The organism is Pseudomonas maumuensis (assembly GCF_019139675.1).
Lineage (GTDB): Bacteria > Pseudomonadota > Gammaproteobacteria > Pseudomonadales > Pseudomonadaceae > Aquipseudomonas > Aquipseudomonas maumuensis.
Genome location: NZ_CP077077.1, coordinates 3,345,676 through 3,401,077 on the forward strand (window position 1 = coordinate 3,345,676; position 55,402 = coordinate 3,401,077).

Consider the following 55,402-nt stretch of genomic DNA (forward strand, 5'->3'; position numbering starts at 1 on the left):
CTCTGCTGGCCGATGGTGCCGGCATTGTTGACCAGCGCGGTGACTGGCCCGAGCTCCTGGTCGACGCACTGGAACAGCCGCACCACTTCGTCCTCGACGCTGGCGTCGGCGCGCACCGCGATGGCCTCGGCCCCCAGCGCGCGGACCTGCGCCAGCATCGCCTCGGCGGCCTGGTCATCAGCGTGGTAGTTGATGCAGATGCGGTAACCCTGTTGCGCCGCCAGCAACGCGGTGGCGGCGCCGATGCCCCGGCTGGCGCCGGTAATGACGATGACCTTGTCCATGAGCCTGCCAAGTAGTCTGGAAAAGACCTTCAAGACTAGGGGAAATACCATCATTTGAAAACCTGGCTTGGCCTCATCGCTGGCAAGCCAGCTCCCACAGAAAAGCAGCAGGCATGCACAATCGCTGTGGGAGCCGGCTTGCCGGCGATGCGCTGACTAGCGCCGGGATCAATGCCCCGCCGACGCCGGCCCAGCCTTGGCCGTGAACGGTGGTTTGGCCAGCCACACCAACAGGATCAACCCGGCGAACACCCAGGTCAGCAAGGTGAAGTAGTCCACCGTCGACATCATGTACGCCTGGCTGTTGAGGATCTGCTCCAGCTTCGCGTAGTTCTGCGGGCTGGCTCCGCCCAGTTGTTCCAGGGTCTGGCGGGTGGCCGGCTCGAAGGTGCTGATGTGCTCGCTCAGATAAGCATGGTGCTGGTCGGCCCGACGGATCCAGATCCAGGTGGTCAGCGACGCGGCGAAACTGCCACCCAGGGTGCGCAGGAACGTCGCCAGCCCCGAGCCGTCGGCGATCTGGTGCGGTGGCAGGTCCGACAGCAGGATGCTCAGGGTCGGCATGAAGAACAGCGCCACGCCGATGCCCATGAACAGCTGCACCAAAGCGATATGCAGGAAGTCCACCTCGTTGGTGAAACCGGCGCGCATGTAGCAGCTGGTGCCGATTGCCAGAAAGGCGATACCGGCCAGCAGGCGCAGGTCGAAACGGTGCGCGTACTTGCCCACGAACGGCGACATCAGCACCGGCAACAGGCCGATCGGCGCCACCGCCAGGCCCGCCCAGGTGGCGGTGTAGCCCATCTGGGTCTGCAGCCATTGCGGCAGGATCAGGTTGATGCCGAAGAACCCCGCGTAGCCGCCCACCAGCACCAGGGTGCCGATGCGGAAGTTGCGGTGCACGAACAGGCGCAGGTTGACCACCGGGTGGCGGTCGGTCAGCTCCCAGATGACGAACACCGCCAGGAACACCACCGAGATCAGCGTGCCGATGACGATGAACGACGACTCGAACCAGTCCAGGTCGTTGCCCTTGTCGAGCACCACCTGCAAGGCGCCGACACCGACGATCAGGGTCAGCAGGCCGATGTAGTCCATGGGCTGGCGGCTGGTGACCACCGGTCGCGTGCGCATCTGCTGGCGCACCACGGCGGCGGCGAACAGGCCGATCGGCACGTTGATGAAGAAGATCCACGGCCAACTGTAGCTGTCGGTGATCCAGCCGCCGAGGATCGGCCCGGCAATCGGCGCGACCACCGTGACCATCGCCAGCAACGCCAGGGCCATCCCCCGTTTCGCTGGAGGGTACACGGCAATCAGCAGGGTCTGGGTCATCGGGTACAACGGGCCGGCTACTACGCCCTGGAGCACACGGAAGAACACCAGCTCGGGCATCGACTGGGCGATACCGCAGAGGAACGACGCCAGTACGAACAGCAGCGTGGCCCAGATGAACAGCTTCACTTCGCCGAAGCGCCGGCTCAGCCAGCCGGTCAGTGGCAGGGCGATGGCGTTGCTCACCGCGAACGAGGTGATCACCCAGGTGCCCTGCTCCGAGCTCACCCCGAGGTTGCCGGAAATGGTCGGCAACGCCACGTTGGCGATGGTGGTGTCGAGCACCTGCATGAACGTCGCCAGGGACAGCCCGATCGTGGTCAGCAGCAGGCTCGGCGGGGTGAACTGCGCGGGGGCCGCCTGGCTCATCGCTGGGCCGTCTTGCCGGTGGCGCTGTTCTCGTGGATCAGCCGGGCGATCAGGTCATCGGCCTCGACCAGCTGGCGGTCGTACACCTCGGTGGTATAGCTGGCCTGCTGCGGCGGTTGCTGGGCCAGCGCCGGACCGCTCTGGTCGTGCAGGTCGACTTCGGCGACGGTGGACAGGCCGATGCGCAGCGGGTGGGTCTTCAACTGTTCGGGGGCCAGATGGATACGTACCGGTACTCGCTGGACGATCTTGATCCAGTTGCCGGTGGCGTTCTGCGCCGGCAACAGGGCAAAGGCGCTGCCGGTGCCGGCGCCGAGGCTGTCGACGGTGCCGGAGTAGGTCACTTCGCTGCCGTACAGGTCGGCGGTGATTTCCACCGGCTGGCCGATGCGCATGTCGCGCAGCTGGGTTTCCTTGAAGTTGGCGTCGACCCACACCTCGTCCAGCGGAATCACCGCCATGGTCGCGGTGCCCGGCTGCAGGCGCTGGCCCAGTTGCACGGTGCGCTTGGCGACATAGCCGGTGACCGGCGCCACCAGCGTGGTGCGGGCATGGTCCAGGTAGGCCTGGCGCAGGTCGGCGGCGGCGGCCATCACTTCCGGGTGCGACGAGACCACCGTGTCGTCGACCAGCGCGGTGCTGGTGTTGAGTTGCTGGCGGGCACTGTTGACGGCGGCCTGGGCCACGGTCAGGTCATCGCGGGAGTGGGCGACTTCCTCGGCGGCGATGGCACCGCTGTCGGCCAACACCTTGCGTCGGTTGTAGTCCTGCTGGGCCTTCTGCAGCTCGGCCTGGCGGGTCTGCAATTGCGCCTTGAGCGAATCGACATTGCTGTACAGCCCGCGCACCTGGCGCACGGTACGCGCCAGCTTGGCCTCGGCGGCCTGCAGGGCAACTTCGCTGTCGGCTGGATCGAAACGCAGCAGCACCTGGCCGGCATGCACCAGGTCGCCGTCGTCGGCGCCGATGCTGGTGACGGTGCCAGTGACCAGCGGGGTGATTTCCACGACGTTGCCATTGACGTAGGCGTCATCGGTGCTTTCGTGCCAGCGCCCGACCAGGCTGTACCAGGCCCAGGTGCCGGCACCGGCGAGGATCAGGATCAGCAACAGGGCCAGCAGCCAGGCCTTGCGCTTGCCCGAGTTGTCAGGCTCAGGGGCCGGGGTGGAGGTGTCAGCGGGAGTGGCCATGACAATACCTTGGAAAATACGTGACTGGGATCAACGGTCGCCGAAACGGCGGATCGTCAGGGGGTCGCCGGCGCTGAGCAGGACTTTGGCGAGCAGTTGCTCGAGGGTCTTGAGTTCCTCGGGCTGCAGCACGCCGACCAATTCGTTCATTGCCGCCGCGCCGACCTGGGGCAGGCGGTCGGCCAGGCGCTGGCCGTCGGCGGTCAGCGCCAGGCGCACCTGGCGGCGGTCGTCGGGGCAGCGGTTGCGCAGGATCAAGCCCTTCTGCTCGAGGCGGTCGAGCATGCGGGTCATCGAACCGCTGTCCAGGCCCAGGTAACGGCACAGTTCGGCCGGGGTATCGACCTGGTACTGGGTGACGATGATCAGCACCTTGAACTGGGCGGCCGTGACGCCATCGGCTTCGAGGTGCCAGTCGAGGATGCGGTCCTTGAGCAGCGCGGCGCGGCCAAGCAGCATGCCGATGGCACAGGTCTGGAAATTTTCCGGGGTGAAATGGGACATCGGCGGCCTGCTCGGGTAATTGTGTGGAAATATTACTGCTTAGGCAGTGAATGTCAAAGCCTTGATTAGGAGGCTAAATAAATATTTATCGGGAGGGGGTGGAAGCGTCAGCGCTTGCTGTGTGGAGTCGGGCTGTTGCGTATTCATGAAAGGAGCGCCGCCTGAGGCGGGATGCTCGACGTTAGAGTTGCAGTGCCTGTCAGATCGAGCGCCGCCCGCGCGGCGCATCGCGGATGAATCCGCTCCTACACTTGTTGCAACGTACCGAACCTGTCAGGCCATGGTTGCCAGCCTTGGCGCAAGGCTTGAGACAGGTGGGGCAGCAGCAATGCCCACCGAAAAATCGCGTCGAGCAACAAGGCTATCAACCATGGCCTATCAGGCATGGCCACGTTGCAAAAGATGTAGGAGCGGATTCATCCGCGATGCGCCGCGCGGGCGGCGCTCGATCTGACAGGCGCTGCAAGCGTTGAGACGAACACCCGAAGCCGTCAGCCTTGGCGCGCCAATTGCCACAACCGCGCCACATCCGCGGCCCGCGCCTTGAGCAACGCCCCCGCCTCGGCACAGGCCTGCTCCAAACTCATCGGCCCGCTGGCCAGAGCGAAGGCCGCATCGATGCCCTGCCCATACAGTTGCTCGTAGCCCGCACCGAGCGTGCCCGCCAGCACCACCACCGGCACGCCGTGACGCTTGGCCACCCGCGCCACCCCGAGGGGCGTCTTGCCGCGCAGGGTCTGGGCGTCGAAGCGCCCTTCGCCGGTAATCACCAGATCCGCGCCCTGCACCAGGGCGTCGAGCCCGGCCAGCTCGGCGACCACCTCGACCCCCGGGCGGAACTGCGCGCCCATGAACGCCTTGGCCGCGAACCCCATCCCGCCGGCCGCACCGCTGCCAGGCTCGTCACGCACATCCTTGCCCAGCACACCCGCGCAATGATCGGCGAAGTGCGCCAGGGCCTGGTCCAGGGCCTGAACCTGCTCGGGGTTGGCACCCTTCTGCGGGCCGAAGATCGCCGAGGCGCCATTGGCGCCGCACAGTGGATTATCGACATCTGCGGCAACATCCACCCGCACCTGCGCCAGGCGTGGGTCAAGGCTGCTGGCGTCGATGCGCGCCAGTTGCGCCAGGGCTAGCCCGCCCTCGGCCAATGGCTCGCCCCCGACATCCAGCAGGCGCAGGCCCAACGCACGCAGCATGCCGCTGCCGCCGTCGTTGGTGGCGCTGCCGCCGATGGCCAGCACAATCCGCGAAGCGCCGGCCGCCAGCGCCGCGGCGATCAACTCGCCGGTGCCCCAGGTGCTGCTACGGCACGCGTCGCGCCGCCCGTTAGGTACCAGCTGGATGCCACTGGCCTGGGCCATCTCGATCACCGCCGTGCGGCTCTCGGCCAGCCATCCCCACGCGGCCTCGACGGGCTCGCCCAGCGGGCCACGTACCACCTGACGGCGCAGTTCGCCCTGGCTGGCGGCGACGATCGCCTCCATGGTGCCTTCACCGCCATCGGCCATCGGGCATTCGATGCGCTCGCAGGCCGGCCACACCTCGGCCAGGCCGGTGGCGATGGCGCGGGCGACACCGGCTGCGTCGAGGCTGTCCTTGAACGAATCGGGGGCGATGACGATTTTCATGGGATTCTCCTGTCCTGTTCCGCGCATGCTGACAGGTGCGCGGTGCACTGGCCTCGGTCGGATGCACAAAACCCAGGGGCGGTTGTTTGGGCGAATGCCTTTGCCAGCCGTCAGTCCGCCGGCAACAGCTGCAACCCCAGGTACAAGCTCAGCATCCCCTCCATGCGCAACGGATCCACCTCCCCCACCTCGGCAATGCGCTCCAGCCGGTAGCGCAAACTGTTGCGGTGTATTCCCAGCGCCTCGGCGCAGGCCTGGCTCTGCCCGTCATGGGCGCACCAGGCGCGCAGGGTGAGCAGCAACTGCCCGCTGGCGTCCTTGGCGCGAATGCGCTGCAAGGGTTCGAGCAGCTCGTCCAGCGCATCGTCGTTGCGGTGGCGCCACAGCAGCGCCGGCAGGCGATAGCGGGCCAGGCTCAGCAGGCGCTCGTCGGGCAGCACCTCACGACCGTAGGCCAAGAGGTCGCGCACCCGCCGGTAACTGCGGCGCAGTTGCTCCAGGCTCTGCGCCGGGCTGCCCAAGGCCAGGCGCTCGACGTCCCAATCATGGCGTTGCAGGCGTTCGAGCAGGCGCGGCTCGTCCAGCGGCACGCCAGCTGGCCGGCACCATAGCAGCGACTGCCGCGCAGGGCTGACACACCAGCTGTCCGGGTAGCGGCTCATCAGCCAGGCCGAGAGCGCCTCGGCAGGCGGGCCGCCGCGCAACTCGAACAGGCAGGCAATGCGTGGCAGGTTCGGTTTGAGCCCCAGTTGCCGGGCTTCATCGACCAGCCGCGGCGAGTCACCGCTGCCGCCCAGCAACAGTGCCAGCAGGTCGTCGCAGCGCTGGCGCCGCCACTGCTGCTCCACCTGCAGGTGGCGCTGGGCCAGGAGCATCTCGGCGGTCATGCGCACCAGCTCGGCGTAGGTGCGCAGTTGCTGAGGATCGCCGGTGAGGCCGAGCACGCCGATCAGCCGGCCATCGAGCATCAATGGCAAATTGACGCCGGGCTGCACGCCCTTGAGGCACTTGGCCGCCTCCACGTCCAGCTCGACGATGCGCCCGTTGGCCAGCACCAGCTGCGCGCCTTCGTGGCGGGTATTGATGCGCTCGGCCTCGCCACTGCCCAGGATCAGCCCCTGGCTGTCCATCACGTTGACGTTGCACGGCAGGATGGCCATCGCCCGGTCGACGATGTCCTGGGCCAGGTCGTGGTCCAGCTCGAACATTTAAGAATCCTTCGGCTTTGGTCGGGGGCACAGCAGTCCCTACCTGAAGCTGTGCAAAAGCACAAAGACAGCCGCGCTACACTGCCCGAGACTTTTCCAGGCGAGCGCCGGCACAGGCGACGCGGTGACAACCATAACAACAGAGAACCCGATCATGGCACACAGCCCCGCCCCTGACCAAGGCAACGAGATCACCCGCAATGCGCTCTACCGGCGCATCACCCTGCGGCTGATCCCGTTCATTTTCATCTGCTACCTGTTCAACTACCTCGACCGCGTCAATGTCGGCTTCGCCAAGCTGCAGATGCTCGATGCACTGAAATTCAGCGAAACCGTGTACGGCCTCGGCGCCGGCATCTTCTTCATCGGCTACGTGCTCTGCGGCCTGCCCAGCAACCTGGCGCTCAACCGCTTCGGGCCGCGACGCTGGATCGCGCTGATGATGATCGCCTGGGGCAGCCTGTCCACCTGCCTGCTGTTCGTCACCACCCCCACCGAGTTCTACACCCTGCGCCTGTTGACCGGCGCCGCCGAAGCGGGCTTCTTTCCGGGCGTGGTGCTTTACCTCTCGCGCTGGTTCCCGGCGGACCGTCGCGGCCGCATCATGGCCTTGTTCATGTCGGCGATCCCGGTGTCCGGGCTGCTGGGCGGGCCGTTCTCCGGCTGGATCCTCGACCACTTCGCCGCCGGCCAGCACGGCCTGGCCGGCTGGCAGTGGATGTTCCTGATCCAGGGCTTGCCCACCGTCGCGCTGGGCGCGCTGGCCATCGTGCTGCTCAGCGACGGCTACCAGAGCGCCCGCTGGCTGAGCCCGGCTGAACGCCAGCTGATCGAGGCGGACCTGAAAGCCGACGCCGCCGGCAAGCCGGCCACCCGCGGCGACAGCGTGCTGTCGGTGCTGGGCAACCCGCTGATCTGGACTTTCGGTTTCGTCTACTTCTGCATCCAGAGCGGTGTCTATGCCATCAACTTCTGGCTGCCGTCGATCATCAAGAACATGGGCTTCGACAGCCCCCTGCTGATCGGCTGGCTCAGCGCCATCCCGTACCTGCTGGCCGGTGTGTTCATGATTGTCGTCGGCCGCTCGGCGGACCTGCGCAACGAACGCCGCTGGCACCTCGTGGTACCGATGCTGATGGGGGCGCTGGGCCTGCTGATCGCGGTGAACTTCGCCGCCCACCCGAGCATCGCCATCCTCGGCCTGTCCATCGCCACCATGGGTGCGCTGACCGGCCTGCCGATGTTCTGGCCGATGCCGACCGCGCTGCTCACCGCCGGCACCGCCGTGGCGGGCCTGGCGATCATCAACTCGGTGGGGCAGATGGCCGGCTTCCTCAGCCCCTACCTGGTGGGTTTCATCAAGGACCAGACCGGCTCGACCGATGCGGCGTTGTATGCGCTGGCCGGGCTGATCGTGGTCGGTAGCCTGGTGGCCTTGCGCGTTTCGCGCAGCACCAGCAGCGCCCTGGCAGGCGTTCGCCAGTAAGTGCCGACGAGGCCATCGCGGGCCAGCCCCGCGATGGCCTTAGCTGCGCGGTTTCCAGCCAGCTTCATGCAATGCCGTCAGCAAGGTATCCCCATCCAGCGCCGGCACCACCACCCCTCCCTTGCCCTGCATCGTACGCCCCGCCAGCAAGGCATTGACGATTGCCTCCTCCACCGCTTCCGCCGCCGCCATGAACAACGCCGAAATATGGTCGTTGTTGAGCATGCGCAACTCGGTGCATTGTTCCAGCCCTTTGCGTGCGTAGTCCGCCGGCGGCAGATTCTGGTTACCGGTGGAGAACGCCAGGAAGATATCGCCGCTGGAGTCCTCGGTGCCGCCACCGGTGCGGGCGATGCCGATCGACGCGCGCTGGGCCAGGCGCTGGCACTGGTGTGGCAGCAGCGGCGCGTCGGTGGCGATCACCACCACGATCGAGCCCATGCCCGGGGTGCCGGTCACAGGCTCGGCGAAAGGCGACGGCAAATGCCCCAGTTGGCGCCCGACCGGGTAACCGTCCACCCGTAGCTCGCGCCGCTGGCCATGGTTGGCCTGGACCAGCGCGCCGACGGTCCAGCCGCCCTGCCCGTCCTCCAGGCGCCGCGAGGCCGTGCCGATGCCGCCCTTGAACTCGTGGCAGATCATCCCCGTGCCACCGCCCACCGGTCCTTCCTGCACCGGCCCCGAGATGGCCGCCTCCTGTGCCTGGCGCACCTGCGCCGGGGTCACGTGCTGGCCCCAGATGTCATTGAGCAAGCCATCGTAGGTCTCCATGACCACCGGCATGCACCAGTACACCGCTTCGTCCGGCAGGCGCTCGCGCTCGGCGGCGATCAGCGCATCGCGCACCACGCCGACACTGTGGGTATTGGTGATGGCGATCGGCGTGGTCAGCAGGCCGGCCTCGCGGATCCACTCCAGGCCCGTGGCGTCGCCGTTGCCGTTGAGCACGTGACAGCCGGCGAAACAGGGTTGCTGGCGGGCCGCGCCTGCGCGGGGCTCGATCAGCGTCACTCCGGTGCGGATCGGCGCCGCGCGTTGTTCGTCGATCAGGGTGCTGTGGCCGACCCGCACCCCTGGTACGTCGGTAATGGCATTGAACGGGCCCGGGGTGCCGTGGCCGAGGGTGATGCCCAGTTGACGCGCACGCATGTGTACTCCTTGGATACTCACAATTTCTGGAAGGTCGGGCTGAGCCGACCGTGGGTGCTGTACAGCGTCACCGACACGGCCAGCAGCCCGAGGATGATCAACAGGTCGCGCAGGGACGCCTCGCGCAGCAGGGTCACCAGCAGCCAGCCGGCACCGCTGACTGCCAGCAGCGCCGGCAAAGGCCACAGCGGCATGCGGTACGGATGCTCGCGGTCGCGGCGCAGTACCCGGCTGCACAGGGCGCATGCGGCCACCACCAGGTAGATCAGCAGCAACAGCAGCACGGTGAACGAGGTCAGCTCCTCCAGGCTGCCGGACAGGCTCAGCAAGGCCGACGGCACGGCGAGGAACAGCGTGGCCAGCCACGGCGACTCCCAGCGCGGGTGGATCAGGGTGAAGGCGCGGTTGAGCGTGGGCGTCCAGATCGCATCGCGCCCGCTGCTGTACACCACCCGACCGACCTGGATGACGATGGCCACGATGGCGTTGAACACCGAGAGGAAGATCCCCGCGCTGACCAGCCGCGCCAGGGTCTCGTTGCCATGGGCAGTCAGCAGGTAGCCGATCGGATCGCCGCTGGCCAGCATCGCCTGCAGCGACGGCGCGCCGATCAACAGCGCGGCCAACGGGATCACCTCGATCGCCACCACCACCGCCAGCGACCACAGCACCGCCCGATGCACGGTGCGCCCACGGTCCTTCATGTCTTCGGCCAGCAGCACCGCGCCACCATAACCATTGAAGGCGAACAGCGCCATGCCCACCGCGCCCAGCACCAGTGCCCAGGGCGCCGCCGTCAGCCCTCCTTGCTCGAGCATCTGCGGCTGCAACAGGCTCGCCGCTGGTTGGCTGGCATTGCCGAACCCCAGGATCACGATCACCAGCAGTGCGGCGACCTCGCAGAACAGGAACACCCCTGTGATCCAGGCATTCAGGCGGATATTGAGGATACCCAGGGCATAGCTCGACACCACGATCACCAAGGCCACGGTCTGGGTATCGAAACGCGTGCCCAGGGCATTGTTCAGGTAGGTGGCGGCGCCACCTGCGAGCACCGGCGGAATGAACAGCATCGAGGCCAGCACGGTGAGGAAAGTGGCATAGCCCGCCAGCCCGCCGAACACGCGCTTGGCGTACACATACTCGCCGCCGGCGGAGCTGTGGGCGCGCCCCAGTTCGGCGTAGCACCAGGCGAACATCAACGCCAGCGCACCGGCCATGATGAACGACAGGAACGCACCACTGCCGGCCTGCTGGATGGCGAACGGGGCAATGACGAACACGGAACTGGCCGGGGTCACCGCGGAAACGGTGATGGCGACCACGTCGAACACACCCAGGCGCTGCTTGAGCGCGCTTGCGGGCTCTTCGCTGGAGCTCATGGCGTTTTTCCTCTGATTGTTATTGGTTGTGAGGGGAAAACCGGTCGCGCGGCCGCTGGACCTGGGCCGGACTGTAGGCCTGGGCAAGCCTTTGGCCAATTACCCTTAGGGGGTACGCCCCTTGACGGGGCGGTGCAAAGCTCTGAACACTGCGGGCCTACCACCAGCCGCGGCGGGCACCATGCACCATCTATTCACCGAAGCCAGCGCCCATGCCGGCCTTGCCCGCACCGTCGAGCAGATCGGCCAGCCGCGCTTCTGGCGCCAATTGATCCTGCTGCTGCAGCAGTGGCTGGCGTTCGACAACGCCCTGGCGATGTTCTACCCCCGCGCCGGGCTGCCGCGGGCACTGGAAATTTTCGACGCGCGGGGTGAAGGCAACCCCGAGGCCATGGCCCTGTACCTGAGTGGCCTGTATCAGCTCGACCCGTTCTACCAGGCCTGCCAGGAGCGTATCGGCGATGGCCTGCACCGCCTGGAAGAAGTGGCGCCGGACCAGTTCCGCCAGAGCGAGTACTACCTCAAGTACTTTCACGACCATGTCCTCGAAGACGAGGTGCAGTTCATCGTCCAGCTCGGCGACAGCGGCGCCCTGTCCCTGTCGCTGGGCCGCCGCGAACGCTTCGACAGCGCCAGCCACGGCCTGCTGGCGCTGGTCTGTCCGTGGGTGGTCGCGCTGATGTCCCAGCACTGGCTGCAGCAGAGCCTGCGCCCCACGCCAGTGGCGGGCATGGCCCACCAGGTGCGCGACGCCATGAGCCTGTTCGGCGCCAAGGTGCTGTCTGAGCGCGAGCTGGAGATTGCCCGGCTTATCCTGCGCGGTTATTCATCGAAAGCCATGGCCGAGCGCCTGGCCATCTCACCGGAGACCATCAAGGTGCATCGCCGGCACCTGTACGCCAAGCTGGACATCTCGTCGCAGCCGGAGCTGTTCTCATTGTTTCTGCAATCGCTGGGGCATGATCCGCAAGACCCTTGAACAAGTTACTGGCGCAACCGCCCCAGTGCCTCCAGCACATGCCCGGTTGCCCGCTCCACTTCGCCTTCACGACAGGCAATCCCTAGCTGGCGCCACAAGCCAGGCCGCAATGGCCGTTGGGCGATGCGCGCCTGTGGCTGGCGCACCTCGCCTTCCTGCGGCAGCAAGGTGGCCCCGTAACCGGCGGCCACCAGGCTCTTGATCGCATCGTTGTAGTTCAGCTCGATGCGCGGTTCGGGGTACAACCCCGCTGCGGCAAACCATTCCGAGGTCACCCGCGACAGCTGGGTGGTGCTGTCGTTGAGGATCAACGCCCGGCTGGCCAGCCAGGCCGGGGTTACCCGCGCCGGCGGCTGCCAGTCGACGGGCACGTAGGCCATGATCGGATCGCGCCGCCACGGCGTGATCCTCAAGCCCTTGCCCGCCACCTGCGGCAGCGCCACCAGGCCGATGTCCAAGGTGCCTTCACGCAGACGCGCCAGGGAGGCCTGGGAGGTGAGCACCTGCACCTGCACGTCGATCCCCGGATGATCCACCCGCAGGGTTTCCAGGGCCTGGGGCAACAGGTGGGCGATGGCGCCGGTCGAGGCGCCGAGGCGCACCCGGCCGGTCAGGCCCTCGACCTGGCGGCGCACCTCGTCCAGCGCCTGGTCGGCATCGGCCAGCAGGCGCCGGGCGCGGGCCAGCAGCGTCGCGCCGATGGCCGTGGGGCGAACCTGGCCGCGTGTGCGGGTGAGCAATGGCGCACCGATGCGGGCCTCCAGTTCGGCCACATGCAAGCTTATGGTCGGTGGCGCCAGGTTGAGTTGGCGGGCGGCCTGCGCGAAGGAAGCGCAGTCGGCGATCACTACCAGGGTGCGCAGGCGGTCGAGGCTGATTTCTCGCATGGGATCTCTACAGGAGCGGCAATCAATTCAGAATTTCTGAACGTGGCCATCATTATATTCAAATTTTCTTTCGTCCAGCGAGCGGCGAGGATTAGCCATCACTCTCTTCACCGGACAATCGACATGCACCTCCCCCTCGTCTTCATCGATGGCGACCAAGGCACCACCGGCCTGCAGATCCACGCCCGCCTGCAAGGCCGCGACGACCTGCGCCTGCTAACCCTGCCCGAGGCCGAGCGCAAAGACCCGGCACGCCGCAGCGAGGCGATCAACAGCGCCGACATCGCCCTGCTCTGCCTGCCCGACGACGCCGCCCGCGAGGCCGTGGCCACCCTGCGCAATCCGGCGGTGCGGGTGATCGACGCCAGCTCCGCGCACCGTACCGCGCCGGGCTGGGTCTATGGCCTGCCAGAGCTCAATGCAGAGCAGGCCGAGCGCATTGCCAAGGCCACCCGGGTCAGCAACCCCGGTTGCTACCCTACCGGCGCCATCGCCCTGCTACATCCGCTGGTCAAGGCCGGCCTGCTGCCCGCCGATTACCCGCTGAGCATCCATGCCATTTCCGGCTACTCCGGGGGTGGCCGGGCCGCGGTCGAGCGCCATGAACGGCGCAGCGACGATTACCTGCCGACGCTGCAGCTGTACGGCCTGGAACTGGCCCACAAGCATGTGCCGGAAATCCAGCGCCACGCCGGGCTCAGCGCACGACCAGTGTTCGTCCCCGGCTATGGCGACTACCGCCAGGGCATCGTGCTGAGCATCCCCCTGCAGCTGCGCCTGCTGCCCGGGGTCAGCGCCGAGCAGCTGCAGGCCTGCCTGGAACAACACTACCAAGGTGCCCGGCACGTGCAGGTAATGCCCCTGCACCAGCACGGCGCGGCGGCGGCGCTCGACCCGCAGGCGCTGAACGACAGCAATGACCTGCGCCTGGCCCTGTACGCCAACCCCGAGCACGGCCAGGTGCTGCTGACCGCGGTGTTCGACAACCTGGGCAAGGGCGCTTCGGGCGCTGCCGTGCAGAACCTCGACCTGATGCTGGCTGGGCTGCGCTAACCGGGTAGAATGGACACCCGCCTCGCCCGGGGCGGGTGTTTCAATCCTGCCGGAGCCCAACCCGCGATGTTCATCCTCCGCCGCCTCGACGGTGTGCCGCCCGAATCCTTCCAGAACCAGATCCGCCAGCTGGTGATCGACCATGTCGGCCAGCTCAGCAGCGTTGCCATCAGCCGGGACAACCCGCTGTACCCGCTGTACCAGTACGGTGTCGGCCTGGAGGTACACCAGTATTTGATGGCGCTGGACGGTACCCGCGGCTTGCGGGTCGAACTGACCCTGGCCCTGGATGCCGACGCACCAGACCAGTTGCTCGGCTTTGCCCTGGTACTGCCGGCCCAGGACAATCCGCAAGCCTGCGCCCTGGCATACCTCGCCGTCGACGCCAGCCACCGCCGTCAAGGCATCGCCCGTGGCCTGCTGGATGCCGTGCGGGAGCGCTATGCCTGTGTAGAACTCAACGCATTCCCCCAGCAGGTGCCCTGGTTCGAGAACATGAGCCTGCAGGTGGTCGCCAGCGCCGGGCCACAAGTGCTGATGAGCAGCACCGGCAAGGCCAGCGGCGCACTGATCGGGCGGCTGGACATCGCGCCGATCTACCAGACCGTAGAGGTGCGGCAGATCCACGCCTACCTGCTCAAGCAGCAGGGCGAGGCGGCGATGGTCGAGGCCGAACGGCTACGCGATGCGAACCTGGACGCGCTGACGGAGCAGGCGCGGGCCTGCGTCAAGGAACGCAAGCGGGTACATTGAGGCCACCCGCCCTCGCCCTCAACCCTTGATGGCTTTCTCGATGGCGGCGATATCGATCCTGCCCATCTGCAGCATCGCCTCGAACGCCCGCTTCGCCACGGTGCGGTCGGGGCTGGCGACAGCCTCGGTCAGTATTCGCGGGCTGATCTGCCAGGACAGCCCCCATTTGTCCTTGCACCAGCCGCAGACACTTTCACTGCCGCCATTGCCGACGATGGCGTCCCAGTAGCGGTCGGTCTCTGCCTGGCTGTCGGTCGCCACCTGGAACGAGAACGCCTCGTTGTGGCTGAACGCTTTGCCGCCGTTCAGGCCGATGCAGGGAACCCCCATCACGCTGAACTCGACAGTGATCACGTCGCCCGCCTTGCCCGAGGGATAGTCGGCAGGTGCCCTGTGGACAGCGGTCACTCGGCTGTCGGGAAAGGTGCGGGCGTAGAAGTTCGCCGCCTCCTCCGCGTCGTTGTCGTACCACAGGCAAACAGTATTCTTGGCGGTCATGGGTACTCTCCAAGGGCTGGGCTCACTGCCGTCGAGTCTAGCCCTCGGATCCACCCGCCCCAGGCAAGCGCGATCAACGGCTGGCCCGTCAGCTCCCCCTGGCTCAGGAGGCGACGCGTTCGGCTTGCACGGCCTCAATGTGGCGCTGGCTGAATGCCAGGTAGTAGCCGTTGCAGTCGCGCACGCCGAACTCGCACGAGCCATAGGTCGTGTCCTGCAATGGCCAGGCGATGTCCGCCTGCTCACGGACTTTGGCGTAGTAACCCTCGACGTCCTCGATCACCAGGTAGAAGGTGCCGGCATAGGTCCTGCTCGGTGAAGAGCAGGCCTCCAGGTGCCCGCCGCAACCCTTACAACGCCTGTAAGATCGAGCGCCGCCCGCGCGGCGCATCGCTGGCAAGCCAGCTCCCACATTTATTTCGGGCCAGTTATGCCTGCGCCGCTGCGGCTGTACGCCTTGTGGGTACGACACGGTCTCAGCGTGGGCACCACTGGCGTCCCACTCGTCTCAAGTCATGCACCAGGGCGGACAGTGACAACTTCACAGGACAGACTGGCCCGAAACAGATGTGGGAGCTGGCTTGCCAGCGATGCGCCGCGTGGGCGGCGCTCGATTTCATAGGCGCAGAAGCCCTCGTGGCGAACACTTTGAAATAAACACAGACAGCAACGAAGGTGCTGTATCCCGGGTTTGCTCGCCATCTGTATCTAACGGCAATTGTCCGCCACGCCTAGGATCGAAGCCTGTAACCAAGGGAGCTGCCATGAACGAACTGCCAACCACCAGCGACTTTCCCGGGCTGGTCCTGCGCCGCTTGCTGCCGGGCGACCAGACCATGGTCTGCGCCCATCGCGAGGCCATGTTCCTGGAGGCCGGTGGCGACCCTCTGCGCCTGCAAACCATGACCGAACACTTCCGGCCCTGGCTGCAACCGCGCCTGGCCGATGGGCGCTACTACGGTTTCGTGCTGCTGGAAGACGAGCAGCCGGTGGCGGCCATCGGCCTGATGTCGATCGACTGGCCGCCACACCCGGCGCATCCCACTCACGACCAGCGCGGCTATGTGCTCAATGTCTATGTGGAGCCTTCCCATCGCCGCCGGGGACTGGCTTCGAAACTGATGCGCCTGGCCGAGGCCGAGTTCACCCGGCGCGGCCTGGGCTTTGCCGTCCTGCATGCCACCGAGGTGGGCCGCCCGGTCTATGCCGGCCTAGGCTGGGCGCCGACCGCGGAAATGGCCAAGCACCTCGACTGAGCGCTCAAGTCAGCCACGCGCACGCCGATACCCCTCGTGCATCCACCCCGGATGCACGATTGTGCGGCTACTCAAGAAAGATTCATGTTGCGTCACAACCTACCGGCCCTGCTGGTACTGTCACTGTTCCTGTCACTCACCGGCTGCAATGGCCTGCCACGCTCGAGCGCCACCGACGCTCCGCCACTCGGCCCGATCCTCCCGGATAGCGCAGCACGCACGGCCTGGATTACGCAGATCCTTGCCCAGGACCCGCTGGCCAGTCAGGACCGACAACCACCACCCCGGCAGAGCAACGCAGAGGTCGTCGCCAAGCTGCGCCAGAAGCGCGACATCCCGTTGCCGGATGCCTACTGGGCGCAGTGGCAACACAACCTGGATGCCTTCGATGCCGATACTGCGCGTCACAAAGAGGCCGAGCGTGCACGCTACATCGCCACCTTCACCGACCAACTCAAGCGCGTCGACGACCCTACCCTGCTGCGCCTCGCCACCGCGCCCGACAGCCTGGATGCGGCCGACAGCGATGCCTGGAAACAACGCCTGATCGAGCGCTACAGCCGCTACATCATCGACAGCGAAGTCAGCCGCGAGATGATCGACGCCCATCTGCGGCGCATGGCGCTGATGGACCGGCAGTACGGCGTCTGCGCCCTGGACAGCGACTGCTGGGACCACGCACCCAGACCGTGACATTTGACGCACGGCAGCGCAGCGTTCAAGGTCGTCGCACACAATCGATCCGGAGACCGATATGCATTTCGACCTGATCCAGTCCCTGAGCCTGGCCGGCAAGACCGATGTGCCCAATGACGACCGTGTCGGCAGTGCCGACCGCCACGCCTGGGTCATCGACGGCGCCACCGACCTCGGCGCCCCCGGCCTGCTCGGTGAGCGCGGTGGCGCCGCCTGGCTCTCGGCCACGGCCCAGCGTGCCTTCGCCATGGCGTCGGGGCCGCTGCGGCAGGTCTGCGAATCAGTCTTCGACTCGATCGCCCAGGCCTATCTACAAGACCGCCAGCGCGAGCCCGTGGCCACCTGGGAACTGCCGCGCGCCGCCTTCGCCGCCGTGGCGCTGGAGGGCGAAGAGCTGGTCTGCGCGCACCTGGCCGATTGCGTGGTGCTACACCGCAGCGCACAAGGCATCCATTTCCTCACCCCCGAGCCCGACCGCGAGGCCGAACGCGCCGAGGCTACGGCACTCGGCCCCGGCACCGGCGCCCACGGCGTGCGCACCCCAGCCGTGCTGGCGGACCGCCGGGTAGCCCGTGAACGGCCTCGGGCCGTGCTCGGCATCGACGCCCAGCTGTCAAGGGAAGGAACGCTCTACAGCCGCGCGCCAGTGGCCCGAGGCGACGATATCCTGTTGATGAGCGATGGTTTCGCGGCGCTGTTCGACACCTACCGGGCCTATGACCCGGCCGGTTTCATCGAACGCCTGCTGGCTCACGGCCTCGATGACCTGGCGCGCACGTTGCGTGGCATCGAGCACGACGATGCGGCATGCCTGCGCTATCCGCGCTTCAAGATGAGCGACGACGCTTCGGCGATCTGGTTGCGGGTTGGTTAAGTCCCCACTAGCTAGGCCAAGCGCTTGTGCAGAAAATAGCGGGTATGCCCGGGCGGGAAATCGGCAATTTCGCCAAAGACTTCGAACCCCAACCTGCGGTAGAAGTCCGGCGCCTGGAAACTGAAGGTGTCCAGCCAGATCCCGCCACAACCCTTCTCCCGTGCCAGCGCCTCGGCCCTGGCCATCAGCTCGCGCCCCGTGCCCTGCCCGCGCATCTGCTCGGGCACCACCAGCAGCTCGATGAACATCCAGCCCCCACCGAGCCTGGCGTAGAGGCCTCCGACGATTTCATCGTTGGCAGGATCGCGTAGTGTCCAGGCGACGGTGGCCGCTCCAGGCGAGCCGATCACGCCATCGTTGAATACACGCAAGGGTTTGAGGATCGCATCGTGATGCAGGCCGGTGGCCTGGTCAGTGAAATCGATACTGAGTGTCATGGTAGGTCGTCCAGTGACCAATAAGGAAGGAGGCGCGAAACGCACCGGATTAAATTTACTTGACGTTGCGGCCTTTGGATACAAGGCTCACAATCCGACTACGGTGAATTCGTCAAGGTAGTATAGGCTGTCCGTCATCGTGCATCGTTTTATGCATCTGCATAACTTACCGTTCCATGGCAACCAATGCGCTCGGCGCCTCGTGACATTGAAAGGAAGCCCAAATAAATTTACCTAAAAACTGTAATCCAGCCGTAGTTAAACGTTAGAACATTCGAATCAATGCGCATCAGACTGCGCATCAGACTGCGCATAAGTCAGATCACTAGCAAAATCAAGAGGCCGCACAAGGAAATTTCCAATTTTCGCCGGAATGTAATCCACCTGCCCATAATTGGCCCTTATATATACATCAACGGCTGCTACAAGCCCAGCATCTAAGGCTTGTTGATTATAATAAAGCATGCCCTCAGTTGGGCTATACGCCAAGTTAAAAAATTGACCAACGATCAACGGCCTAGCACCTGTCTCCTGCCACCCTCTGCTTTGTGCGTTGACAGGATAAACATTGGCGTAATCCGGTGCAGAGATCAGCTCAGCAACACTAAGGCGACGACCGTTTGAGCTTTCATAGGCCACATTGTAATCGGGGTCTTGAATCTCCCACGCTCCGGTCTCAGGATTCATAATCTCAAGAAAAACATGTCCCATTAAAGATCCAGAGTAACGAGAGAATAAGTATATCGTACGCGAGCGAATTCCAAAGTTATGGAGAAGCGCCTGCATGGCCTGTGCACGGTGCCCGCAAAGTAGCTCTGGGCGAATCGCGGACTTGTCGCCAACGGCAGTCCGATACAAGTGATCAATTACATAGGCATAATCATTACCATGCACTTGACTCCACTCCCCCTCACCGTGATCAGAGTTCCTGTAAACGTATTCTCTAGTGGCGTCTGCCAGCGCCAAGTCAAGGGATACTGCATACCCTTTAATCAAAGCACTGGACATGTCCGCCCTGCTCGCCACCGAAAACAAAGAAAACTGCACAAAAACCAACAACAACAACAATAATTTCATTGCTTACCATCAAAAAATGTGCATTACTGACTAGTTATGAGGTGCTCCCCGCACGCAATTTTACAATCTCCGTTCGTGCCACGCCAGTTCAATCGCACTGAAAGCCCCACCTCCGTTGCCCCCGCCACTGCGCCGCCAAAAGCACTCGATAGGTTGCGACTTAGTAAACCATTCGACCTGCACAGCTGAACATGAACTGGCACATTTTACCGGAAGTAGCTTGGGTGCTTTGCACACGGATACGAAGGGTAAGCGCTCTGCCCCTTCACACTGAAGGCGCAGTTAAGCGCGTCGGAAAATTTGACCGACGCACGCCATTCTCCAAGGGCTTATCGCGTCGTTCAGACGATCCGGTCTAGGGCAGTATCAGGCGCGCCTCAATCCACGGTCACTCCTCGCATGCCACAGCGCACCCGAATCTCTGAAGCCTCCACAGTCAGAAAGCCGAGCAGCATCTACAATCGCAACTTGCCCAGCGGTGGCAACACCATTTTGAAGCCCTACCTCACACCGCCCCAGGTCCGCTTTAAGGAACTGTTTAGCTCGCTCAGCCAGACCTGCACTCGCTAGGAGCGTATTCTGGCGAAAGACGAAAGAGGCCAAGGCCGGCATTGAAGAGCTGCGGATAGAGGCAGGTGTTGGCATCCGCCAGGCCCTGGCCGAGATCGTGAATGGGCCGAGGTCGAGGAGAACGGCGAGGCTATGACCCTCCTTATCCACCGCATCCATGAATTAGGGCCTGAAGCGGCCCGCCACTTCCTCAGTGCGCCGGGCCACTAAATCGTGACTTCAAAAATCGTGGAGCGCCAGCTAGATCAGTTCCGGATCAGCCGCCAAATGCGCGAGCCTGACTTGATGCTCGGTGGCAACCCGGACGATATCGGACCGATGATTCCGGAAGAGATCTACTGAGACGATCGGCGCTATGGCTTGAAGAAGAGCACCTGCATGAGCTCAGGCGCTATGCGGGAGATCGCAACGCAGCCTCCCATCCCTCAATGAACTCAACTACTTCACTCTGAATTCTGTTCATCGAATCCGTCGCAAAACGGTAATTGATGTGCAAGTCGTCATGAGTGAGCTCAAGTTCCTTATAAATAAACTGCTGGCATCGAATCAGAGCCGTTTGAATACGGTGAAGTTCGGCATACAGTTTCTTGATCGCTTCAGTTTGCTCGACCCGCTCAAGTTTATCTAAAACACGCCCTACCTCATCAACTTTTTCGCGAACCGCGATCCTCCCTATGTATTCGCTGTGAAGGTCATAGATACGCGTCCATTGATGATCCACCGTTGCTCTACTCATTATTCCTCCGAAATCAGCCAGACCAGGCTGACCGAACAGTCAAAATACTCCATTTGGATCGGCGCCATTATCGGCAACCATCCTCTTAACTCATTCATTCAGAAAATACCACCATGCCTCCACCAGCACGGAGGGCGGCGCATGCATGGAGAAAGCCATAAGCAACTACAACTGTGACTACGTCCGCCGCCACTACGGTGTGCCCGCCGAGGTCGGTCGCCGCGTGATCGTCAACGGTGAGCCGGGCGTCATCATAGCCGACCGCGGTCAGCACATTGGCAAGGGCGATCGCCGACACCAGGAAGCGCAACGACAGACGGGTCTCAAGTGAATCTCCATTCGTCTTCCAGCCAGCCGGAAGGTCGTCCCACATGAACCGAGCGAGGCCGCAGGCACACCGATGCCACGATGTGCCTCATGTCAGGGATGAATCCCGCCTTCATCGCCGGGCAACTGGGACACTCTGTTCAGGTGCTGCTCACCACCTACGCCAAGTGGTTGAATTCGGCCTATGACTGGTCCGAGCTTACCAAGCTGGAATAGGCAGTAATTGGTACGGAAGTGGTACCGGATTAAATTTCGTTCACGTTACGCCCTTTGGATATAAGGCATTCGACAGCCGTTCGACCATACTCCAGAATGCAACGGTTTTTTGGGGGAAACCCTTGAACAGCCAACGACATACCAACATTTAGTGAGCCTCAACGTGAAAACTTCCCTGTCCATCCTCAGCCTGCTGCTGTTGCTCACAGGAACCGCGACCCTACCGTCGACCGCTGCTGCACAACCCCCGGCCCAGGTCCAGCGTGACCCGAGCAAGCTGCACCTGGCGTCCGGCAGCGCCCTGTTGATCGACCTGAACACCAACAAGGAGCTGTATTCCAGCCACGCCGATCGCGTGCGCCCCATCGCCTCGGTCACCAAGTTGATGACCGCGATGGTCGTGCTCGACGCCAAGCTGCCCATGGACGAGATGCTCAGCATGACCATCGCCAACAACCCGGAAATGAAAGGCGTGTATTCCCGGGTACGGCTGGGCAGCGAGCTGAACCGTCGCGAGACGTTGCTGATCACCCTGATGTCGTCGGAAAACCGTGCGGCCAACTCCCTGGCCAACCACTACCCCGGTGGCTACAGCGCGTTCATCAAGGCAATGAACGCCAAGGCCCGCAGCCTGGGCATGAGCCACACCCGCTACGTCGAGCCGACCGGCCTGTCGACCTTGAACGTCTCCACCGCCCAGGACCTGGCCAAGCTGCTGATGGCCTCGCGCAAGTACCCGATGCTCAGCGAGTTGTCGGTCACCCGCGAAAAGACCGTGGCGTTCCGCAAGCCCAACTACACCCTGGGCTTCCGTAACACCGACCATTTGGTGAACAAGAGCAACTGGGACATCAAGCTGACCAAGACCGGCTTCACCAACGAAGCGGGGCATTGCCTGGTGCTGCTGACGAAAATGGACAACCGTCCGGTGGCCATGGTGATCCTCGATGCCTTCGGCAAGTACACCCACTTCGCCGACGCCAGCCGCATGCGCCAATGGTTGGAAACCGGCGCGGCCAAGCCGGCACCGGCGGTGGCCATGCAGTACAAGAGCGAGCGGCAGAACCGCGCCCGCGTGGCCGTGGACTGAGGGCCTGACCATGGGGCTGCAAAGCAGCCCCATGGCGCTTTGAACGGCAGGCTTCAGGCGCGGGTGTTGACCGAGCCGCCGGCACTGCTGCCTCCGGCCTGCTGCAGCGCTGCGAGCAATTGCGCGGTAGCGGCCAGGATCAGGCCGGTGAGGGTGGCGATACTGGCCTGCTTGGCCGTGACCGCCGCCATCTTGGACGGGTCGCCCTTGGCTTGCTCCATCAACTGGGCCAGTTGCTTCTGCTCTTCGGCCAACTGCTTCTGCAGGCGCTTGATCTGCTCGCGCTGCTCCTTGATGCTCGGCTCCTCGTCACCTTCGATGCTGCTTTCGATCTGTGCGGCCTTGGTCTCGCTCTTGAATGCGTCGCCCTTGAATACCAGACCGCCCCGCTCGTCTACCGACGGCGTGCCGGGCGAGACATTCGAGGTGGCCGCAGGCGTGGCGCCGGCAATGCTGGGGATGTTGAGATTGGCTGCGGTTATTCCAACCATTTCTTACCTTCCTTGAGGTGGATTCTTACATGGCAGGTTATCGGCCAACCCTTCCCGTTCTTGAATCGGCAATCGCTGGCACTTAGCCTCGCCTGCACGGTTAAATTTGCCCACCACTCGTTCGTCCACCTGATACCCAGGCCCTGCCCAGCCGGCAGGCCGACCCGATCAGCCCCGCAACGAGATGGCAATGACCAAGACCCGCTCCCGCAAAGCCTTGTACATCGGCCTGCCCCTGGCCCTGGTGGCCGCCCTGGGCGGAGCCGCCGGCTACTACTTCTGGAAACAGGACGGCGGCTACCCCCGTGCGATCGTGCAACAGGCCAACGACCTGCATGAGCATATGCTCTCCTTCGACAGCCATGTCACCGTGCCATTGGGCTACGGCAGCACCGGTTACGAAGCAGACAAGGACGGCCGTGGCCAGTTCGACCTGGCCAAAGCGGCCAAGGGCCGGTTGTCCGGCGCGGCGCTGACCGTCTTCGGCTGGCCGGAGCTGTGGAACGGCCCGAACGCGCCGCACCGTCCCACGCCAGGCTTCATCGACGAGGCCCGCAACCAGCAGGAAGTGCGCTACAAGATCATCAGCGGCATCGTGCGCGACTTCCCCAACCAGGTCGGTATCGCCTACACCCCTGAAGACTTCCGGCGCCTGAACGGCGAAGGCAAGTTCGCCATCTTCATCAGCATGCTCAACGCCTACCCGCTGGGCAGCGACCTGTCGCAGCTCGATTTGTGGACCAAGCGCGGCATGCGTATGTTCGGCTTCAGCTACACCGGCAACAACGCCTGGGCCGATTCCTCGCGGCCGTTACCATTCTTCAACGACACTCCCGATGCCTTCGGCGGCCTGTCGCCGCTGGGCGAGCAGGCGGTCAAGCGGCTCAACGACCTGGGCGTGATCATCGATGTGTCGCAGATGTCCACCCTGGCCCTGGAAGACGTCGCCCGCCTGAGCCGCGCGCCGTTCGTGGCCTCGCATTCGGCGCCACGGGCGCTGGTAGACATTCCGCGCAACCTGTCCGACAAAGAGATGCAGCTGATCAAGGACAGCGGCGGCGTGCTTCAGGTGGTGGCCTTCACCACTTACCTCAAGCCCCTGAGCAAGCCGACCCTGGAGAAGCTCGAAGCCCTGCGCGCACGCTTCGACCTGCAACCGTTGCAAGGCCTGACCAATGCACTGATGCCGGGCGACCCGATCATCGCCATCTGGCCAGAGGCGCGCTTCGGCGAGTACGCCAGCAGCCTGTACGCCATCGTCGACGAAGAGCCCCGCGCCGGCCTCAAGGAGTATGTCGACGCCATCGACTACGCCGTGAAGAAGATGGGCATCGATCATGTCGGCATCAGCTCCGACTTCAACGATGGTGGCGGCGTCACCGGTTTCATGAACGTCGGCGAGATCCGCAACGTGACCGCCGAACTGCTGACCCGCGGCTATTCCGAAACCGATATTGCCAAGCTCTGGGCAGGCAACTTCCTGCGCGTCTGGGGGCAGGTGCAGAAAGCCGCCAACCCCGTGGCCCAGCTCGCCAACAGCAGCCAGGAAACCCGCCATGACTGATCGGCGCGCCTTCCTCAAGCAGGCCGCCGCCCTAGCGGCCAGCCTGCCGTTGCTGCCAAGCGCCCTGGCCGCCACCGCCACCCCGCCGTCATTGCAGGGCCCGGACAAATGGCGCCAGTTGCGCCAGCTGTTTCCCCTGGCACCGGATGTCGCGCACTTCGCCAACTTCCTGATCACCGCCCACCCACGGCCGGTACAGGATGCGATCGACCGCCACCGCGCCACCCTCGACCACAACCCTGCGGTATGCATGGACTGGGAGAGCCAGTACGAGTGGCAACGCGAGGATGAAGTCCGCGAATGGGCAGGCCGCTATCTGGACGTGCGCCCCCGCCAGATCGCCCTCACCGGCAGCACCACCGAGGGCCTGGGCATGATCTACGGCGGCCTGCACGTGGCGCCGCACCAGGAGATCCTGACCACCGAGCACGAGCACTACTCGACCCACAACTGCCTGGCCTTCCGTCAGCGCCAGCATGGCACCCAGGTGCGCAAGCTGCGCCTGTTCGACAAACCGGGCGACGTGTCCACCGACCGGGTGCTGAGCGTGATCGACCGCAGCATTCGCCCTGAAACCCGGGTGCTGGGCATGACCTGGGTGCATTCGGGCAGCGGTGTCAAGCTGCCGGTGGGCGCCATCGGCGAGCTGGTGCGCCAGCACAACCGCAACCGCGACGAGGCCGAGCGCATCATCTATGTGGTCGATGGCGTACATGGCTTTGGTGTTGAGGACGTGCGCTTCGCCGATTTCAACTGCGACTACTTCATCGCCGGCACCCACAAGTGGATGTTCGGCCCGCGTGGCACGGGGATCATCTGTGCGGCGTCCGAGCAGATGCAGCACCTGACGCCGACCTTCGCCACCTTCTCGCGCAACGAGGACTTCGGCACCATCATGACCCCGGGCGGCTACCACGCCTTCGAGCACCGCTGGGCGCTGGGCGAGGCCTTCAAGCTGCACCTGAGCCTGGGCAAGACCGATGTCCAGGCACGGATCCACCAGCTCAACGACTACCTCAAGGCGCGGCTGGCCGAGCACCGCGCCGTGGAGCTGGTGACGCCGGTCAGCCGCGAGTTCTCCGCGGGGTTCACTTTCTTCCGGATCAAGGATCGCGACCCCGATGCCGTGGCCACTTATCTGAATGCCAACAAGGTCATGGTCGATGCCGTCGACCGCGATGCCGGGCCAGTGATCCGCTTCGCGCCGAGCCTGCTCAACGACGAGCAGCAGATCGACCGGGCCATGACCCTGCTGCGCACGCAGATCGGTTGAGGTAACGCCATCCATACCGGGGCTGCTACGCAGCCCTTTCGCCGGCGAGCCGGCTCCCACCCCGACCGCGCCGCCCTCGAGCCAAGCGCGGTCGCTGTAGGAGCTGCGGTTCGCCGCCGCGACTTGCCAGCAATGAGGCTTAGCGCAGCGACGCCTGGATCTGCTCGTGCAGGGTATCCAGGTCGAACGGTTTGGCCAGGATCGGCGCCTTGCGCGCGATCGGGCTGCCCGACTCGAGGATTTCCGCCGGATAGCCGCTGATGAAGATCACCTTCAGGTCAGGTCGCAGCTTCACCGCGGGCTCGGCGATCTCCACCCCGGAAATCCCGCCCGGCAGGCGGAAATCGGTGACCATCAGGTCCAGGTGCGGCTTGCTGGCCAAAATCGCGAACGCCTGCTCGCCATCCTCGGCCACCAGCACGTGGTAGCCCTCGCCCGCCAGGTAATCACGCAGGATCATGCGGATCGCCGGCTCGTCCTCGACCACCAGTACCACGTCTTGTGCATCTTCACTCATGACAACGCCTTCGAATTCAATAAGTTGGCTATCAGACCGCGGCTTTACGCAGAGGTTGCCCGGGTCTGGTCACAGGCGTGCGGCAGCACCGATAGCGGTAGCTGGACGGTAAACGTCGACCCCGCTCCAACCTGGCTGTGGACCTGGATCCGCCCGCCGTGGGCGAGGATGATCTGCTCGGAAATGTACAGCCCCAGGCCCAGGCCGCCACTGGCCTGCTGCGCGGCGACGCGCTCGAACTGCTGGAAGATCCGCTGCTGGTTCTGCGCATCGATGCCGATACCCTGGTCCTGCACCTGCACGCAGGCCATGGCGTGCTCTTCGAACACCCGCACCTGCACAGGCTTGCGATTGCCGTAGCGCAAGGCATTGGACAACAGGTTGGCCACCACCTGTTCAATCCGGAACTCGTCCCACTCGCCCTGCAAGGCATCGCAGCGCTGCAGCTCGATGACGGTGTCCACGGCGCTGGCCTGAGCGGCAAAATTTTCCACCAGCCCCCGCACCAGCTGGCCAAGGTCGAAGGTCCGGGGCCGGATCGACAGCTTGCCGGTGCGGATCCGCGAAACGTCGAGCATATCCTCGACCAGGCGGATCAGGCTGTTGATCTGGCGTTCGTCACGCTCGACCATGGCCTTGAGCTTGTCTTCGCTGAACGCGGCGAGGTTGCCGCGGGACAGGTGCATGCGGCGCAACTGGGTTTCCAGGATCAGTCCGTTGAGTGGCGTGCGCACCTCGTGGGAGACGATCGACATGAAGTCGTCGCGCATGCGCACCGCGCGCTCCAGTTCGCCACGGGCCAGCTGTAGTTGGTTGAGCAACAGCTCCTGCTCCTGGCGGCCCTGCTCCAGGGCCTGCAGTTGGCGGTCCAGGGCCTTGCGCTGGCGGAACAGGTCGACGAACACCGATACCTTGCTCTTCACCGCCAAGGTTTCCAGGGGTTTGTGCAGAAAATCCACCGCCCCGCTCTCGTAACCTTTGAAGGCATAGTTCATCTCGCGGCCGGCGGCGCTGACGAAGACGATGGGGATGTTGCGGGTCTTCTCCATGCCGCGCATCAGCTCGGCCAGCTCGAAGCCGTTCATGCCCGGCATCTGCACATCGAGAATGGCCAGGGCGAACTCGTGCTCGAGCAGGAGCGACAACGCCTCGTCGGCGGACTGTGCCTGGTACACCTCGCGGTCATCGCCGTGGATCAGGGCGTCCAGGGCCAGCAGGTTTTCCGGCAGATCGTCGACGATCAGCAGTTTCGCGGTGATGTGGCTTAGCATGCGCTGGGTTCCAGGGTAGCGAGCAACTGCCCGATACCACTCAGGGAAAGAATATGGTCCGGGTCGTGCAAGGCCAAAGCGGCCTCCGGCATCAACGCGACCTGTGCTTCACGGGGGTCCTGAACGACCGTCCGGCCACCGCTTTGTTTGATGCGCAAAAGCCCGCGGGCGCCGTCTTCATTGGCACCGGTGAGCAGTACGCCGAGCAGCTCCGGGCCATAGGCGTCGGCAGCCGACTCGAAGAGAAAATCGATTGCCGGTCGCGAAAAATGCACCGGCTCCTCCTGGCTCAGCGACAGGGTGAAATCACCCTCCACCGAGAGGTGATAGCCCGGCCCCGCCACATAGATCAGCCCCGGCTCTATCCGCGCCTTGTCGAGGGCCTCGCGAACCGGGCGGCGCAGGCGGCGCTGCAGCACCTCGGCCAGTTGGCTGTGGCGATCGTCGGGCAAGTGCAGCACGCACAGCACCGGGATGGCGAAATCGTCGGGCAGCGCGCCGAGCACGCTGAACAGTGCCGAAACGCCGCCCGCCGAGGCGCCAATGACAATCGCGCGCACGCTGTTCATGTCTTGCGGTAGATCCGCTCGGGCCGCACCAGCGGCTCGAAACGTTCGCCGTAGGCCGAGAAGTCCACCGACTCCTTGCTGCCCAGCACCAGGAAGCCGCGGTGGCACAGCGACTCGTGGAACAGCCCCAGGGCACGGTCCTGCAGGCCCTTGTTGAAGTAGATCAGCACATTGCGGCACGACACCAGTTGCGTCTCGGAGAACACGCTGTCGGTGGCCAGGCTGTGATCGGCGAAGGTCACGTTGTCGCGCAGGCTGGCGTCCATGATGGCGTTGCCGTAGGCGCTGGTGTAGTACTCGGAAAAGTCCCGCCGGCCACCGGCCTTGCGGTAGTTCTCTTCGTACTCGCGCATGCTCTGCATCGAGTAGATGCCCTGCTTGGCCCGCTCCAGCGAATGCGGGTTGATGTCGGTGGCATAGATGATGGTGCGTTCGAGCAGGCCTTCCTCGCGCAGCAGGATGGCCATGGAATACACCTCCTCGCCGGTGCTGCAGCCGGCGATCCAGATCTTCAGCGACGGCCAGGTGCGCAGCAGCGGCACCACCTCGTTGCGCAGTGCCAGGAAGTGCCCGGGGTCGCGGAACATCTCGCTGACCGGGATCGTCAGGTACTGCAGCAGCTCGAGGAACATGCCCGGGTCGTGCAGCACCCGCTCCTGCAGCGCCGATACCGTGCGGCAGTCGAACTGGCGCACGGCGTGGAGGATCCGGCGCTTGATCGAGGCGCCGGAGTAATCGCGAAAGTCATAGCTGTACTTGAGGTAGATCGCCTCGATCAGCAGCCGGATCTCGATATCGGTATTGCGTTCACTGGTCAAGATTTCAGATTCGCTCCAATTGCGGCAGCCAGACCCGGATCAGCGAGAACAGGCGGTCCAGCTCGATCGGTTTGGCCAAATAGTCGTTGGCCCCGGCCTGCAGGCAACGCTGCTGGTCGTCCTTCATCGCCTTGGCGGTCACGGCGATGATCGGCAGCTTGCGCCAGCGCGGTTGCTGGCGGATCAGCCGGGTCGCCTCGTAGCCGTCCATCTCCGGCATCATCACGTCCATCAGCACCAGGTCGATGTCGTCGTTGGCTTCCAGGCATTCGATGGCCTCGCGCCCATTGCGGCCGATTTCGACGATGGCACCCTTGTGTTCCAGGGCGCTGGTCAGGGCGAAGATATTGCGCACATCGTCGTCCACCAGCAGGATCTTGCGCCCCTCGAACACCTTGTCGCGGCTGCGCGCGGTCTTGAGCATGCGCTGGCGTTCGTTGGACAGCTGCGACTCGACCTTATGCAGGAACAGCGTCACCTCGTCGAGCAGGCGCTCGGGCGAACGCGCGCCCTTGATGATGATCGAGCGCGAGTACTTGAGCAGGTCGGCCTCTTCCTCGCGGGTGAGGTTGCGCCCGGTGTAGACGATCACCGGCGGGAAGCTGCGGATGTCTTCGGCGGTCATGCGCTTGAGCAGCTCGTTGCCAAGCATGTCGGGCAACTTGAGGTCGATGATCATGCAGTCGTAGATGTTCTCGCGCAGCAGCGCCAGGGCGTCCTGGGCCATGGCCACGGCAGTGATCTCGATATCGTCGTCGCCGATCAGGCGGGCGATGCTCTCGCGCTGCAGGTCGTCGTCCTCCACCAGCAGGATGTGCTTGAGCTTCTGCGTGAGCTTGGCCTCCAGGCGGCCGAACACCGCCTTGAGTTCCTCGCGGCTGGTGGGCTTGACCGCGTAGCCCACCGCGCCCATGTGCATGGCAGCCTCGACGCGGTCCTCCACCGAAATGATATGCACCGGAATGTGCCGGGTGCCGGCTTGCTCCTTGAGACGCTGCAGCACGGTGAGCCCGGAGTGATCGGGCAGGCGCATGTCCAGCAGGATGGCGTCGGGCAAATACTGGGCCGCCAGCTCGAAGCCCTCGTCGGCGGCATGGGCGACCAGGCAGCTGTAGCCCAGTTCGTGGGCGAGGTCGAAGAGAATGCGGGCGAAATTCGGCTCATCCTCGATCACCAGGATGCAGCGGTTGGCGAACGGCGCTTGGCCGCGGTCGTCGGCGAAGGCCGGGGTCGGGCGCTCGCTGCGAACGGGCGCAGGCACCGGCGGTGCCGGCGGCAGTTCGTCGACCGCCGGGCGCAGGCTATGCACCTCGACCTGCTGCGCCGAGGGTTCGAAGTGCTCGGGCAGGATCAGGCTGAACACGCTGCCCTGCCCTGGGCTGCTGTCGACATTGATCTGCCCGCCAAGCAGGTGGGCCAGGTCACGGGAGATGGACAGCCCCAGACCGGTGCCGCCATAGCGGCGGTTGCTGGTGCCATCGACCTGGTGGAAGGCGCCAAAGATCGCCTGCTGCTGGTCGGCGGCGATGCCGATGCCGGTGTCGCGCACCGCGAAGACGATGCCCAGGCCCGCCTGGTGGCTGATGCGCAGGCTCACCTGGCCACGCTCGGTGAACTTGATGGCGTTGGACAGCAGGTTCTTGAGAATCTGCTCCAGGCGCTGCCGGTCGGTGAACAGCGACGCCGGCAACGGCTGCTCGAGCTGCACGGCGAAGGACAGGCCCTTGTCCTGCGCCAACGGCTGGAACATGCCCTGCAGGCCTTCGACCAGGCGCTCCAGCGGCGTACTTTCGGCGCGCACTTCCAGCTTGCCGGCCTCGACCTTGGCGATGTCAAGAATATCGTTGATCAGGTTGAGCAAGTCGTTGCCAGCCGAATAGATCGACTCGGCGAACTTCACCTGCTCGTCGCTGAGGTTGCCTTCGGCGTTCTCGGCCAGCAACTTGGCCAGGATCAGCGAGCTGTTGAGCGGCGTGCGCAGCTCATGGGACATGTTGGCGAGGAACTCGGACTTGTACTTGCTCGAGCGCTGCAGGTCGTCGGCGCGAGCCTGCAGCTCGACCTGGGCCTGGTTCAGCTCGCTGTTCTTGCGGTCCAGGGCCTCGGTGCGCTCGGCCAGTTGCTCGTTGGTCTGCTCCAACTCCGCCTGCTGGGTCTCGAGGTGGGCCTGGGACTCCTTGAGCACCCGCGACTGTTCTTCGAGCTCTTCGTTGGCGGTCTTGAGCTCCTCCTGCTGCACCTGCAGTTCTTCGTTGAGCTGCTGGGTCTCGGCCAGCACTTCCTGCAGGCGCTGGCGGTAGCGGGCACTTTCGATGGAGATGCCTAGGTTTTCGGCGACTCTTTGCAGCAATTCCACATCGCGCTCTTGCAGCGGACGCAGGAATCCCAGCTCCAGCACGCCGTTGACCCGCCCATCGTCCTGCGCCGGCACCAGCAGGCCACTGCGCGGCAGGCCACGGCCCAGGCCCGAGCTCAGGCGGTAGTAGTCCTCCGGCAGCTCGTCGAGGCGCAACAGCCGCCCCTGGGCCACGGCCTCGCCCAGCAGACCGGCATGATCGCCCACGCGTGGTTCGCTGCCCTGCTGTTCGGCGTCCAGGCCGTAGGTGGCGACCCGCACCAGCTGGCCATGCTCGTCGCGCACATACAGCGCACCGACCACACTGCCCAGGTAACCGGCGAAGAAGCGCAGGATATTGTCGCCGAGCATTGACAGCGTCAGTTGGCCGAGCACCTGCTCGGCCAACTGGGTCTGCCCGGCGCGCAACCAGGCCTGCTGCTCCAGGCGCTCGGCGGCGCGTTGCTGGGCCTCCAGGTTGTCGACATAGCTCGAGGACAAGGCCAGCAGGTCACGCCGCCCCAGGTAGGCGAGCAGCGCGCTCAAAGCGACGATGAACAGCACGAACGCCGAGATCGCGGTCATGGTGACCGTGCTGACCGTCTCGTTGCGCGCCGTGCGCAGTTGTTGCTCGGTGTTGATGAAGGTGTCGAATTCCTTGCGGATCTCGTCGGTCAGGCGCTTGCCGCGGCCACGGCCAATCGACGACGCCACATCACCCTGCTGGCTACGCCGCTGGCTGATGACTTCGTTGCCGAAGGTGTTCCACTCGCGCTGCAAGGCCGCGATGCGGTCGATGCGGTCAACTTGCTGGGGGTTGTCGGCCACCATTCCCCGCAGGCTGTCCAGGCTGCCGAAGATGCGCGGCTTTGCTACCTCGTAGGGGTCGAGGAAACGCTCTTCGCCGGTCAGCAGGTAGCCGCGCATACCGGTTTCCATGTCGATCGACAGCTTGATCGTCTCGTTGGCATTGCCGATCACCCGATCGGTGTGCTCGACCCACTGCATGGCCGAAAGCAGGTAGTTGATCACCGCGACAAAGGCCACGGCGCCCAGTAGCCCCACTCCCAGGGGCAGGCCGACGTTGCGGCTCAGCAGTTTGCGAAAACTGCGTTGGTCCATCGAGGCTGCTTGAATCATGTGAAAGTGCCCGAGCGAAAAAAGTCCATTGAACAGACCGGCGTCTACGTCGTGTAAGTGTTGCCCTGCGCCAGACCGACCGCGAATACAGCGAGTCTAACCAGCTTTCGCGGAACTGGCAGGGCATTTAGCCAGTATTTGAAGGCGGGCTGCGCCAATCGTTCCATCTATTTGCCCATGCCGTTAAGCTTGGGAACTTCTGCCATGGCCAAGCGCACAGAGTAGAGACAATCCATCGAAACAGGATCCACACAATGCACCTTCTGGTAGTCGAAGACGACGACATCGTTCGCATGCTGATAGTCGAAGTGCTCGACGAACTGGGTTATGCCGCCCTCGAGGCCGACAGCGCTGCCGCGGCCCTGAAGATCATCGAGGATCCCACGCAACCGCTGGCGCTGTTGATGACTGACGTGGGGCTGCCGGACCTGCGCGGCGAGGAATTGGCGGCCAAGGCTCGGGAAAGCCGGCCGAACCTGCCGGTGCTGTTCGCCAGTGGCTACGCCGAGAGCTTCAACGTGCCCCCAGGCATGCACCTGATCGGCAAGCCGTTCAGCATCGACCAGCTGCGCGACAAAGTGCTGGAGATTCTGGGCGCACCGTGAATCCTGAAGGCTTGCGGTAAATCGCCGGCAGGCCGGCTCCCACAGGAACCGTGCAATGCCAGTGGCCAGCTGAAATAATTTGAACGTCTCGCGCCTTTAGGCTTCAAACCTTCGAGGTATGCCTCTCTCGTCGGAAAGCCGCCATGAAGATGCCCTGTCGTGCCCCTTGCGCTTGCCTGGAACTGGATTTCGTCCGCGACACCCTGTTCGGCCCGGTGGCCCAGCGTGCCATGTGCCAGGTCCAGTTGGCCGCCCTCAGCCTGCAGGGCCGTCCGGCGCTGCGCCTGCATATCGAACCACCGTTACCCGGCAAGGTGGAGAAGGCGCACAGCGTCGCCTTCGCCTGGGAGGGGCGCAACTATCGGGGCGTGGTCCGTGAACACGTCAAATGCGGCGACGGCGGCATCAACCTGCTGCTCGAGTTGCAATGACCTCAGGCAATCGCTTTGCGGGCCCCCGGCGGGGCATCACGTTGTGCCTTGACCCGACTTACAAGGCCCAGCAGGTCGTGGCAGGTATTGAGGCTGGCAATCGGCACGCCCGTCACGGTTAGGCAATCGTCCAGGCTCGAACCCTGGCCCAGGCGAATGGTGAGGTGCTCGCCGTCTGCACAACTCACCTCGCAGCGGTCGGGCAGGCAGGCCTGTTCGATCATCTGCCGCATCTCAAGCATCGAAACGCCAATCAACGACATGGTACGACCCTCTCTTGAACTGGATGGCCTGTTGGGTGTGGTACGCCCTCGACGGGCAGGATGCCAATTGAGAATGCCCATGAGGGGGCGCAGGTCCATTCGCCCCGGCGATGACAACGGCTCGATGCCTCTAGCACCTTAGTGGAAGAAACCGCTGGCCGGGCAACGTTCGGTCGTCTTTGCCAGATGGGCGACGGGCGGTCAGCACCTACATCCGTGCCAGTTCCTCACGGCAGAATTCCACGAACAGCTGCGCCGGCTTGGTCAGTTGCACACGCTTGAGGTGCGCCGCCGCCAACCCCGACAGCGTCACTGGCTCGGCAATCGCCAGCGTCACCAGGCGCTGCCCGTCATAGGTAAATTCCGAATGCGGCCGGGTGACCAGCAGCGAGAAACCGAAGCCCTGCCCCACCATGCCCCGGACCATCTCGATTGACGGGGAGCTGAAGACGATGTTCGGCGTCAGCCCCAGTTCATTGAACAGGCTGACGAAGTAGGTGCGGCTGGGGGCCACGTCGAGCAGGATCATCGGCTCGGGGCACAGGTCACGCAGCGACACCTGGGCTTGGCCGGCGAAACGGTGCTTTTCCGGCAGCAGCACGTAGGGCTTCTGTGGCGGCATCAGCGGTTGGGTCTCGATGGTGCCGTCCAGGTCGTGATCGTAGAGAAACGCCAGGTCGAAGGTACCCGCCGTCAGGCCCTGGATCAGGTCCTGTTGCTCGCCGTCGCGCAGGCGGATGTCCACTCCAGGATAGCGCTCACGAAAACCCGCGATCAGCCGTGGCAGGTACAGCGGCGCCACGGTCTCGAAACAGCCGATGTCGATCTGCCCGGCCACCGTGTCGTTGTCGGCCAGGGCGTTCTGCTCGAACTCATGGGCCATCTGCAGCAGGGCCCGGGTCTTGGCGTAGAAGCGCTTGCCGCTGGGCGTCAGCGACACGCCCTGGGCGTGATGGCGAATGAACAGCTGCACGCCGAAGCTCTCTTCCAGGCTCTTGATCGCCGTGGAGATCGACGGCTGGGCGATGTACAACTGGCGCGAGGCTTCGGCGACGCTGCCGGCCTCCACGGTGGTGACGAAGTACTTAAGTTGGCGCAAGGTGTAGGAAGCCACGCTGACCTCTCTGGCGCCGTGGGCGGCGCGCGGGATTTTCCTGTCAGCTTACCTCGGCTCGAGGCGCGCAGGCGGATCACCCAGGCAAGGATTTACCTGGGGGTTGAGCAGCATTTTCCGTGGTGGCCCGGGCAATGCCCGGTCAGACCGTCTGCAACGGAATATCGCCAGCGCTGCCTTTGCCGTCGCGTCGCTCGCTCATCCAGTCATTGACCTTCTGCCCGAACTCTGCCGGCGCCTTGCGCCCGAACCGCCGCGCCAGGTCGAGGATGGTCTGTTGGGCCAGCGCCTCCTCCATGCGCTTCTGCGCCCCCAGCATCACCGCGTGGATCGCGCAGGTACCCTCGGTCGCCCAGCCCGGCGCCGAACCCTCGAACACCGCGCAGCGCTCGCGGATTTCCCGGCAATCGAAGAGCTTCTTCGGTCCGTCGATGGCCGTGACGATATCCAGCACGGTGATTTCGTCCGACGGCCGCGCCAGGCGAAAACCGCCGCGCACGCCTTCGGTCGCGGCCACCAGCCCGGCCCGGGCGAGCTTGGTGAAAACCTTGGCCAGGTATTCCTGGGGCACTCCCTGCAGCTCGGCCAGGTCGCGCACGCTGGACTCGCGGCTATCGCCACGCTCGTCCACCAGGAACAGCAGGCAGTGGATGCCGTACTCGACGCCGGCACTATAGAGGGACATATGAATCTCCGACTTACTTTGTCGCAAATAGTACGCCCCTCAGTGCTGGCAAGCAAAGCAGGACGTAGCCGTCCGTCGACGGACGGGCCGATCAAGACTCCGCTTAACGCCAATGAACACGCGGCATTCGAGGGTTTTATGGCGATTAGCGAGTAGCCCAGTGTGGAAAAAACACTTGCCGAATTAAACTACGACCAATAAAGTCGTAGTTATTCGACAGGCAGTACATGCTTCGTCGAAGCCCTTTCCTACCTTGCGGAGCACCTTCATGACCTCTCGTATCCTGATCATCGGTGCCGGCTTTGCCGGTGTCTGGAGCGCCCTGAGCGCCGCCCGCCTGCTCGACCAGGCCCAGCGCGGCGACGTGCGTATCAGTGTGCTGGCCCCGCAGCCGCAACTGCGTATCCGCCCACGCTTCTACGAGGCCGACGTGCAGAGCTTGCAGGCGCCGTTGGAGGCGCTGTTCGATGTGGTGGGCGTGGAGTTCATCCATGGCAGCGCCGACACCATCGACAGCGAAGCCCGCCAGGTCGGCTATCGCGATGCCGACGGCCGCCAGCACCAGCTCGGCTACGACCGCCTGATCCTCGCCGCCGGCAGCCAGGTGGCCCGCCCCGCCGTGCCAGGCCTGGCCGAACATACCTTCGATGTCGACCAGATGGAGTCGGCCACTCGCCTGGAACAGCACCTGCACAGCCTGGCCAGCCTGCCCGCCTCCCCGGCGCGCAACACCGTGGTGGTGTGCGGCGGTGGCTTCACCGGTATCGAAACGGCCACCGAGCTGCCACCCCGACTGCGCGCCATCCTCGGCGAAGGCCAGGCCCGAGTGGTGCTGATCGACCGTGGTGCCAGCATCGGCGCCGCCCTCGGTGCCGGGATCACTCCGGCCATCGTCAGCGCCAGCGAGCAGGCTGGGGTGCAATGGCTGACCGGCACTTCGGTGGTGGCGGTGGATGCGGGCGGCGTGACCCTGGACAACGGCGAATACATCGCCAGCAAGACCGTGATCTGGACCGTGGGGGTCAAGGCCAGCCCTTTGACCGCGCAGGTCGCAGGCGAGCGTGACGGCTTGGGCCGCCTGAAAGTCGACGGACACCTGAAAGTGCTTGGCCAAGACTGCATCTACGCCACCGGCGACGTTGCCTACGCCGCTGTCGACGACCACGGCAACCACGCGCTGATGACCTGCCAGCACGCCATTCCCATGGGCCGCCATTCGGGCAACAACGCCATGGCCGACCTGCTGGGTATGGAGCCGGTGGTCTATCGCCAGCCCAAATACGTCACCTGCCTGGACCTGGGAGATTGGGGCGCGGCCTACAGCGAAGGCTGGGAACGCGAACTGCACCTGCAAGGGCAGGAAGGCAAGAACCTCAAGCGCCAGATCAACACAGTGTGGATCTACCCCCCGGCAGCTGATCGCGCCCAGGCGCTGGCGGCTGCCGACCCGTCCATCCCGATCGTCGCATGATCATAAAAAGGGCCGCTACGCGGCCCTTCTTGCGACGAAATAAAGACCGACAGTCAACAAGTGACGACATACCTGGGGAATCGAACTTTCATTGAACGGCTGGTCAATAATAGTGGCACTGTGGCATCATTCAGAAAAAACAACATGAACCGTGAGGATATAACCCCTTTCGCAGTGCATCGAGAGCCCTACCAGCCGAGCCCGGTCCGTCCGCGCTCTTGACGCCTGCAGCCACCGTCAAGGAGCGTCGCATGCAGTTACGGAACGTTAAGATCGGCATTCGGGCAGCAGGAATGTTCACCCTGCTCGGTATTCTGGTCCTGGCCATGGGCCTGGTCGCCCTCTACGAAACCCGCAGGATGGACAGCGCCACCGACGAAATCCGCATCACCTGGATGCCCGCGGTACTGGCCCTGGGCGAGGTCAGCAGTAACCTGGGGCGAGCCCGTGCCCTGACCCTGCGCAGTGTTCTGGAGGACAGCAGCAACGCTCGCCACGCCACCCTGGACAAGATCGTCCAGGTCAACCAGCAGCTCGAAAGCGACCTCAAGGCCTACGAGCGCACCATCATCGAAGCCGACGACCGCGCCCTGTTCGATGCCTTCATAGGCCTGAGCGAGCGTTATCACGGCCTGCAGAAAGCCATCCGCAGCGCCGCCGGCAACGACCAGCTGGACGAGGCCCGCCGCCTGGTCAACGGCCCGCTCGCCGAGTACGCCGACAGCATGATGAAGGCCTTGGCCGAGCTGATCGCCTACAACACCCAAGGTGCCGAGCAAGCCTCCCGGCGCAGCAGCGCGGCATCGGACGAAGCCTTCACCCTGATCATTGCCGCCCTCGCCACGATCCTGCTGGCGCTGGTCGGCATCGCCACCCTTCTCACCCGCAGCATCGTCGTCCCGCTGGCCGACGCCGTCGCCGTGGCCGAGCGCGTCGCCACCGGCGACCTGACGCGCGAGATCAGCGTGCTTGGCCGCGACGAGCCGGCCTTGCTGCTGCGCGCCCTAAGCCGCATGCAGCACAGCCTGCGCGACACCCTGCGGCGGATCGCCGCCTCCTCCGACCAGTTGGCATCTGCCTCCGAGGAGCTGCACACGGTCACCGAGGACACCAGCCGCGGCCTGCACCAGCAGAGCGCCGAGATCGACCAGGCCGCCACCGCGGTCAACCAGATGACCGCCGCCGTCGAGGAAGTGGCCAGCAACGCCGTGAGCACCGCCGATGCCTCCCAGGGCGCCGACCGCACCACTCGCGATGGCCGCGACCAGGTCAACCAGGCGCTCGCCTCGATCCAGCACCTGGTCGATGACGTGACCGGCACCTCCGAGGAAATCGAACAGTTGGCCAGCCACGCCAACCAGATCAGCCAGGTGCTCGACGTGATCGGCTCGATCGCCGGGCAGACCAACCTGCTGGCCCTCAACGCCGCCATCGAGGCCGCCCGTGCCGGCGAGGCGGGCCGTGGTTTTGCCGTGGTCGCCGACGAAGTGCGCGCCCTGGCCCACCGTACCCAGCAGTCTACGGCAGAGATCGAGCAGATGATCGGCGGCATCCAGACCGGCACCGAGCGCGCGGTCAACGCCATGCACAGCAGTCAAGGCCGCGCCGGCGGCACCCTGGAAGTGGCGCAATCGGCCGGCCAGGCCCTGGAGCTGATCGCCGAGGCGATCGCCACGATCAACCAGCGCAACCTGGTGATCGCCACGGCCTCTGAGCAGCAGGCCCAGGTGGCGCGGGAAGTGGACCGCAACCTGGTGAATATCCGCGACCTGGCGATGCAGACCTCGGCAGGCGCCAACCAGACCAGCGCGGCGGCCCAGGACCTGTCGCGCCTGGCGGTTGAGCTGAATGGGATGGTGGCGCAGTTCAAAGTCTGAGTTGCCAGGAACGCTATCGCGGGGCGACCCCATCCCTACTCATCAGCGGTAAGGTTGCTGTAGGAGCAGGCTTGCCCCGCGCTCGCATTTCGGCCCTGATGAATAGGAAAAACCGCTGTAGCGCGTCGGACCTAGCTACTACTTCCTCTCTATCTCCCGGCCCATGCTCTTGACGTTTGCATTCACACGTCAAGGAACACCCATGCTGTTGAGAAACATGAAGATCGGCAAACGGGCGACCAGCCTGTTCACCCTCCTGGCGGCCCTGGTCCTGGCCATGGGCCTGGTGGCCCTGTACGAAACCCGGCAGATGAACGATGCCACCGACGAAATCCGCGGTAATTGGCTGCCAGCGGTGATCGCCCTCAACGAAATCACCGGCACGCTTGCCCAGGAACGCGCAGCGACATTACGTGCGGCGTTGGAGCAGGACAGTGACGACAATGCCAGCATCAGCTTGCTCAACAGCATCGAAGAAGCGGTGCAGCAGGACCTGAAGGACTACGAAAAGACCATTGCCGAGGCCCAGGACCGCAGCCTGTTCAGTGCTTTCGCGGCGGCGCGCCAACAATACACCCAGCAGCAACACGAGGTGCTGCAGCACATCAGCGCCGGGCGCATGACAGAAGCCAGGCGCCTGATCAATGGCCCTCTGATCCAACGCGCCGACCGCATGATGGACACGCTGGCGACACTGGTGGCCTACAACTACAAGGGGGCGCAAACCGCCTCGCAGCGCAGCGACGCGGTCAGCGACCAGGCGTTCATGGTGATCATCACCGCACTGGTACTGATCGTATTGGCGCTGGTGTGCATCGCCACCTTGTTCACGCGGAGCATCGTCGCGCCGCTGACCGAGGCCGTCGCGGTGGCCGAACGCGTCGCCACCGGCGACCTCACCCGCGAGATCGCCGTGGTCGGCCTCGATGAACCGGCGTTGCTCCTGCACGCCCTGCGCCGCATGCAGCTGAGCCTGCGCGACACCATCGGCAAGATCGCCACGTCGTCCGACCGTCTGGCTTCGGCCTCGGAGGAGTTGCATGCCGTCACTGAGGACACCAGCCGCGGCCTGCAGCAGCAGAGCACGGAAATCGACCAGGCCGCTACGGCGGTCAACCAGATGACCAGTGCCGTCGAGGAAGTCGCGAGCAACGCCGTGAGCACTGCCGAGGCTTCCCAGGGCGCCGACCAGACCACCCGCGACGGCCGCGATCAGGTCAATCAGGCACTCGCTTCGATCCAGCACCTGGTCGACGACGTCACCGGGACCGCTGGGGAAATCGAACAGCTGGCGGCCAGCGCCAACGAGATCACGCGGGTGCTGGATGTGATCGGCGCGATCGCCGGCCAGACCAACCTGCTGGCACTCAATGCCGCCATCGAAGCGGCCCGCGCCGGAGAAGCGGGCCGTGGCTTTGCCGTGGTCGCCGACGAAGTGCGCGCCCTGGCCCACCGTACCCAGCAATCCACCGCGGAGATCGAGCAGATGATCGGCGGTATCCAGAACGGCACCGAACGGGCAGTCAGCGCTATGCACAACAGCCAGGGCCACGCCAGTGGCACCCTGGAGGTGGCGCAATCGGCCGGCCAGGCCCTGGAACTGATCGCCCGCACCATCGCCTCGATCAACCAGCGCAATCTGGTGATCGCCAGCGCCACCGAGCAGCAGGCGCAGGTGGCGCGGGAAGTGGACCGTAACCTGGTGAACATCCGCGCCCTGGCGGTGCAGACGACCACCGGGGCCAACCAAACCAGCGCATCGGCCCAGGACCTGTCGCAACTTGCGCTGGAGCTCAATGGGCTGATAGCGCAATTCAAGGTTTGAACGGCCCGAACACCATCGCGGTATACGCCCGCGATGGTGTTGAAGTGAATCTCAGGACCTGATGCCAAACACCCGCCCCGCCTTTTCCGGCTGGGCCCGTGTCGCCAGGCAGTAATACAGCGGCACCGTCACCAGCAACCCGAACAGCCACGACAGATCGGCCCCTTCGACGATATTCGAGTACGGCCCGACATACAGCGACGTATTGGCGAACGGCAACTGCACCAGGATGCCGCAGGCGTAGGCGATGATCGCGTGGTGGTTGAAGCGCCCGTAGATGCCACCGTCGGCGCGGAAGATCGAGGCGATGTCGTACTCGCCGCGCTTGATCAGGTAGAAGTCCACCAGGTTGATCGACGCCCACGGCACCAGCACCAGCAACAGCGCCAGGATCAGCCCGATGAACTGGCCGATGAAGTCCGCCGAAGCGTTCAACGCCACCAGGGCGCAGCCCACCAGGATCACTCCCGCCAACACCACGCGCAGCCTGATGCTCGGCGTCCAGTGGGCGGCAAAGGTCTGGATCGCGGTGACGATCGACAGCACCGCGCCATACAGGTTGAGCGCGTTGTGGCTGATGATGTTGAGCAGGAACAGCACCATCAGCACCGGGCCCAGCCAACCGGTGGCCTGCTTGACCGCCACCATGGCATCGGTGCCTTCAGGCACGCACAGCACCGCCACCGCACCGAAGCTGAAGCACAGGATGGTGCCCAGGGTGGCCCCGAGGTAGGTGGCCCAGAACGGCTTGGCGATGCCGACTTCACGGGGCAGGTAGCGCGAGTAGTCCGAGGTGTAGGGCGAGAAGCTGATCTGCCAGATGATGCCCAGCGATATCGTGGCGACGAAGCCGGACAAGTTGAACGCACCGCGGCTGAAGAAATCGCCCGGCAGTTCCTGGGCGAACATCATGATGAAGCCGGCCAGCAGCGCCGAGCCCATCACCCAGGTGCCGACGCGGTTCAGCGTGTGGATGAAGCGGTAGCCGATCACCCCGATGGCGGTGGCGCTCAGGGCGCCGATGACGATGGCGCCGGGCATCGGCACGCCGGGGGCGATGCCGTGGATCGACTTGCCGGCCAGGACGATGTTGGAAATGAAGAAACCGACGTAGATCAATGCGGTGAAGAACACGATCAGCAGCGCGCCATAGCGGCCGAACTGGCCGCGGCTCTGCACCATCTGCGGAATGCCCAGCTGCGGCCCCTGCGCCGAGGCCAGGGCGATCACCACCCCGCCCAGCAGATGCCCCAGCACGATGGCCAACAGCCCCCACAGCAAGTTCAGATGGAACACCTGGACCACCATGGCACCGGTGACGATCGGCAGCGGCGCGATGTTGGTGCTGAACCACAGGGTGAAAAGGTCGCGCGCCTTCCCATGGCGCTCGGACGGTGGCACGTAATCGACCGTGTGTTGCTCGACGAGATGGTGTTGCGACGACGGTTGGGACATAGGATTCAGCTCGAAAGGTCGTTTTTATCGTTGTATGGAAACCGCTCGGGGCGGCCTCTCAGCTGAAGACCATATTATGGTATTCCAACAGTTTGACAACACTGAACCGCTCATTTTCAGCGCACCTGATCCGCTCCATGCGCCATCGCGCAGCACAAATGATTACACCAAGGCCAGTGATTACGGGGCTTGCACCGTTTATCGCGAAATCCAGGCCACGGAAAATTCCGCTTGCAATGTAGGTATTACGGTATACCATCAGACACATCAACGATAAAAACCGCGGACCACCGCAGCCTTTCAGAGGTACACGAGATGATCGACGCAACCGTCTACAAGCACGTCCTGGGCTCCTTCCCCTCCGGCGTGACCGTCATCACCACTTTGGACGACGACGGCTCGATCGTCGGCCTCACCGCCAGCGCCTTCTCCTCCCTGTCGATGGACCCGCCGCTGGTGCTGTTTTGCCCCAACTACAGCTCCGACTCCTACCCTGTACTGATGAAGAACAAGCGCTTCGCCATTCACCTGCTCTCCGGTGAACAGCAGGCCGAGGCGTATGCGTTCGCGAAAAAAGGCAAGGACAAGGCCGTCGGCATCGAGTGGACCCTGAGCGAACTGGGCAACCCGATCCTGGCCGGCGCCACCGCCGTGATCGAATGCGAACTGTGGCGTGAATATGAAGGCGGCGACCACGCCATCATGGTCGGCAAGGTACACAACCTGATCGTCCCGCAGGAGGCGCCCCGCCCGATGGTCTATTGCCGCGGCAAGATGGCCAGCCTGCCGGCCTTCGCCTGAACCCTGACGACCGATTCCACTTAGAGCGCCTGCCCCGGCGGGCGACAACAACAAAGCTCCGAGGAAAGCCCCATGAAATTTTCGCTGTTCGTGCACATGGAACGTTGGGATGAGCAGGTCAGCCACCGCCAGCTGTTCGAAGACCTCACCGAATTGACCCTGATGGCCGAAGACGGCGGTTTCAGCACCGTGTGGATCGGCGAACACCACGCCATGGAGTACACCATCTCGCCGAGCCCGATGCCGCTGCTGGCCTACCTCGCAGCGCGCACCGAGAAAATCCGCCTGGGCGCCGGCACCATCATCGCGCCCTTCTGGAATCCGATCCGCGTGGCGGGCGAATGCGCCCTGCTCGACGTCATCAGCAATGGCCGCATGGAAGTGGGCCTGGCCCGTGGCGCCTACCAGTTCGAATTCGACCGCATGGCCGGCGGCATGCCGGCCACCGATGGCGGCAAGGCCCTGCGCGAGATGGTCCCGGCGGTGCGCAAGCTGTGGCAAGGCGACTATGCCCACGAAGGCGAGATCTACAACTTCCCCACCTCCACCAGCGTGCCCAAGCCGGTACAGCAGGGCATGCCGCCGATGTGGATCGCCGCCCGCGACCCGGACTCGCACAACTTCGCCGTGGCCAACGGCTGCAACGTCATGGTCACCCCGCTGATGAAGGGCGACGAAGAGGTGCTGGACCTGAAGAACAAGTTCCAGGCCGCCCTGGACAACAACCCCGACGTGCCGCGCCCGCAGCTGATGGTGCTGCGCCACACCCACGTGCATAGCCCGGCCGAGCCGGACGGTTGGAAAGTCGGCGCCCAGGCCATTTCACGCTTCTACCGCACCTTCGATGCCTGGTTCGGCAACAAGACCGTGCCGGCGAACGGTTTCCTCGAACCGAGCCCGGAGTCGAAGTTCGCCGAGGTGCCGGCCTTCGCGCTGGAGAATATCCGCAAGAACACCATGATCGGCACCCCTGAAGAAATCATTGCGCGCATCAAGTACTACCAGGAGCTCGGCGTCGACGAGTTCAGCTTCTGGTGCGACAACAGCCTGCCCCATGCCGAGAAACGCAAGTCGCTGGAACTGTTCATCAAGGAAGTGGTGCCGGCGTTCGCCTGAATTCCCTTTGCCTGAATGATTGCGGGAACCAGCCCGCTCGCGTGGGCCCCCGTGGCCGGCGCGAGCGGGCTTTTTTTGCGGGTCGCCTTGAAATGTTCGTCGGAGCAGGTTCTGCGCCTGTGAGATCGAGCGCCGCCCGCGCGGCGCGCGATAGATGCATCGCCTCCAAACCCAAGCCAGGCACACAGCCTTTCGTCCTCCGTTGAGAGAAATTTTCGACCGTCTCTTGCACATCAAATATTATGGTATACCATCAGACAACAAGAGCTGATAACCCTAACCAGGAGCCCCCCATGAGTTTCGAAATCCGCAAGATCGTCACCTACTCCGAAGAGACCCGCATCGAAGGCGGCAAGGCCACCGACAAGCCGGTGACCATGGTCGGCCTGGCCGTGGTGATCAAGAACCCATGGGCTGGTCGCGGCTTCGTCGAAGACCTCAAGCCGGAGATCCGCGCCAACTGCTCCGCACTGGGTGCGCTGATGGTCGAGCGCCTGACCGCCGCCATCGGCGGAGCCGACAAGATCGAGGCCTACGGCAAGGCCGCCGTGGTCGGCGCCGACGGCGAGATCGAGCACGCCTCGGCGGTGATCCACACCCTGCGCTTCGGCAATCACTACCGCGAAGCCGTGCAGGCCAAGAGCTACCTGAGCTTCACCAACAAGCGCGGCGGCCCCGGCACCTCGATCCAGATCCCGATGATGCAGAAGGACGACGAAGGTCTGCGCTCGCACTACATCACCCTGGAAATGCAGATCGAAGATGCCCCGCGTGCCGACGAGATCGTCGTGGTGCTGGGCGCCGCCGACGGTGGCCGCCTGCACCCACGCATCGGCAATCGCTACATCGACCTGGAAGAACTGGCTGCCGAAAAGGCCAACGCTCAATAACAACAACCAAGACGGGCCGGGGCGTGGCGTGCATACCCGCCGCGCCCGACCTTCAAGGAGCGCCCTCCATGATTCAGCCTGTCGCTGAACGTACACCGGCCGGGACCAGTTACCTGGACCTGGGCCAGGGCCAGCCCGTGGTACTGATCCACGGCGTGGGCCTGAACAAGGAAATGTGGGGCGGGCAGATCGTCGGCCTGGCCAACGACTACCGCGTCATCGCCTACGACATGCTCGGCCATGGCCAGAGCCGCGTGCCCAGCGCCGATACGCCGCTGGAGGGCTATGCCGAGCAGCTCGCCGAACTGCTCGACCACCTGCAGGTCGCCCAGGCCTGCGTGATCGGTTTTTCCATGGGCGGCCTGGTGGCCCGCGCCTTCGCCCTCAACTACCCGCAACGCCTGGCCGCGCTGGTGGTACTCAACAGCGTTTTCAACCGTACCCCCGAGCAGAGCGCCGGGGTGATCGCACGCGCCGCGCAAGCCTTCGAACAAGGCCCCGACGCCAACGTCGATGCCGCCCTCGAGCGCTGGTTCAGCCGCGAGTACAAGGCCGCCAACCCGGCCCAAGTCGCCGCCATCCGCCAGATCCTGGCGAGCAACGACCCGCAGGGCTACCACACCACCTACTCGCTGTTCGCCACCCAGGACATGTACCGCGAAACCGACCTGGGCAGTATCCAGGTGCCGACACTGGTGGCCACCGGCGAACTCGATGCCGGTTCCACCCCGGCCATGGCCCGTCAGCTGGCCACGCGTATTCCCGGCGCCCAGTGCGTGGTCCTTGCCGAGCAACGGCATATGATGCCGGTGGAAGCACCGCGCGAAGTCAACAAGATGCTGCTGGACTTCCTCAGGCAGGCCCGCACCCTCACCGAATCCGCCAAGGGGATAGTCGCATGACCCTCGTTCGTTTCCAGATGTGCATCGACGGCCAATGGCGCGATGCCCAGAGCGGCAAGACCTTCGACAGCCTCGACCCGGCCACCGCCAAGGCCTGGGCGCAGCTGCCCGATGCCGGCGAAGCCGATGTCGAGCTTGCCGTGCAGGCCGCCCAGCGCGCCTTCGAAGGCAAGGCCTGGCGCGGCCTCACTGCCACCGCCCGGGGCAAGCTGCTGCGCCGTCTCGGCGACCTGATTGCCGAGAACAAAGAACACCTGGCCCAACTGGAAAGCCGCGACAACGGCAAGCTGATCCGCGAAACCCGCGGCCAGGTCGGCTACCTGCCGGAGTTCTTCCACTACACCGCGGGCCTGGCCGACAAACTCGAAGGCGGCACCCTGCCGCTGGACAAGCCCGACCTCTTTGCCTACACCGTGCATGAGCCGATCGGCGTGGTCGCCGGGATCATCCCGTGGAACAGCCCGCTGTACCTCACCGCGATCAAGCTGGCCCCGGCCCTGGCCGCCGGCAACACCATCGTGCTCAAACCCTCGGAACACGCCTCCGCCACTCTCCTCGAGCTGGCCCGCCTGGCCCTGGAAGCCGGCTTCCCGGCGGGCGTGGTCAACGTGGTCACCGGCTACGGTCCAAGCACTGGAGCGGCGCTGACCCGCCACCCGCTGGTGCGCAAGATCGCCTTCACCGGCGGCGCCGCCACCGCCCGCCACGTGGTGCGCAGCAGCGCCGAGAACTTCGCCAAGCTGTCGCTGGAGCTGGGCGGCAAGTCGCCGAACATCATCTTCGCCGACGCCGACCTGGACAGCGCCATCAACGGCGCCGTGGCCGGCATCTATGCCGCCTCCGGGCAAAGCTGCGTGGCCGGTTCGCGCCTGCTGGTGCAGGACGAGATCTTCGACGAGTTCGTCGAACGCCTGATCGCCCGCGCCAAAGGCATCCGCATCGGCAACCCGCAGGACGACCGCAGCGAGATGGGGCCGATCGCCACCGCCCAGCAACTGGCGGTGATCGAAGGCCTGGTGGCCGCGGCCAAGGCCGAGGGCGCCACCCTGCGCATGGGTGGCAAGCGCGCCGAGGTCGAAGGTGATGGCTGGTTCTACGAGCCGACCCTGTTCGAGTGCGACAGCAACTCGATGACCATCATGCAGGAAGAGGTGTTCGGCCCGGTCGCCGCGGTGATCCGCTTCAAGACCGAGGAACAGGCCCTGGCGATGGCCAACGACTCGCAGTTCGGCCTGGCCGCCGGTATCTGGACCCGCGACCTGGGCCGCGCCCACCGCCTGGCCCGTGACGTGCGCTCGGGGATCATCTGGGTCAACACCTACCGCGCCGTATCGGCCATGGCCCCCATCGGCGGTTTCAAGAACAGTGGCTATGGCCGCGAGAGCGGCATCGACTCGGTGCTGGCCTACACCGAGCTGAAGACGGTGTGGATCAACCTGTCCACCGCGCCCATGCCCGACCCCTTCGTGATGCGCTAGGAGAACGCCACCATGATCGAACCTGGCATCTACAAAGACGTGATGGGCTCGTTCCCGTCCGGCGTCACCGTGGTCACCACCCTGGACGCCGACGGCGGCATCGTCGGCATCACCGCCAGCGCGTTCAGCGCGCTGTCGATCGAGCCGGCGCTGGTGCTGTTCTGCCCCAACTACGCCTCCGACACCTACCCGATCCTGCGTGACAGCAAGCAGTTCGCCATCCATCTGCTGTCCGCCGACCAGACCGCCGAGGCCTATGCCTTCGCCGGCAAGGGCAAGGACAAGGCCAAGGGCATCGACTGGCAGTTGAGCGAGCTGGGCAACCCGCTGCTGACCAAGGCCACGGCGATCATCGAGTGCGAATTGTGGCGCGAGTACGACGGCGGCGACCACGCGATCATCGTCGGCCAGGTGAAGAACCTGGTGCTGCCCGAGCAACCGGTCACCCCGATGGTCTATCACAAGGGCAAGCTCGGCGCGCTGCCGCCGCTGGGCTGACATCCCGGGAGCGCGGCGCGCCCCTATCGCTGGCAAGTCGCAGCGGCGAACCGCAGCACCCACAGGACGGCGTTTTTTCTGTGGGAGCCGGCTTGCCGGCGAAAGGGCTGCGAAGCAGCCCCAACAGTTTCCGGGGGCCGCGCATACCCCCTCACCTTCGGTTGCGGCCCCCATTTTTATTCAACGTTCAAGGACTTCGGCAGATGAGCAACGAAAAGTACGAGAAAGGCCTGCAGATCCGCACCCAGGTGCTCGGCGAGGACTACGTCAACCGCTCGATCCAGAACGCCGACGATTTCACCCAGCCACTCCAGGAGCTGGTCACCGAGTACTGCTGGGGCCACGTCTGGGGCCGCGATGGCTTGTCGCTCAAAGAGCGCAGCATGATAAACTTGGCGATGATTTCCGCGCTCAACCGGCCCCACGAACTCAAGCTGCACATCCGCGGCGCCTTGCGTAATGGCCTGAGCCGCGAACAGATTCGCGAGATCCTGCTTCAAGTCGGCATTTACTGCGGCGTACCCGCGGCGGTGGACAGTTTCCGCCTGGCCCGCGAGGCGTTCGCCGAAGCCGACGCGCAGGCAACCCGTTAACAGCGGGCTGTGTGAACCACTGCAAGGAATGCCCCGGTTCAAGGCATTCCGCGATGTTGGCGCAACAGCCGCATAGAAGAGCGCCCCTGATGAAACGCCAGCCCCTCGACGACAGCTTCAAGGTCAACCGCAACCCCGTCACCCTTCGTGAAATCGTGCTCGACAAGCTGCGCGGCGCGATCATGAACTTCCATCTGCTGCCGGGCGACCGCCTGGTCGAACGCGATCTCTGCGAGCGCTTGGGCGTCAGCCGCACCTCGGTACGCGAGGCCCTGCGCCACCTGGAGTCCGAAGGCCTGGTGGAGTTCGCCGACGCCAAGGGCCCGCGGGTGGCGATCATCACCCTGGAAGACGCCCGCGACATCTACGAGCTGCGCTGCGTGCTCGAAGGCCTGATCGTGCAACTGTTCACCCTCAACGCCAAGGCCAAGGACATCCGCGCCCTGGAGCGCGCCCTGGAGGTCAACCGCGAGGCCCTGGAGGACGGCGAGCTGCAGCAGGTGCTCGACTCGGTGCAAGGCTTCTACGAGGTGCTGCTCGAAGGCTCGGGCAACCAGGTCGCCGCCCAGCAGCTGCGCCAGCTGCAGGCGCGCATCAGCTACCTGCGCGCCACCTCGGTGTCCCAGGAAAACCGCCGGGGCGCGAGCAACCAGGAGATGGAAAAGATCGTCGCGGCGATCAAGAGCGGCGACCCCCAGGCCGCCCACCAGGCCTCGGTCGACCATGTGCGCGCCGCCGCCAAGGTCGCCCTGGACTACCTGCGCCAGAAGCAGGACGACAACGCCAAGGTCCGCGATATCGTCGCCCCCCTGCCCCTCAAGGACCCTCGCATAGGCCGCTGACCATGCCCAACGCCCCGCGCTACTGCCCGCACTGCACCACGGAACTGGCCCGGGGCGTCCCCAACGGCGACACCCACGAACGTCTGCACTGCGCCGGTTGCGGCTACATCCACTACATCAACCCGAAGATCATCGCCGGCTGCATCATCGAGCGCGACGGCAAGTACCTGCTGTGCCAGCGCGCCATCCCGCCGCGCCCCGGGACCTGGACCCTGCCGGCCGGTTTCATGGAGGCCGGCGAGACCACCGAGCAGGCGGCGCTGCGCGAGGTGTGGGAAGAGAGCGGCGTGCGCGCCGACATCGTCTCGCCCTACTCGATCTTCAGCGTGCCGAAGATCAGCGAGGTGTACATCATCTTCCGCGCCGTGGTCACCGAGGAGACCGGCCAGTACGGGCCCGAGACCCTGGACTACCGCTTCTTCGAACCGGACCAGATCCCCTGGGACGAGATCTACTACCCGGCGATCCGGCAGATTCTCGAGCGCTACATCCTCGAGCGCCAGGCCGGCGTGTACGGGATCTACATGGGCAACGACGATACCGGCAAGGTGCATTTCATCCGCTGATCCGCCTTGCCGGCGCTGAAGCCACGCCAGCCCATACAAATCCCTCGCCAAGCGCCGCGTCTCGGTGCAACCTGATGGCTTCACGCAAAAGGACCGGCAACCTTCATGGCGAAATGGCTAGACGGCGGCGGACTCATGGCCGCACGCATCCGCAACCACGACTGGGCATCCACCCCCCTCGGCCCCCTGGAAAACTGGCCCGGCGTGCTCAAGACCAGCGTTGCCCTGTGCCTGGCCTCGCGCTTTCCCCAAGCCGTGCTCTGGGGCGATGCGCTGATCACCCTGCACAACGATGCCTTCAGCGAGATTCTCGGCAGCAAGCCCACAGCCCTGGGCCGGCCCTTCAGCGACGTCTGGCAGGAGGCCTGGAGCAATATCCGTCACCTGGCCCAGCGCGCGCTCGACGGCGAGGCGGTGTACATCGAGGACTTCCCGCTGACGATCGAGCGCCATGGCAGCCCGGAGCGCGCCTACTTCACCTTCTGCTACAGCCCCGTGCGCGACCACGACGGCACCGTGGTGGGCATGCTCGACACGGTCACCGAGACCACCGCCAGCGTGGTCGCCAACCGCCGCCTGAACTTCCTCGACAGCCTCGGTCGGGCCGCCGCCAACGCCACCGATCCGGAACGGATCATGGCCACCACCACCCGCCTGCTTGGCGAGCACCTGCAGCTGTCGAGCTGCGCCTATGCCGTGATGGAGCCCGACGAGGACGCTTTCACCATTTGCGGTGACTGGGTCGCGCCCGGCTCGCCACGGCTGATCGGCCAGTACCGCCTGGCCGACTTCGGCGTGCTGGCGGTCAGCCGCCTGCGCGCAGGCCTGGCGCTGGTCATAGATGACAACCTCAGCCAGTTGCCGGCCCGCGAATCGGCGACCTTCCAGGCCATCGGCATCACCGCGACCATCTGCATGCCCTTGATCAAAGAAGGCCGCCTGACGGCGCTGATGGCCATCCACGACAAGCACCCCAGGGTCTGGACTGACTACGAACAGACCTTGATCGGCGAAGTGACCGAACGCTGCTGGGCACATATCCAGCGGGTCCAGGCCAACGCCGAGGTGCGCGAGGCCTTGACCGCCCTGGAGGCACTCAATGCCACCCTCGAACAGCGCGTGGAGCAACGCACCAGCCAGTTGCTGCACACCGAAGCCGTGCTGCGCCAGACCCAGAAACTCGAGGCCATCGGCCAGCTGACCGGTGGCGTGGCCCATGACTTCAACAATTTGCTGACCATCATCCGCTCCTCCATCCACTTCCTGCAGCGCCCTGACCTCGACGAGAACCGGCGCAGCCGCTACTTGAAGACCGTATCCGATACCGTCGACCGGGGCGCCAAGCTGACCGGGCAACTGCTGGCCTTCGCCCGCCGCCAGGCGCTCAGCCCACAGGTCTTCGAGGCCGGCCCAAGGCTCGAGGCGATGGCCGACATGCTCGGCACCGCCGCCGGCGCGCGGATCCAGGTGCGTCTGGCGTTGCCCGAGGCGCCCTGCCATGTACATGCCGACCTTGGCCAACTGGAAACCGCGGTCATCAACCTGATGATCAACGGTCGCGACGCCATGGCCGGCGCGGGCACCTTGCACCTGCGCCTGGAGGCCGACCAGAGCATGCCGGCGCTGCGCGGCCAGCCACCACAGGCCGGGCCATTCGCGGCAATTTCGGTGATCGATGGCGGCGTGGGCATCGCCCCACACCTGCTGGAACGCATCTTCGATCCGTTCTTCACCACCAAGGCCGCCGGCCAAGGCACCGGGCTCGGCCTGTCACAAGTGTTCGGCTTCGCCAAGCAGTCGGGGGGCGATGTGCAGGTCAGCAGCATCGAAGGCCAGGGCACCACTTTTACCCTGTACCTGCCCCAGGTGTCGCCGCCCGATGTCGAAGCGAGCAGCGCAGCTCCCTCGCCGGCCCCCGGCGGCGAGCGTCGGCACATCCTGGTGGTAGAAGACAACCCGGATGTCGGCAGTTTCACCGCGCAGATCCTGCGCGACCATGGCTATCGGATCAGTTGGGCGATCTCGGCCGAGGATGCGCTGATGCAGATCGCCGCGGAGCAAGATGGGTTCGACGCAGTGTTTTCCGACGTGGTGATGCCCGGCATGGGCGGCCTGGCCCTGGCCCGGGAGCTGCGCCGCAGCCAGCCGCGCCTGCCGGTGATCCTGACCTCCGGCTACAGCGAGGCGATTGCCGAAGGTGGCCACCAGGGCTTCGCCTTTTTGGCCAAGCCCTATTCGGCAGAGCAGGTGTGCCGAATGCTGGGGGACGTGCTGGACACGCCATGAGCGCGGTCGCGGTAGGAACGGCTTCAGCCACGCGCTGCCAGCAAGCGCGCCAGGCTGCGCCCCAGTTCGTCCTGGCGGAACGGCTTGCGCAGCACGCCGAAGCCATGCAATTCGCGCGGCGAAAGGTTGGTGTACCCCGTGATGACCAGCACCGGCAGCGCCGCCAGGCGCTCGCGTACCTGCTGGGCGAAGCGCACACCGGTCATTTCGACCATGACATGGTCGGTCAACAGCACATCGGGCACCAGGCCCCTTTCCAGCAGGTCCAGAGCCTGCACAGGCCCATCGGCTTCGGTCACTTCGTACCCCAGGGCCTGCAGTTGCAACAACGTGGCCTGGCGTACCAAGGGTTCATCATCCACCAGCAACACCCGCGTCGGCCGTTGCGCACGGTGCGGCGCCGCCGGTTCGACAGCACGCTCGACCATGTCGCCCTCACTGATTGGCAGCCACAAGGTCGCCTCGGTACCCTGGCCAATCGATGAGCGAATACCGAAGCCGCCGCCGGACTGCAACGCCAGGCCCTGCACCATCGGCAGACCGAGGCCAGTACCTCGGCCCACACCTTTGGTCGAGTAAAACGGCTCGATGCAATGCGCCAGCACCTCCTCGCTCATGCCATAGCCGGTGTCACTGACCTGCAGCCATACCTGTGGGCCGCCCTGCAAACCGGGCGGCCTTGGCACGCTCCCTTCTTCGGCGCCGGCGCGCACGGTCAGCCGACCGCCCTCGCTCATGGCGTCCCGGGCATTGACCACCAGGTTCAGCAGGGCGAGCTCCAATTGGTGCGGGTCCACCAGCACACCCGGCAACGCCGTATCGATGTCGACCTGCAACACAATGGTCGGCCCCAAGGAGCGCGCCATCAGTTCGTGCATGCCCTCCACCAGGACCGCCAGCGACACCGTGACCGGCTTGAGGGTCTGCCGCCGAGCGAAGCTGAGCAGGCGCCCGACCAGGTTGCGCGCCCGCTCCGCCGCCTGCAGGCCGCCGTCGATCAGGCGTTCGGCCCGCTCCGGCTGGGGATGCCGGCGTAGCAGTTCCAGGGAAGCGATGATCGGCGTGAGCATGTTGTTGAGGTCGTGGGCGATGCCCCCGGTCAGTTGGCCGATCATCTCCATCTTGCGTGCCTCATGCAGCTGCACCAGTGAAGCCTCGCGCTGGGCGAGCATGTTCGCGACCCGCTCTTCGAGGCTTTCGTTGAGCGCATGCAGGGCCCGCTCGGCCCGGGCATGGGTGATCGCCGTCCACACCTGGCTGGCGGCCTCCTCGACCAGCCGGCATTCGCTGGCGGTCCATGCATGGGGCGTGTGGAAATGCACCGCGAGCATCGCCTCCAGGCGCTCGGCACGTAGCACGGGGGCATGCAGCGTCGCGCACAAGCCCTCGAAGCCAGCTGGCGGCCGTTCGTTCGCCGCGTAGTTACGCTGTACCACTTGGCCGGCGAGCAACGCCTCGCGCAGTGTCGGGTCCAAGGCCGCGTACTGATTGAGGCCGGCAATCGACGGCACCTGCGCGGCCCACTCCTGGCCAACCCGATAGCGGCCATCGCCCAGGTCTTCCCCGAAACACACCCGGGCCGCGCCCAGCTCCTGAGCCAGGCGCCGCACCGCATGGGCTTCGATGCGCTCGGCCTGGCCCAGGCCGGGCAAAGCCTGGCGCAATTCCTGAAGAAACGCCTGACGATGCTGGAAATGCACGCGCTCGGACGTCTCGCTGACGATGCACAGCACGCCGCCTACCGCGCCATCAGCCTCGCGCACGGCGGAGTAGGAGACATCGAAGTAGGCCGTTTCACCTGGGCCGTGGCGTTCGATGTAGAACGGCCGGTCCTTGGCGGAGAAGGTCACGCCGGTTTCGCGCACGCCGCGCAACAACGGTTCCAGGTCGTCCCAGAGCTCGCTCCAGTACGCCTGGGCGGGCTGGCCCAGCGCCCTGGGGTGCTTGTCGCCGATGCTCGGCCAGTAGGCGTCGTTGTACAGCGCGGCGTACTGCGGCCCCCAGAACAGCACGATCTGCGCCTGGGCGCTGAGGAGCATGGCCACCACGCCCTGCAATGCCGCTGACCAGCTGTCTGGTGGGCCCAGTGGCGAGTGCTCCCAGTCCATCGCCTGCAACAGGCAGCTGACTTCGCCACCGCCACGCATGAAACCCGGCAATGGTTGCAGGTTGACCGACTTGCTCTCCTGGCGGGCTTTCATGTCGCGGTAATCCCGGGCACGTTGTCTTTCCTCTGAGGGTAAGAAATCGCCCGGTGGCAAAACGTTCCATCGATTCGAGGCCGACGATCAGCGGCGCCCTTCGGCCAGCATGCGCACGGCCAGGGCGGCCAGCACCGTGCCCATCAGCCAGCGCTGCACCTGCTGCCACACCGGCCGACCGGCCAGGAACACGGCGATCGACCCCGCCATGACCGCGATCAGCGCGTTGACCGTGACGCTGATGGCGATCTGCGTGCCGCCCAGTACCAGCGACTGCAGTAACACGCTGCCATGGCCCGGCTCGATGAACTGCGGCATCAGCGACAGGTACATGACCGCGATCTTGGGGTTCAGCAGGTTGGTCACAAAACCCATCATGAACAATCGCCTGGGGCTGTCCGCCGGCAGCTCGCGCACCTGGAACGGCGAACGCCCGCCCGGGCGCAGCGCCTGCCAGGCCAGGTACAGCAGGTACAGCGCACCGCCGATGCGCAGGGCGTCGTAGGCGAACGGCACGGCCATGACCAGCGCGGTGATCCCCAGCGCTGCGCAGAGCATGTAGAAGACGAAGCCCAGGGCCACCCCGGCCAGCGAGATCAGGCCGGCGCCGCGCCCCTGGCAGATGGAGCGGGAGATCAGGTAGATCATGTTCGGGCCTGGGGTCAGCACCATGCCCAGGCTGATCAGGGCGAAGGCCAACAGGTTGGAGGGTTCGGGCATATCAAGTCCTATTTGGGTAGTGCCATACCTGGCATTTTTGCCAGTTTCACCTGGCCAGGTGCGCACGTTAACGTGGAACGATCATGTCTGAACAGTACGCGCCCCCATGAGCAAATCCTCGACTGCTTTGTTGGCGAGCGACCTGGCACGCTCGGTGTTACGAGGGTCAAGCCGTGTGTTTGCCTATTCGGCCTATGGATACGATCCAACTCGTGACGCGACTTGTTCACAACTGGGATTCAATGGCGTGATTCGAGACCCGTGGTCAGGCTGCTACCCGCTGGGCAACGGATATCGCATCTATAACCCGGTACTGATGAGGTTTTGCTCACCGGACAGACTGAGTCCTTTTGCTGACGGGGGCATCAATAGCTATGGATATTGTTCCGCAGACCCAATAAATCATGCCGATCCTCGAGGAACCTTTAAACAGGTTCACCAACGCCGCGCTGTTGACTTAGGTCAGCTCAGTGACCTGCCCAAGGCAATTCAAGCCGAGCGTGTCGGATCCGTTCATCACACTGATATAGACACACTTAAATTACGCTACCCAGGCCATTCGGACCTCATCAGTAAGGTCACCACGCAGAACGCACTGTTCGCCGCCCGTGCCCTACCCAATCCTGATCGCATCGCAGGTAATAGCGCCAGTTTCAATCTACCTGATCTTGGTATCACTTCCGGTAATCGTGATCTCTTGGAAGACATCATCCGGCAGGGCCAAAGAGCCGTCGCTGCGAGAATTAGCTATGCCGCCGCTCCTGTTGTGGCAAACGCAGCGGCTATGCAAGAACATATCGACGACTACTCCAAAGGCA

General features: G+C 64.7%; 54 protein-coding genes and 1 pseudogene (2 of these 55 running past the window's edge). 28 read left to right on the plus strand and 27 right to left on the minus strand.

Translation table 11 applies throughout. The features are described 5' to 3' along the window. The 6 genes from KSS90_RS14860 to KSS90_RS14885 all read right to left on the minus strand — a co-directional run. Positions 1-284 carry the beginning of an SDR family oxidoreductase gene (locus KSS90_RS14860; protein ID WP_217866168.1) on the minus strand. It extends 463 nt beyond the left edge of the window, so the window shows 284 of its 747 coding nt (coding positions 1-284); its start codon is at positions 282-284; the stop codon falls past the left edge of the window. A gap of 168 nt (positions 285-452) precedes the next feature. Continuing rightward, the gene (locus KSS90_RS14865) at positions 453-1,988 is read right to left on the minus strand and encodes a DHA2 family efflux MFS transporter permease subunit (RefSeq protein ID WP_217866169.1); all 1,536 of its coding nucleotides are present in this window, start codon (positions 1,986-1,988) and stop codon (positions 453-455) included. Then, a complete protein-coding gene (locus tag KSS90_RS14870) occupies positions 1,985-3,178 on the minus strand; it encodes an HlyD family secretion protein (RefSeq protein WP_217866170.1) in 1,194 nt (397 codons plus the stop codon). Before KSS90_RS14870 ends, KSS90_RS14865 begins: the two co-directional genes overlap by 4 nt. Positions 3,179-3,208: 30 nt before the next feature. Further along, the gene (locus tag KSS90_RS14875) at positions 3,209-3,682 is read right to left on the minus strand and encodes a MarR family winged helix-turn-helix transcriptional regulator (RefSeq protein WP_038706300.1); all 474 of its coding nucleotides are present in this window, start codon (positions 3,680-3,682) and stop codon (positions 3,209-3,211) included. 491 nt (positions 3,683-4,173) lie between these two features. Then, complete coding sequence (locus tag KSS90_RS14880; RefSeq protein ID WP_217866171.1) at positions 4,174-5,313, minus strand: glycerate kinase; 1,140 nt, start codon at positions 5,311-5,313, stop codon at positions 4,174-4,176. Between the two features lie 110 nt (positions 5,314-5,423). Next, entirely contained in the window at positions 5,424-6,521 is a 1,098-nt protein-coding gene (locus KSS90_RS14885; protein ID WP_217866172.1) for a sugar diacid recognition domain-containing protein, read from the minus strand. Between the two features lie 154 nt (positions 6,522-6,675). Here KSS90_RS14885 and KSS90_RS14890 point away from each other — a divergent pair, with 154 nt between their 5' ends. Further along, positions 6,676-8,007, plus strand: coding sequence for an MFS transporter (locus KSS90_RS14890; RefSeq protein WP_217866173.1), 1,332 nt, complete (start codon positions 6,676-6,678; stop codon positions 8,005-8,007). 39 nt (positions 8,008-8,046) lie between these two features. Here KSS90_RS14890 and KSS90_RS14895 read toward each other — a convergent pair whose 3' ends face one another. Both KSS90_RS14895 and KSS90_RS14900 read right to left on the minus strand, forming a co-directional pair. Beyond that, the gene (locus KSS90_RS14895) at positions 8,047-9,156 is read right to left on the minus strand and encodes a DmpA family aminopeptidase (RefSeq protein ID WP_217866174.1); all 1,110 of its coding nucleotides are present in this window, start codon (positions 9,154-9,156) and stop codon (positions 8,047-8,049) included. A 17-nt stretch (positions 9,157-9,173) separates the two neighbouring features. Further along, positions 9,174-10,538: an APC family permease gene (locus KSS90_RS14900; protein ID WP_217866175.1), complete on the minus strand. Its 1,365-nt coding sequence runs from the start codon at positions 10,536-10,538 to the stop codon at positions 9,174-9,176. A gap of 181 nt (positions 10,539-10,719) precedes the next feature. On the opposite strand from KSS90_RS14900, the gene KSS90_RS14905 reads away from it, so the two are divergent. After that, complete coding sequence (locus KSS90_RS14905) at positions 10,720-11,517, plus strand: helix-turn-helix transcriptional regulator (RefSeq protein ID WP_217866176.1); 798 nt, start codon at positions 10,720-10,722, stop codon at positions 11,515-11,517. Positions 11,518-11,522: 5 nt separating this feature from the next. On the opposite strand, the gene KSS90_RS14910 is transcribed toward KSS90_RS14905, so the two are convergent. Next, the gene (locus KSS90_RS14910) at positions 11,523-12,404 is read right to left on the minus strand and encodes a LysR family transcriptional regulator (RefSeq protein WP_217866177.1); all 882 of its coding nucleotides are present in this window, start codon (positions 12,402-12,404) and stop codon (positions 11,523-11,525) included. 123 nt (positions 12,405-12,527) lie between these two features. Here KSS90_RS14910 and argC point away from each other — a divergent pair, with 123 nt between their 5' ends. Together argC and KSS90_RS14920 are read left to right on the plus strand one after the other, a co-directional pair. Next, positions 12,528-13,457, plus strand: a complete 930-nt coding sequence (argC, locus tag KSS90_RS14915) for an N-acetyl-gamma-glutamyl-phosphate reductase (RefSeq protein ID WP_217866178.1) — start codon at positions 12,528-12,530, stop codon at positions 13,455-13,457. A gap of 66 nt (positions 13,458-13,523) precedes the next feature. After that, entirely contained in the window at positions 13,524-14,210 is a 687-nt protein-coding gene (locus KSS90_RS14920) for a GNAT family N-acetyltransferase (RefSeq protein WP_217866179.1), read from the plus strand. 18 nt (positions 14,211-14,228) lie between these two features. Here the strand turns inward: KSS90_RS14920 and KSS90_RS14925 are convergent, their stop codons facing one another. Both KSS90_RS14925 and KSS90_RS14930 read right to left on the minus strand, forming a co-directional pair. Then, positions 14,229-14,708: a VOC family protein gene (locus KSS90_RS14925; RefSeq protein WP_217866180.1), complete on the minus strand. Its 480-nt coding sequence runs from the start codon at positions 14,706-14,708 to the stop codon at positions 14,229-14,231. A 103-nt stretch (positions 14,709-14,811) separates the two neighbouring features. Beyond that, entirely contained in the window at positions 14,812-15,108 is a 297-nt protein-coding gene (locus KSS90_RS14930) for a VOC family protein (protein ID WP_217866181.1), read from the minus strand. Positions 15,109-15,472: 364 nt separating this feature from the next. Between KSS90_RS14930 and KSS90_RS14935 the strand changes: the two genes are divergently transcribed. From KSS90_RS14935 to KSS90_RS14945, 3 genes are all read left to right on the plus strand, one after another. Next, positions 15,473-15,964, plus strand: coding sequence for a GNAT family N-acetyltransferase (locus KSS90_RS14935; protein WP_217866182.1), 492 nt, complete (start codon positions 15,473-15,475; stop codon positions 15,962-15,964). A gap of 84 nt (positions 15,965-16,048) precedes the next feature. Continuing rightward, entirely contained in the window at positions 16,049-16,657 is a 609-nt protein-coding gene (locus KSS90_RS14940) for a hypothetical protein (RefSeq protein WP_217866183.1), read from the plus strand. Positions 16,658-16,718: 61 nt separating this feature from the next. After that, positions 16,719-17,534: a protein phosphatase 2C domain-containing protein gene (locus KSS90_RS14945; RefSeq protein ID WP_217866184.1), complete on the plus strand. Its 816-nt coding sequence runs from the start codon at positions 16,719-16,721 to the stop codon at positions 17,532-17,534. 11 nt (positions 17,535-17,545) lie between these two features. Here the strand turns inward: KSS90_RS14945 and KSS90_RS14950 are convergent, their stop codons facing one another. Both KSS90_RS14950 and KSS90_RS14955 read right to left on the minus strand, forming a co-directional pair. Beyond that, positions 17,546-17,971: a GNAT family N-acetyltransferase gene (locus KSS90_RS14950; protein WP_217866185.1), complete on the minus strand. Its 426-nt coding sequence runs from the start codon at positions 17,969-17,971 to the stop codon at positions 17,546-17,548. Positions 17,972-18,250: 279 nt separating this feature from the next. Continuing rightward, entirely contained in the window at positions 18,251-19,048 is a 798-nt protein-coding gene (locus KSS90_RS14955; RefSeq protein ID WP_217866186.1) for a hypothetical protein, read from the minus strand. 783 nt (positions 19,049-19,831) lie between these two features. Between KSS90_RS14955 and KSS90_RS25685 the strand changes: the two genes are divergently transcribed. Beyond that, entirely contained in the window at positions 19,832-19,960 is a 129-nt protein-coding gene (locus KSS90_RS25685) for a hypothetical protein (protein ID WP_263975083.1), read from the plus strand. A 49-nt stretch (positions 19,961-20,009) separates the two neighbouring features. Here the strand turns inward: KSS90_RS25685 and KSS90_RS14965 are convergent, their stop codons facing one another. Further along, on the minus strand, positions 20,010-20,354 hold the full coding sequence (locus KSS90_RS14965; RefSeq protein WP_217866187.1) for a hypothetical protein: 345 nt from the start codon (positions 20,352-20,354) through the stop codon (positions 20,010-20,012). Between the two features lie 94 nt (positions 20,355-20,448). Beyond that, the gene (locus tag KSS90_RS14970) at positions 20,449-20,727 is read right to left on the minus strand and encodes a hypothetical protein (RefSeq protein ID WP_217866188.1); all 279 of its coding nucleotides are present in this window, start codon (positions 20,725-20,727) and stop codon (positions 20,449-20,451) included. A 17-nt stretch (positions 20,728-20,744) separates the two neighbouring features. Between KSS90_RS14970 and KSS90_RS14975 the strand changes: the two are divergent. Next, a pseudogene (locus KSS90_RS14975) lies at positions 20,745-20,897 on the plus strand (site-specific integrase); the annotation flags it as partial. 163 nt (positions 20,898-21,060) lie between these two features. Further along, positions 21,061-21,987, plus strand: a complete 927-nt coding sequence (gene pbpG, locus KSS90_RS14980; protein ID WP_217866189.1) for a D-alanyl-D-alanine endopeptidase — start codon at positions 21,061-21,063, stop codon at positions 21,985-21,987. 53 nt (positions 21,988-22,040) lie between these two features. Here pbpG and KSS90_RS14985 read toward each other — a convergent pair whose 3' ends face one another. Beyond that, positions 22,041-22,478, minus strand: a complete 438-nt coding sequence (locus KSS90_RS14985) for a mediator of RNA polymerase II transcription subunit 21 (protein ID WP_217866190.1) — start codon at positions 22,476-22,478, stop codon at positions 22,041-22,043. Between the two features lie 190 nt (positions 22,479-22,668). Here KSS90_RS14985 and pvdM point away from each other — a divergent pair, with 190 nt between their 5' ends. After that, positions 22,669-24,042 carry a pyoverdine-tailoring dipeptidase-like protein PvdM gene (gene pvdM / locus KSS90_RS14990; RefSeq protein ID WP_217866191.1) on the plus strand — a complete coding sequence of 458 codons (1,374 nt, stop codon included), beginning with the start codon at positions 22,669-22,671 and terminating at the stop codon, positions 24,040-24,042. Then, positions 24,035-25,315, plus strand: coding sequence for a pyoverdine-tailoring periplasmic protein PvdN (gene pvdN, locus KSS90_RS14995; protein ID WP_217866192.1), 1,281 nt, complete (start codon positions 24,035-24,037; stop codon positions 25,313-25,315). The genes pvdM and pvdN overlap by 8 nt, the downstream gene beginning before the upstream one ends. 139 nt (positions 25,316-25,454) lie before the next feature. On the opposite strand, the gene KSS90_RS15000 is transcribed toward pvdN, so the two are convergent. From KSS90_RS15000 to KSS90_RS15020, 5 genes are read right to left on the minus strand one after another with little or no spacing between them, the layout of a single operon-like run. Continuing rightward, entirely contained in the window at positions 25,455-25,832 is a 378-nt protein-coding gene (locus KSS90_RS15000; protein WP_217866193.1) for a response regulator, read from the minus strand. A gap of 44 nt (positions 25,833-25,876) precedes the next feature. Then, complete coding sequence (locus tag KSS90_RS15005) at positions 25,877-27,103, minus strand: hybrid sensor histidine kinase/response regulator (RefSeq protein ID WP_217866194.1); 1,227 nt, start codon at positions 27,101-27,103, stop codon at positions 25,877-25,879. Then, positions 27,097-27,672 carry a chemotaxis protein CheB gene (locus KSS90_RS15010; RefSeq protein ID WP_217866195.1) on the minus strand — a complete coding sequence of 192 codons (576 nt, stop codon included), beginning with the start codon at positions 27,670-27,672 and terminating at the stop codon, positions 27,097-27,099. Before KSS90_RS15010 ends, KSS90_RS15005 begins: the two co-directional genes overlap by 7 nt. Beyond that, positions 27,669-28,490, minus strand: coding sequence for a CheR family methyltransferase (locus KSS90_RS15015; protein WP_217866196.1), 822 nt, complete (start codon positions 28,488-28,490; stop codon positions 27,669-27,671). Before KSS90_RS15015 ends, KSS90_RS15010 begins: the two co-directional genes overlap by 4 nt. Before the next feature lie 4 nt (positions 28,491-28,494). Further along, complete coding sequence (locus tag KSS90_RS15020; RefSeq protein WP_217866197.1) at positions 28,495-31,965, minus strand: response regulator; 3,471 nt, start codon at positions 31,963-31,965, stop codon at positions 28,495-28,497. A gap of 254 nt (positions 31,966-32,219) precedes the next feature. Between KSS90_RS15020 and KSS90_RS15025 the strand changes: the two genes are divergently transcribed. Together KSS90_RS15025 and KSS90_RS15030 are read left to right on the plus strand one after the other, a co-directional pair. Next, entirely contained in the window at positions 32,220-32,570 is a 351-nt protein-coding gene (locus KSS90_RS15025) for a response regulator (protein WP_217866198.1), read from the plus strand. Positions 32,571-32,713: 143 nt separating this feature from the next. After that, on the plus strand, positions 32,714-33,001 hold the full coding sequence (locus KSS90_RS15030) for a hypothetical protein (RefSeq protein WP_102682381.1): 288 nt from the start codon (positions 32,714-32,716) through the stop codon (positions 32,999-33,001). Between the two features lie 2 nt (positions 33,002-33,003). Here the strand turns inward: KSS90_RS15030 and KSS90_RS15035 are convergent, their stop codons facing one another. The 3 genes from KSS90_RS15035 to KSS90_RS15045 form a co-directional block, all read right to left on the minus strand. Further along, entirely contained in the window at positions 33,004-33,264 is a 261-nt protein-coding gene (locus tag KSS90_RS15035) for a DUF1652 domain-containing protein (protein ID WP_217866199.1), read from the minus strand. A 208-nt stretch (positions 33,265-33,472) separates the two neighbouring features. Next, a complete protein-coding gene (locus KSS90_RS15040; RefSeq protein WP_217866200.1) occupies positions 33,473-34,378 on the minus strand; it encodes a LysR family transcriptional regulator in 906 nt (301 codons plus the stop codon). A gap of 142 nt (positions 34,379-34,520) precedes the next feature. After that, positions 34,521-35,063, minus strand: a complete 543-nt coding sequence (locus KSS90_RS15045; RefSeq protein ID WP_217866201.1) for an RrF2 family transcriptional regulator — start codon at positions 35,061-35,063, stop codon at positions 34,521-34,523. Positions 35,064-35,331: 268 nt separating this feature from the next. On the opposite strand from KSS90_RS15045, the gene KSS90_RS15050 reads away from it, so the two are divergent. The 3 genes from KSS90_RS15050 (at position 35,332) to KSS90_RS15060 (ending at position 40,236) form a co-directional block, all read left to right on the plus strand. Further along, complete coding sequence (locus KSS90_RS15050) at positions 35,332-36,534, plus strand: NAD(P)/FAD-dependent oxidoreductase (RefSeq protein ID WP_217866202.1); 1,203 nt, start codon at positions 35,332-35,334, stop codon at positions 36,532-36,534. Between the two features lie 293 nt (positions 36,535-36,827). Then, positions 36,828-38,411, plus strand: a complete 1,584-nt coding sequence (locus tag KSS90_RS15055; RefSeq protein WP_437180035.1) for a methyl-accepting chemotaxis protein — start codon at positions 36,828-36,830, stop codon at positions 38,409-38,411. A 217-nt stretch (positions 38,412-38,628) separates the two neighbouring features. After that, positions 38,629-40,236, plus strand: a complete 1,608-nt coding sequence (locus KSS90_RS15060; protein WP_437180094.1) for a methyl-accepting chemotaxis protein — start codon at positions 38,629-38,631, stop codon at positions 40,234-40,236. Between the two features lie 51 nt (positions 40,237-40,287). On the opposite strand, the gene KSS90_RS15065 is transcribed toward KSS90_RS15060, so the two are convergent. After that, a complete protein-coding gene (locus tag KSS90_RS15065; RefSeq protein ID WP_217866205.1) occupies positions 40,288-41,691 on the minus strand; it encodes a purine-cytosine permease family protein in 1,404 nt (467 codons plus the stop codon). Positions 41,692-42,006: 315 nt separating this feature from the next. Between KSS90_RS15065 and KSS90_RS15070 the strand changes: the two genes are divergently transcribed. From KSS90_RS15070 to KSS90_RS15115, 10 genes are all read left to right on the plus strand, one after another. Next, positions 42,007-42,492 (plus strand): flavin reductase family protein, encoded by a 486-nt coding sequence (locus tag KSS90_RS15070; RefSeq protein ID WP_023630914.1) that lies wholly within the window; start codon positions 42,007-42,009, stop codon positions 42,490-42,492. A 72-nt stretch (positions 42,493-42,564) separates the two neighbouring features. Continuing rightward, positions 42,565-43,608: an LLM class flavin-dependent oxidoreductase gene (locus KSS90_RS15075; protein WP_217866206.1), complete on the plus strand. Its 1,044-nt coding sequence runs from the start codon at positions 42,565-42,567 to the stop codon at positions 43,606-43,608. A gap of 293 nt (positions 43,609-43,901) precedes the next feature. Further along, the gene (locus tag KSS90_RS15080; protein WP_023632164.1) at positions 43,902-44,498 is read left to right on the plus strand and encodes an amino acid synthesis family protein; all 597 of its coding nucleotides are present in this window, start codon (positions 43,902-43,904) and stop codon (positions 44,496-44,498) included. Between the two features lie 68 nt (positions 44,499-44,566). Continuing rightward, positions 44,567-45,400, plus strand: coding sequence for an alpha/beta fold hydrolase (locus KSS90_RS15085; RefSeq protein ID WP_217866207.1), 834 nt, complete (start codon positions 44,567-44,569; stop codon positions 45,398-45,400). Next, positions 45,397-46,878 (plus strand): aldehyde dehydrogenase, encoded by a 1,482-nt coding sequence (locus KSS90_RS15090; RefSeq protein WP_217866208.1) that lies wholly within the window; start codon positions 45,397-45,399, stop codon positions 46,876-46,878. The genes KSS90_RS15085 and KSS90_RS15090 overlap by 4 nt, the downstream gene beginning before the upstream one ends. 12 nt (positions 46,879-46,890) lie before the next feature. Then, positions 46,891-47,376, plus strand: a complete 486-nt coding sequence (locus KSS90_RS15095; RefSeq protein WP_038706316.1) for a flavin reductase family protein — start codon at positions 46,891-46,893, stop codon at positions 47,374-47,376. A 203-nt stretch (positions 47,377-47,579) separates the two neighbouring features. Continuing rightward, positions 47,580-47,969 carry a 4-carboxymuconolactone decarboxylase gene (gene pcaC / locus KSS90_RS15100; RefSeq protein ID WP_217866209.1) on the plus strand — a complete coding sequence of 130 codons (390 nt, stop codon included), beginning with the start codon at positions 47,580-47,582 and terminating at the stop codon, positions 47,967-47,969. 89 nt (positions 47,970-48,058) lie between these two features. Beyond that, a complete protein-coding gene (locus KSS90_RS15105) occupies positions 48,059-48,811 on the plus strand; it encodes a GntR family transcriptional regulator (RefSeq protein ID WP_217866210.1) in 753 nt (250 codons plus the stop codon). Between the two features lie 2 nt (positions 48,812-48,813). Next, positions 48,814-49,377, plus strand: a complete 564-nt coding sequence (locus tag KSS90_RS15110; RefSeq protein ID WP_217866211.1) for an NUDIX hydrolase — start codon at positions 48,814-48,816, stop codon at positions 49,375-49,377. 105 nt (positions 49,378-49,482) lie between these two features. Continuing rightward, positions 49,483-51,663 carry an ATP-binding protein gene (locus KSS90_RS15115; RefSeq protein WP_217866212.1) on the plus strand — a complete coding sequence of 727 codons (2,181 nt, stop codon included), beginning with the start codon at positions 49,483-49,485 and terminating at the stop codon, positions 51,661-51,663. A 23-nt stretch (positions 51,664-51,686) separates the two neighbouring features. On the opposite strand, the gene KSS90_RS15120 is transcribed toward KSS90_RS15115, so the two are convergent. Next, positions 51,687-53,864: an ATP-binding protein gene (locus KSS90_RS15120; RefSeq protein WP_217866213.1), complete on the minus strand. Its 2,178-nt coding sequence runs from the start codon at positions 53,862-53,864 to the stop codon at positions 51,687-51,689. An 87-nt stretch (positions 53,865-53,951) separates the two neighbouring features. Continuing rightward, a complete protein-coding gene (locus KSS90_RS15125) occupies positions 53,952-54,584 on the minus strand; it encodes a LysE family translocator (protein ID WP_217866214.1) in 633 nt (210 codons plus the stop codon). Between the two features lie 106 nt (positions 54,585-54,690). On the opposite strand from KSS90_RS15125, the gene KSS90_RS15130 reads away from it, so the two are divergent. Then, on the plus strand, positions 54,691-55,402 hold the 5' portion of the coding sequence (locus KSS90_RS15130; protein ID WP_217866215.1) for an RHS repeat-associated core domain-containing protein. Its footprint extends 134 nt past the window's final position; 712 of the gene's 846 nt are visible here — the first part of the coding sequence; the start codon lies at positions 54,691-54,693; the stop codon falls past the right edge of the window.

What these genes read in the sequence shown, in the direction of transcription:
- KSS90_RS14865 (WP_217866169.1), bottom strand. Translation starts at nt 1,988, where the DNA reads ATGAGCCAGGCGGCCCCCGCGCAGTTCACCCCGCCGAGCCTGCTGCTG.
- KSS90_RS14870 (WP_217866170.1), bottom strand. Translation starts at nt 3,178, where the DNA reads ATGGCCACTCCCGCTGACACCTCCACCCCGGCCCCTGAGCCTGACAAC.
- KSS90_RS14875 (WP_038706300.1), bottom strand. Translation starts at nt 3,682, where the DNA reads ATGTCCCATTTCACCCCGGAAAATTTCCAGACCTGTGCCATCGGCATG.
- KSS90_RS14880 (WP_217866171.1), bottom strand. Translation starts at nt 5,313, where the DNA reads ATGAAAATCGTCATCGCCCCCGATTCGTTCAAGGACAGCCTCGACGCA.
- KSS90_RS14885 (WP_217866172.1), bottom strand. Translation starts at nt 6,521, where the DNA reads ATGTTCGAGCTGGACCACGACCTGGCCCAGGACATCGTCGACCGGGCG.
- KSS90_RS14890 (WP_217866173.1), top strand. Translation starts at nt 6,676, where the DNA reads ATGGCACACAGCCCCGCCCCTGACCAAGGCAACGAGATCACCCGCAAT.
- KSS90_RS14895 (WP_217866174.1), bottom strand. Translation starts at nt 9,156, where the DNA reads ATGCGTGCGCGTCAACTGGGCATCACCCTCGGCCACGGCACCCCGGGC.
- KSS90_RS14900 (WP_217866175.1), bottom strand. Translation starts at nt 10,538, where the DNA reads ATGAGCTCCAGCGAAGAGCCCGCAAGCGCGCTCAAGCAGCGCCTGGGT.
- KSS90_RS14905 (WP_217866176.1), top strand. Translation starts at nt 10,720, where the DNA reads ATGCACCATCTATTCACCGAAGCCAGCGCCCATGCCGGCCTTGCCCGC.
- KSS90_RS14910 (WP_217866177.1), bottom strand. Translation starts at nt 12,404, where the DNA reads ATGCGAGAAATCAGCCTCGACCGCCTGCGCACCCTGGTAGTGATCGCC.
- argC (WP_217866178.1), top strand. Translation starts at nt 12,528, where the DNA reads ATGCACCTCCCCCTCGTCTTCATCGATGGCGACCAAGGCACCACCGGC.
- KSS90_RS14920 (WP_217866179.1), top strand. Translation starts at nt 13,524, where the DNA reads ATGTTCATCCTCCGCCGCCTCGACGGTGTGCCGCCCGAATCCTTCCAG.
- KSS90_RS14925 (WP_217866180.1), bottom strand. Translation starts at nt 14,708, where the DNA reads ATGACCGCCAAGAATACTGTTTGCCTGTGGTACGACAACGACGCGGAG.
- KSS90_RS14935 (WP_217866182.1), top strand. Translation starts at nt 15,473, where the DNA reads ATGAACGAACTGCCAACCACCAGCGACTTTCCCGGGCTGGTCCTGCGC.
- KSS90_RS14940 (WP_217866183.1), top strand. Translation starts at nt 16,049, where the DNA reads ATGTTGCGTCACAACCTACCGGCCCTGCTGGTACTGTCACTGTTCCTG.
- KSS90_RS14945 (WP_217866184.1), top strand. Translation starts at nt 16,719, where the DNA reads ATGCATTTCGACCTGATCCAGTCCCTGAGCCTGGCCGGCAAGACCGAT.
- KSS90_RS14950 (WP_217866185.1), bottom strand. Translation starts at nt 17,971, where the DNA reads ATGACACTCAGTATCGATTTCACTGACCAGGCCACCGGCCTGCATCAC.
- KSS90_RS14955 (WP_217866186.1), bottom strand. Translation starts at nt 19,048, where the DNA reads ATGAAATTATTGTTGTTGTTGTTGGTTTTTGTGCAGTTTTCTTTGTTT.
- KSS90_RS14965 (WP_217866187.1), bottom strand. Translation starts at nt 20,354, where the DNA reads ATGAGTAGAGCAACGGTGGATCATCAATGGACGCGTATCTATGACCTT.
- KSS90_RS14970 (WP_217866188.1), bottom strand. Translation starts at nt 20,727, where the DNA reads ATGTGGGACGACCTTCCGGCTGGCTGGAAGACGAATGGAGATTCACTT.
- KSS90_RS14985 (WP_217866190.1), bottom strand. Translation starts at nt 22,478, where the DNA reads ATGGTTGGAATAACCGCAGCCAATCTCAACATCCCCAGCATTGCCGGC.
- pvdM (WP_217866191.1), top strand. Translation starts at nt 22,669, where the DNA reads ATGACCAAGACCCGCTCCCGCAAAGCCTTGTACATCGGCCTGCCCCTG.
- pvdN (WP_217866192.1), top strand. Translation starts at nt 24,035, where the DNA reads ATGACTGATCGGCGCGCCTTCCTCAAGCAGGCCGCCGCCCTAGCGGCC.
- KSS90_RS15000 (WP_217866193.1), bottom strand. Translation starts at nt 25,832, where the DNA reads ATGAGTGAAGATGCACAAGACGTGGTACTGGTGGTCGAGGACGAGCCG.
- KSS90_RS15005 (WP_217866194.1), bottom strand. Translation starts at nt 27,103, where the DNA reads ATGCTAAGCCACATCACCGCGAAACTGCTGATCGTCGACGATCTGCCG.
- KSS90_RS15010 (WP_217866195.1), bottom strand. Translation starts at nt 27,672, where the DNA reads ATGAACAGCGTGCGCGCGATTGTCATTGGCGCCTCGGCGGGCGGCGTT.
- KSS90_RS15020 (WP_217866197.1), bottom strand. Translation starts at nt 31,965, where the DNA reads ATGATTCAAGCAGCCTCGATGGACCAACGCAGTTTTCGCAAACTGCTG.
- KSS90_RS15025 (WP_217866198.1), top strand. Translation starts at nt 32,220, where the DNA reads ATGCACCTTCTGGTAGTCGAAGACGACGACATCGTTCGCATGCTGATA.
- KSS90_RS15030 (WP_102682381.1), top strand. Translation starts at nt 32,714, where the DNA reads ATGAAGATGCCCTGTCGTGCCCCTTGCGCTTGCCTGGAACTGGATTTC.
- KSS90_RS15035 (WP_217866199.1), bottom strand. Translation starts at nt 33,264, where the DNA reads ATGTCGTTGATTGGCGTTTCGATGCTTGAGATGCGGCAGATGATCGAA.
- KSS90_RS15045 (WP_217866201.1), bottom strand. Translation starts at nt 35,063, where the DNA reads ATGTCCCTCTATAGTGCCGGCGTCGAGTACGGCATCCACTGCCTGCTG.
- KSS90_RS15050 (WP_217866202.1), top strand. Translation starts at nt 35,332, where the DNA reads ATGACCTCTCGTATCCTGATCATCGGTGCCGGCTTTGCCGGTGTCTGG.
- KSS90_RS15055 (WP_437180035.1), top strand. Translation starts at nt 36,828, where the DNA reads ATGTTCACCCTGCTCGGTATTCTGGTCCTGGCCATGGGCCTGGTCGCC.
- KSS90_RS15060 (WP_437180094.1), top strand. Translation starts at nt 38,629, where the DNA reads ATGAAGATCGGCAAACGGGCGACCAGCCTGTTCACCCTCCTGGCGGCC.
- KSS90_RS15065 (WP_217866205.1), bottom strand. Translation starts at nt 41,691, where the DNA reads ATGTCCCAACCGTCGTCGCAACACCATCTCGTCGAGCAACACACGGTC.
- KSS90_RS15070 (WP_023630914.1), top strand. Translation starts at nt 42,007, where the DNA reads ATGATCGACGCAACCGTCTACAAGCACGTCCTGGGCTCCTTCCCCTCC.
- KSS90_RS15075 (WP_217866206.1), top strand. Translation starts at nt 42,565, where the DNA reads ATGAAATTTTCGCTGTTCGTGCACATGGAACGTTGGGATGAGCAGGTC.
- KSS90_RS15080 (WP_023632164.1), top strand. Translation starts at nt 43,902, where the DNA reads ATGAGTTTCGAAATCCGCAAGATCGTCACCTACTCCGAAGAGACCCGC.
- KSS90_RS15085 (WP_217866207.1), top strand. Translation starts at nt 44,567, where the DNA reads ATGATTCAGCCTGTCGCTGAACGTACACCGGCCGGGACCAGTTACCTG.
- KSS90_RS15090 (WP_217866208.1), top strand. Translation starts at nt 45,397, where the DNA reads ATGACCCTCGTTCGTTTCCAGATGTGCATCGACGGCCAATGGCGCGAT.
- KSS90_RS15095 (WP_038706316.1), top strand. Translation starts at nt 46,891, where the DNA reads ATGATCGAACCTGGCATCTACAAAGACGTGATGGGCTCGTTCCCGTCC.
- pcaC (WP_217866209.1), top strand. Translation starts at nt 47,580, where the DNA reads ATGAGCAACGAAAAGTACGAGAAAGGCCTGCAGATCCGCACCCAGGTG.
- KSS90_RS15105 (WP_217866210.1), top strand. Translation starts at nt 48,059, where the DNA reads ATGAAACGCCAGCCCCTCGACGACAGCTTCAAGGTCAACCGCAACCCC.
- KSS90_RS15110 (WP_217866211.1), top strand. Translation starts at nt 48,814, where the DNA reads ATGCCCAACGCCCCGCGCTACTGCCCGCACTGCACCACGGAACTGGCC.
- KSS90_RS15115 (WP_217866212.1), top strand. Translation starts at nt 49,483, where the DNA reads ATGGCGAAATGGCTAGACGGCGGCGGACTCATGGCCGCACGCATCCGC.
- KSS90_RS15120 (WP_217866213.1), bottom strand. Translation starts at nt 53,864, where the DNA reads ATGAAAGCCCGCCAGGAGAGCAAGTCGGTCAACCTGCAACCATTGCCG.
- KSS90_RS15125 (WP_217866214.1), bottom strand. Translation starts at nt 54,584, where the DNA reads ATGCCCGAACCCTCCAACCTGTTGGCCTTCGCCCTGATCAGCCTGGGC.